The organism is Bradyrhizobium sp. Ghvi, from assembly GCF_900115265.1.
Taxonomy (GTDB): Bacteria; Pseudomonadota; Alphaproteobacteria; order Rhizobiales; family Xanthobacteraceae; genus Bradyrhizobium.
The window spans coordinates 56,035-112,569 of the sequence record NZ_FOVU01000012.1 but is presented as its reverse complement, the minus strand read 5'-3'; the positions used below and the strand labels follow the sequence as shown (position 1 = coordinate 112,569).

Sequence of the window (56,535 nt, the reverse complement as noted above, 5' to 3'; positions counted from 1 at the left end):
GGAGATCGCCCTCTTCCAGCGCGTTGATCTTGCTCTTCGCCTTGCGCAGGTTGAAGAACAGCTTCTTCTGGTTCGCGGTGGTACCCATCTTCACGAGCGACCAGGAACGCAGGATGTACTCTTGAATCGACGCCTTGATCCACCACATCGCATAGGTGGCAAGACGGAAGCCCTTTTCAGGCTCGAAGCGCTTCACCGCCTGCATCAGGCCGACGTTGCCTTCCGAGACGACCTCGGAGATCGGCAAGCCGTAGCCGCGATAGCCCATGGCGATCTTGGCCACGAGCCGGAGATGGCTGGTGACGAGTTGATGTGCCGCGTCGCGATCGTCATGCTCGCGCCAACGCTTGGCGAGCATGTATTCCTGCTGGGGCTCCAGCATCGGGAATTTGCGGATCTCGGCGAGGTAGCGAGAGAGGCCGGATTCTCCATTGAGGACCGGCAAAGCAGCGGTACGGGCCATATGTAAGCCCTCCAAGGTTCAGGCCCCCGATAGCGGCGGGCCAGGCAGACGACCGCTTGGTTAAAGCCGATCGTAGCTGCGATGTTCCACGTTGGTCATTTCCAACGCAGGCGCAATATACTCCATCGGGGGGCAAAAAGGGAAGGATTGCTGACGTCACGTCCCCGTGTGGCAGCCATAACTTTTTGTAAGGTAACGGTTTTCTCAAAGCCCCTGCGTCATAGCGCCGCTTTCAGGGGGCTTTCGAGGAGAAGCAAATCCGCCGGCAGACCCGTCTCCCAGTGCAGAAGTTCTCCGGTTCTGGGGTGCTCTAATACCAGCAAATAGGCATGCAGGGCCTGCCGGCCGAGCGCCGTTAGGGCAGCCTGCGACTCGGGGCCGAGCTGGTTGGCCTTGGTCTTGAAATGGGGACCATAGACGGCGTCGCCCATCAAGGGATGGCCGATATGGGCGAGGTGGACGCGGATCTGGTGGGTGCGGCCGGTCTCGAGTTCGCAGGCCAGCAAAGCCGCGACCGGTTTGCCGTCGCGGCCGGCAAAACTCTCGAGCAGCTCCCAATGGGTCACCGCCTCGCGACCACCCTGGCGCACCGCCATTTTTTCCCGCGCATGCGGGTGGCGGTCGATCGGCGCATCGACGGTGCCGCGGTGCCGCCCCGGCACTCCCCAGGCGAATGCCATATAGCCACGCCGCATCGGCCCGGTGCGGCCGTGATCGGCGAATTGGGCAGTGAGCGAGGCATGGGCGAGGTCGTTCTTGGCCACCACCATCAGGCCGGTCGTGTCCTTGTCCAGTCGGTGCACGATGCCGGGCCGGCGGACCCCGCCGATGCCCGACAGCGAGGTGCCGCAATGGGCGATCAGCGCATTCACCAGGGTGCCGGTCTCGTGGCCGGCTGCGGGGTGCACGACCAGTCCTTTGGGCTTGTTGATGACGATGATGTCGTCGTCCTCGAACACGATATCGAGCGCGATGTCCTCGCCCTTGGGCTCCGGCGGAGCCGCTTCCGGCACAGCGATTATGATCGTATCGCCTGAAGCGACGTGATAAGCGGGGTCGCGGACCTCGGCGGCCTTCAGGGTCACGGCGCCCGCCAGAATCAGGGCTTTCAGCCTTGATCGCGACAGCTCGGGAAGGCGCGCCGCCAGCACGCGGTCGAGCCTGGCCGAGCCCTCGTCGCCTTCGACCACGACTTCCAACCGCTGCGCTGAACCTGAGCTTTGCATGACGACGTCTGATACCGCTGTTCCCGAACCGACCCCCGAGCAGGCCGCGCTGTTCGCGCGGGTGCGGCGGATGATGCTGATCGCGGGGTTGACCACGGCGCTGGCCGTCTGCGCCGTCCTGATCGCGGTGGGCTACCGCCTTTTCAAGTCGGAGGGAAGGGCGGCCGGGTCCGTGGGCGACGTCATCGCTACCCTGCCGAAAGGCGCCAAAATCGTCTCCACCGGCCTCGCCGGCGACCGTCTCGTCGTCACGCTCGATATCGGTGGGGTCACCGAGATCCGCACCTTCGATGCCCAGACGCTCAAGCCGGCGGGAAAGCTGAAATTTGCCAATGAGCCGTAAAACGGCTCCTTGGGTCCTTGCGGCGGACAAATTTCGAGGCTATTCGGTACCCCTCACGCTCCCTTCGTCTAGCGGTTAGGACGCGGCCCTCTCAAGGCTGAAACAGGGGTTCGATTCCCCTAGGGAGCGCCAGCCTTTTTCTAGCCCCCTGTTTTCACGTCCCTTTTCGGCAGCTCCCCAAATTTGAAGCCGCGTGTTGGGGAAGGCTTGTGCCGGTTCTGTTCGAGCTTGGTGATCGCGTTCTCGGCAAGTTGCCGCTGCTTGGCTCCTTGCGTGTAGATGCGCAAGCTCGTGGCCGAGCGATGCCCGAGCACCGCCATCATTTCCTCGTCGGTGCATCCGGCTTCCGCCATGCGCACGCCTGCCAAGTGACGAAGTCCGTGCGGCTTGCAGTCAAGCGGCAGGCCCGCTGCGGTGATCGCGTCACGAAGCCAATCCGAGAACCCTGCCACTGTGAAGCCGATCCCGGCTTCGGTTTTGATGATTGGATCATTCAGCCCCACCACCGTGCCTCGCCGCGCGTGCGCGTCGTCGAGCACATACAGCAGGTCCTCGTGGATCGGAATTTCCAGCTTAGCCTCAGTCTTCTGCTGCACCACCTTGATGCGTCCGGTACGGGGGTTGATGTCGCTCCAAGCCATGCGATGGGTGTCGCTGCGCCGCTGCCCCAGATACTCGGTCAGGCAAAACGCAAGACGCTGGCGCGTGCCGAGCGGCCACCGCTCTTTGAACTGCTCAACTTCGTCCTCGGTCCATGACCGGATCGAGCCGCCTTTGGGCCGTTTCAGCCCGACCATCGGGTCGCCCGTCATCCACTTGATGTCGATGGCGTGCTTGATGAGAATTTTGAACTTCTTGTGGGTGTCGAGACCTGAACCAGGGCGGTCATCGAAGTCGTCAAGAAAATCGATGATGCGCTCACGCGTAAAGCCGATCAGCGGACAATCGCCGTAGTCGCGATCAATAGCGTTGAGCCGCGAAGTGTAGCCCTTCTTGGTTGTCCCATCTCGATTGGCTTTAAACTGCGCGTTGTTCGCCTTGTACTGCGCGATCAGCGTCGAGATGGTGCGCACTTCCGTGGAGCGACGCGCCAGCGAGGGCATGGCGATGCCCGTGCGACCTTCCGCCGCCGCCTTATACGATAACATGAATTCGTCAGTGTACGGCACGCCGCTCAGTGGCGTGCGGGGGCCTTTGCCGATCCGGTAGTAGTACCGGACGGTTTCCTGCCCATTGCGCCGGTCAACAACGGCGTCAATGTTGGGCAACAGGTTTTTGCGCCTTGGCGGATTTACGGGCTGCATCAAATCGCTCCAATGCCTGCCGGTCCTTGTCGCTCAATGCGATAGGCGCGACAGCTTCAATGTGATCCTTTCGCGGAAGTGCCGCAATGGCTATGTCAAGCTCGCGCTGTATCCAGCCGAAGCGCCGCTCCGACAAGATGACAGCCTTGGGCATGCGCCCCATGGCTACCATTTCATCGAACAGGCTTGGACTGACGCAGACATACTCGGCGGCTTGCTCGCGGCTGAGCACGCCGAGGATGTAGCCGATGGGCAAGGACGATCCTTTCATGTGCGTCCAGTTAATAGCCTTCGATATCTGCGGCCTTGCCGACCTTGACCCCCCAAAGGACACCCGGCACAGCGGGGAGGTTGGCTTTCCGTTGTTGGGCTGGCCGCGTCGCCCGCATTTCGTCCTGTGCCGAAGCTCAATAACCTTTCGTCGAGCGCACGACGGCGACTGTCGGCGTCGTGGTGCCCATGATCTGCGCGATCTCGCTCTGAAGTGACGCGATAGCCGCGCGCATCTCCTCGCCGCTGACGTAAGAAGTCGAGCGACCGTCATATTCGACAGTCCGGACACCAGAGCGGTACGCCCGCTTCAATGCGTCGAGCTGCGCCTGCAACGTCGCGAGATCAGCCATCGCTTACTGACCCGCGTTCGTCACGAGGCCGCGCCACTCCACGGCACCACAGCCGTAGTCCAGACGCACCTTGGTCTGAACGCCATCGACCTCGAAGCCCGCGCGGCTCTCGGTCTGCGGACCCGGCGCGCCCGCCAGATAGGCGAACTCAATGCAGGGCAGCAGTGCCGGATCGGCCGACAAGTACCAGCGATGGGTATCGGTCAAGCGCGGCTCGACGATCAGATCGAGGAACGCGAACGGATTGACGTTGGCGGTCTGCGTCGCCTGAACCGACGTGATCAGCTTCTCGGCGTTGGTCTCCAACGCGCTCGGCACAATCAGGTAGCGCGGCACGACGCTGATGCCGCCGCCGCCGGGGCCGGTCTGGTTGCGCATCAACAGGCGCGCTTCTGACAAGCTCGTCTCGCTCGGAACGCCGCCCGTGCCGACATTGCCGTGGCTCGCGTGGAAGAGCGTCAGGCTGTCGGACATGGTCGGGCCGAGACCCGCATTCTGCACGATCAGGTCAACGAGCTTCTGGCGTTCGAATTCAGCCGCAGCGAGGCCAAGCCGCTGCGTCACGTCGCCAAGACCGCCAAGGTCGTCGTTGACCAGCGCTTTGCGCGTGATGGCGAAAATCTTGCCGTAGGTCGCGACGCTATAGCTCTCAGCGCTGTCAATGAAGGCACCATAGGGATACTCGGCGCTCTCGTTGATCAGGTCGAGCGTGAAGCCGGAATGATCGATCTGAATGCGGCTCTTGGCGCGGAAGTCGTTGGCCTCAGTCTGGCGGGCGATGCGGCGGACACCGCTCGGCGCGATCTGGTAGGCTTCGCGCAGCGACTTGTTCATCAAGTTCGCGAGCAGCGCCGGATAGTCGCTGGTGGTCTGCAAAGCGCGGGTGATCAGGCTCGGCGCAGTCATGCCGAGCGTCGAGATGCCAGAACGATGCAAACATTCGCGGGCGATGTCGGCACAGCTCATGCCGATATACTGACGAGCCTGCGGCGACGGCGTGAAGCTCGGCACGATACGCATATACATGGCTTCAGCAGCGGCGCGCTGGAAAACGTCGGGATTGTCGAGAGTGGCAGCGTTGTGCATGTTCGTGGTTCCTGCGCTACGAACCGTCACGGAACGGTCGAGCATGTCATTGAGAAAAGCGCGGCGCGCATCATCGATGCTCGCGCCACATTCGACCAGGGTGTTGACGCGATCCGTCGCGACACCGGCACGACGGCCGAGTTCACGGATGGCACGGTCATCGTTGGCGGCGCGGGTGCGCGCCGTGGGATCGGCGGGCACGGCGACAAAGCTGGCCTCACGCACCGACCAGCGAACAGCAGTCATGGTACGCGCGCCGCTGGCATCTTTACCCGCCTTCCACTCGCCGACTTCATAGCCGACTGACACATTGCGGATGATGCCGTTGCGGATGTCAGTCACGACCGGCGCGATCTCGGGACGCGACGAGAAGCGGATACGAGCAATGACTTCGTTGCCTTCAACGCGCACGTCATCAATCACGCCAATCACATTGTCGATGCCGCCCTGCTGGTGGCTGTCGAGAACGGACGCGCCACGAGTGACGGCGAGGTCGAGCCCCGAAGGATCGAGGATTTCGAGAAAGTCGCCACGCGCATCACGACGCCGAACCGGCGTGGTCGATGCGATGACGGCTTCGACGGTCATCGCCTCGCCGTCGAACGTGCGCGGACGCGGGATCGCGTCGCGGCGGGTCAGGTCAACTGCGCTTTCGCGCAGCAAGAGGGCAGTTGAATTACGCATTCTCATTCTCCGTTTCGTTCTGGCTGGCAATCGAGCCAGCGCTTGCCGACAAATCATCGGCGGCAAAGGGGTCGTTCTCGATTTCGGCATCAACGTCGGCGGGATCGCGCCCGCCTTCGCTGATGATTTCTTGACGCGAGCGCAGCTTGGCGGCGACCGCGAGCGTGTCGGCTTTCGCTTTCTTCAATTCGTCGATGGCGGGCCAGCCCGGGAACAGGAAGGACGCGCCGTAGCGCTCAGGATTGCTCTCATAGTCGGGCGCGCGCATGCGTCCGCTCAGCACTTCGAGCAGCACCAGCCGATCCCAGATCGGGTTCAAGAGCTGCGCGACGATGTGGTTCTGCTGAAGCGCCTTGATGCGACGCTGAAAGGTCGCCAAGCCGAGCTTGCCAGCGGAAAAGTTAATCGCGCCGAAGTCGCCCGTTGCCATGAAGGCGGGCACGCCAGCGCCCGCGCAGACCAAGCGCTCGATATGCGACAAGACTTCCGCGACCGTATTCATCTCAGAGGTCGGCGGGAAGCTGACATCAGCGCCGGGAGGCAAGCGCAGGGTTGCGCCGGGTTCGAGGTACAGCGATGCCGGATCGGTCGTCGGGTCGAAAGGAAAATTGCCCTCAGGGTCGCGAACGACCATGCCGACAAGGCAAGTGGTGCGCAGCTTCACGACAGCCGCGTCGATGCAGTTATCGAGTTCAAGGGCAAGCGGCGCAATGGCGGTCAGCGGCGACATACCGCGCGGCGCGCCCGGAAAGCGCGGTTCGAACACATGGCAGATGTCGAGAGCAGAGATGCGGGCCGGAGGCTCGACGCTGGCCCACGGCGCGTCCGGCGGCGTCGGGAGAACCCAGAAGGCAACGCGGCGGCCGGTGCCGTCGAATTCAACACCGGCCACGATCATGGGCATATCGCCGGTCAGTCCGAGCGACGGAACAGTCTTGGAATGATCCACCTGATCGGCCGTCAACAGGCGCAACTTCAAGCGCATGGTGGCTGGATCGGTGACAAGCTGAGTGAAGCTCTCGCCATCGACATAGAAGCCGCGAGCGGCGCGAGACAGATAGCCGCCGAGCGACATGCCGCCTTCGACGCTGCAATCTTGGAAAAAGCTGTTCCAGGCGTGCAGCAGTTGCGCGGCGGTCTCGGGATTGGGATGCATCGCGCGAACGGTCGGGCCGTCGCCGACAATCGCGTTCACGCCGTGCAAGATGATGCTGCTGACGAGCGCATTGTTCTCGGCCTGATGCGCGATCTTGCGCGACGCGAGACGACCGGCGGCGAGCTGCTGGGTGACGGGCGAATGCAGCGCATAGGCTGCGGGCCAGCGAGCAGAGCCGCCTGCGATGTCATAGCCGGAGAATGCGCGGGTGAAGGCGCGGAAGGCGTTGCGGGTGCGGGTGATGATGCTGGTCATTTGCGATCAATGGGGATGTTGAGGGCGTTGCACACGTGAGCAACGACGGCCGCCAGATCGATCACGATCATGACGCCGCCCGCTTTGCTCAACACGTCGAGGAAGCCATTTTGATCGAGGAAGTAGAGGTCCGGCTTCTCATTGCCGTCCTTCGCATCCCAACGAAAACCAAGCACGCTGCTGACGGTTTCCCCGCTCAGGAGCGCGAAGATTTGCAAGCGCACGAAATCGTCATCGGCGGCCATGATTGCGCCTTTGGCGCTGATACCAGCATCGGTGAGCAGCTTGACCGCGCGCGCCACGCAAGCGTCGGTCAAGGAGAGGCGCTTCTCCACCTTGGTGCGCGTCACGGTGTCCGCGAACAGGTTGAGGCGATTGCGCCACGCGTCGAGCGTCGGGCGCGGGCAACCGACTGCGTCGGCGACCTCAGGAATGGGGAACTGCGGGGCTTCGAGGTGCATGCGACTTAATGTACTTGCATTAACTGATATAATGCAAGTACATTAAGAACGCTTTTACGCAGAAAAGCTCGCCGCCGGTTGTCGGACCGAAAGCGGCCTAGAGGAGCCAAATCACTTATGGAAACAACAACTTACAGCTATGCTCCGGATCTGTCCACCACCGGACCGGTGAAGATCGGTGACTATTGGGCCTGTTCGGCCGGGTTTTCGACTGAGGATTTCGGCGATCCGATCCCGGACGACGTCCAACGCAGCCAAGTCGAGCTCGTCAAATCCGTGTTTGCTCGGTGTCGCCCGACGCGCGCTGTGCAGCCCGATGAGTATCTGACTATCGGTTGGCTCAAGCATGATGTCGAGCGCTTGAGCCGCCGTGGCTACATCTCGCGCGGCGCGGTGCTGGTCGCGGCGTCGGAGATGGGCATCAACATCATTCCCGTGTTCGGCGAGGACGGTCCGGCTAACGAAGGCTTCGCGCCGGTCAGCGCTTACATCGGCGTGAACCGTCGCGATGTTGATCGCCTGCTGCGCGAGGTGCGCGCATGAACGAGATCGCAGACGCCGAAAAGACGTTCTTGGCGCAGCTCAAGCGCCGAACATCGTTAATCGTGCAATCCAACAACATGGCTCAGGTCATCGAGGAGCTGATCAAGGATAACGAAACCGACCATGACATCCAGGCATTTTGCGCATCGTTTCGCCGTCACACCCCGGCCGATATCCGCAAAATGATTTCCAATGCCCGCACGACGCTTCAGATTTCGGAGCATATGTTGCGCGGCCAGATGCGCGCAACTCCGTATCGCTGGACGCCGCCAGAGCAAATTCCGATGCGAGAGTTTCTTTACGGCAAGCATCTCATCCGTGAATATGTCAGCGCCACGATTGCGCCGGGCGGTCTCGGTAAATCGTCGCTCATCATTGCCGAAATGCTCTCGACGGTCTCAGGGCAGGCGTTGCTCGGCATCACTTCCGAACAGTTGCGCGTCTGGTATTTCAATCTTGAAGACCCAGCCGTGGAGACGACACGTCGCATTCAAGCCACCGCCAAATACTTCAAGCTCACGGAAAACGACATCGGCGACCGGCTGTTTATCGACCATGGCCGTGAACGTCCCCTTGTCATCGCCAAGACAGAAGGCCGCGACACTGTGATCTGCGCGCCTGTCGTTGACGCCCTGATCGCGGAGATTAAGGCGCGCGGCATCGACGTTGTGATCGTCGATCCGTTTATTTCGTCGCATAAGGTTCCTGAGAACGACAACAACGCCATCGATATGGTGGTGAAGGAGTGGGGCAAAGTCGCCGATCAGGGTAATTGCGCGGTCGAGCTCGTCCACCACGTTCGTAAGGGCGAACAGGAGGTCACGGTGCAAAGCGCGCGCGGCGGCGTCGCGATGACCGATGGCTGTCGCTCCGTTCGTGTGCTCAATCGCATGACCGAAGCTGAAGCCAAGAAAGCAGGCGTCGATCAGCATCGGTCCTATTTCTCAGCCTATGCCGATAAGGCCAACCTGACGAAGCCAGCCGACAAGCGGGACTGGTTCAAGCTGGTTTCGGTCGATCTCGACAATAACCTGCTGACCCGTCTCAGCGGCAACCCCTTCGGTGATCTGAAGGGCGACGAGATCGGCGTTGCGACCCGCTGGGAGTGGCCCGACTTGCTGGCCGGGGTCACCGGATCGGACTTCGAGCGGTGTGCTCAAGCGATCAAGGCGGGCCAATGGCGCGCCGACCAGCGGGCGAATAGCTGGGTCGGCATCGCCATTGCCAAAACATTGGGCCTCAGCCTTGCCGACAAGCAAGACCGCGCCAAGGTCCTTGCGTTGATCAAGACCTGGCGTGAAACGGGCGCTTTGATCGAGGTCGAGAAGCAGGCCGAGAACAGGCAGATGAAGAAGTTCGTTGAGGTGGCCGACGATTAAGGGATGCTGACCGCTCCAGTTGCTCCAGTTGGCCGGAGCAGAACTAGAGCAACTGGAACAACTGATCTGCTCCGCTCCAGTTAAATCCCTTTAGGGATTAACTGGAAGTGGAGAGCAGAGGGGCGGTCGGAATGACTGGAGCAGAGCGGGGGTGTCGGAATGAAAATCAATCTGGGGCGGCGCGTGCGTCGTCACGTCGTAGCAGAGGAGCCAATCGAATGTATGTGATGCCCACGAACCTTTTCGAACAATACTTCCTGCACTTCGCAGGCAAGCTCGCCGATGCGCCCGGCGCGCCGCACCTCGCCGAGCTGGCCCAAACCGCGAAGGCCATTCCTGTGCCGGTTCTGGCGAGCCTGACGGCCAAGATGGCGCGGCTCAATCCGCGCGCGGTCAACTGGACCCTAGCGACGCTGGCGGAGGAGATCGCCGATGGCTGCGCCCACTATGGCGATGCGACCGGCTTCGCGCGTGCTCTGGACCGTGATCTGGAGTGGCCGGAGCTGGTGGAGCTGGCGATGGGCGAGGTGGAGCGCAAAGGTCGCCGCAGCATGCATTAGCCGGGGCGGTAGTTAACCTGCGTGAAGGCAACCCTTCCCGGAATGCTGCATTCTCTGGGGTATGACCGACCTATTACTTGCCCGCGCTCAACTGGCGCTAGAGGAAAGCCGCAAGGTGCGCAAACAGCGGCTGACACTTCAGGCTGAGCACGACCACGCCGCAAATGAGTTGCACCGCAATCTTTTAGAGAATGCTTCTTTGCGGATCGAAATTGAGGCGCGACGTCAGGACGGGCAATCTCGGAACAAAAGAACTTAACATGAGTTAAGCCTCCGGTTTGGCCGGAGGCGCTGCCATGGTAACTGGCGACTTGGAATGGCTTGCCGAGCAAATCGAGATACGATTGGAGCGGATGCGCGCCAAGAACCTGCGCGAGCAGGAAATGATATTGCGGTCGGCCGAATTGATCGCTAAGGCCAAAGAGCTGCTTAGCCAACCTGCGCCGAAGGTTTGGCCCCGCCAGTAGGATCGCCCAAGGGCGGCAGCACGATCTTGTTGCTCCCACCTGTCGATGGTACAATGTTCCCTTCGGGAACGACTGCCATGGACTACCGCGCTTACATCTTGAACGATGAAGGGCGTATTACCGGCGTGCATGAGCTGGATTGCGCCAATGACGATGAGGCAAAAGAGAAGGCTGCCCAATTGCTCGATGGGCACGACCTTGATGTCTGGCGGCGGGAGCGGCACGTGGCGCGATTGAAGCATCACACGCAACAGTAAGGCCGCCTCAGTTGGCGGCCTCCTTTCATTTCAGCTTCCCTTGACTTCCGCCGTCGGCCCCAACTCGGACCTGGTGAGCTCTTGCCCTCGCCGCTTATCACGGTCAGAGCGGACCTCACTCGCGGGGACCACAACAACCGGCCACCGGGTCCTGTGCCCTCCGGACCAATGCGGTTGCCGCCCCAGCCCCCGGGGTGGCTAGGGTCAGAAATTTTCAAGAGGGTTGATATGACAAGCTCGGCGAACGGCGCGCCCGCCGAGCGTGCTCCGGCCGAACTTGGCAGGCCGCGTTAGCTCTCGCTTTTGCGCTGCCAACGATAGTGGGGGTTCACCTTAGCGTTCCGGCAACCGCCGAAATTGCAGTGGCATTCTACGAGTTCATCGCGATCATCGGTGACCCACGCTCGAAAGCCCGCCCGACCTAGCTGCCTAGTTGGCTTCACGTGGTTGTGAACCAAATAGTGTTCTGGGGGTAATTTGTTGGGGGGAAGAAACTCGCCGCAATAAACCGCGTGCTCCGTTGGGCCGGCATACGTTTCCAGCTCTTCAGGGCTAGGTGACACGCCCCATGCACTTTCGAATAATCGCTGAAGGCGCTCACGCTCAACTACCCATGTGACCTGATCATCCTCAACGTGAGGTAAGTCCCGTTTGAGGCGCTTGATCCGGTGTTCGAGTGTAAGCCCTCGCGTTTGGGCGAATGCGGCGAGCACTTTAGCTTTAGTTAGGCGCGGCATTGCATCTTCCTCACAGGTTCGTTGCGCGCACGATGGCGCTTCTTCTGAATTCCCGTGGGGAAACAGAAGCGTTGCGGGTCAAAACTGTGCATGCCGCAGCAAATGCTGCGTGCTGCTCAGCCAATCGAGGATTGTTGTCGGCTAAAACGCCGGGGACCGGGCCGGGGTGGCTCAGTCGTTGAAGCGCAACGCTTCGTGATACGCCCCTAAAGGCACAGCGTCGAAAAGTTGCCGGTGCCAGCTAAGCAGACTGATTGCAGACGTGACAAGCGACGGGAAAAAGGGGCCTGTGAGTTGCGGGGATAATGCCCAAGCCTGCTCTGGCTCGGGAGGACTGAGAATTTAGTCCCCATGAAATACCGTGGATGATTGAATCCTCACTTGCGGCCACACGCGTGGCGAGTAAAAAGATCAGTTGCCCTCGCTGCCTAAACTGAGGGCCGGGGGACTGGGAATGGCATTCAAAAAGGTGTTCTTCGCCTATCCGGCAGGCGGGAGGGAACTCGTCGGACCAATTGAGGCTGCAAGCAAGTTAGTCAATTCGGCCAGTTCCTCAATCGAGGTTCGTATATGGCCCCAACTTGACAATTTCGGCTTGAGCATCCCTGACGATGTCAGAAGCGCTATCGTTGATGCGGATGTCTTTGCCTGCGACATCACGCAGGCAAACCTCAACGTATACTACGAGGCCGGGTTTGCAATTGGGAAGGGTAAGCCAATTGCCCCTGTCCTGAATTCATCGTTTGCTGATGCGTCGGCGGCCATACAGCGTGACGGCTTCTTCGACAACATTCGCTACAAGTCTTATGAGAATTCGGAAGGTCTAAAAGCGTCGCTGCTTGATCTGCCCTCTGGGGACCTGATTTCGCTCTTTTCTAAGCCGGTAAATTTTCAGCAACCTCTATATTTTCTCAATGCGTTTAAAAAAACGGATTTCATCAATTCAATTGTTTCGGCCGTAAAGGATACCAAAACTCACTTCAGAAGTTTTGATCCGGTGGAAGCCCCACGCTTTTCTACGGTTTCAGTCATTGCGGACGTCTCAGCTTCTTCCGGCGTAATCATTCCATTTTTGTCCTCGCAGATCGAAGACGCGTCGCGTCACAATCTCAGAGCTGCGTTTCTAGCCGGACTTAGCCATGGACTAGAACGCCAAGCGTTGTTGATGCGTCTCTTCACGCAGGACCCCGCCGCCGCCGATTTTCGCGATCTGATCGAGAACGTGAGAAACGAAGATCAGATCGCTGAGAAGGTGACGGCTTTCGTCCAGGGTTCTCTGATCGCTGGACAGTCAATTTCCAAGCCGCAGCAACGTGGAGGTCGGACAATACTACAAAATCTTGTCCTCGGAGCATCTGCTGCGGAAAACGAGTTCCGAACGCTTGAGGACTATTTTGTAGAAACCTCCGAATATCTAAAGGCCCGGCGCGGTGAAGCTAAGGTGGTTGCAGGAAGAAAGGGGTCTGGCAAAACAGCAATCTTTTTCATCGTCCGTAACGATATTCGAATTCAAAAGAATACACATGTCACTGATCTGAAGCCGGAGTCCCACCAGCTCAGTCTGTTTCGCGAAAGCCTGCTCAAGATGACGGTGGGCGAGGGGGTTTTCGATCATACGCTGGCTTCCTTTTGGTACTTTGTAGTTCTGTCGGAAGTGCTACTCACCATAAAGGAAAATCTTGATGTCAGATCAAAATACGATGGGCGAGCTGTCGCAGCGTCCCGCGAGATTTCGGACGTCTTGGAGAAGCAAGGCGTAGTTGAGGCGGGAGATTTCACCGCGCGGATCAATCGTCTCGGATCGTTTGTTCTTCAAGAGATTGAGCGGGCTGCATCGCGCGGAGAAAAACTAACTCCGGAGCGGTTGACCAACATCGTGTTCCGCGACGCGGTGGGAGCGATCAAAGAACTAATTATTCGGAATACAAATAAGGACTCCGAGATTGTTCTGCTTTTCGATAATCTTGATAAGGGCTGGCCTGCCGCAGGCGTTGACAAATTTGATATTCGACTGTTGAGGCTGCTGCTTGAAGCGTTGGACAAATTGCGCCGGGATTTTGCGAGCAGCGACCGTCGCTTTATGCACGTTGTATTTCTTCGCAACGATATTTACGAGCTTTTAGTGGAGAGTACGCCAGATCGCGGCAAGACAGCGTATGTGAGACTTGACTGGACAGATCGCATCAAGCTGCGCCAAGTGATTTATCGGCGGTTGCAGGCGGCCTTAGACGACCGGCGGGCTCCATTCGAGGAACTTTGGAAGCGGATCGCCATTCTCCACGTTGGCGCTCAGGACTCCTTCGAATACTTGGTCGATCATTCACTGATGAGGCCGCGCTTTCTGATCAACATCGTAGAGAATGCAGTAGCGCATGCCATCAATCGCGGACACACACTGATCACCGAGGAAGACTGTCGGGATGCCGTGCGTCAGCACGCGAATATTTTGGTGGATGATTTCGGATACGAAATACGTGATGTTTCTGGGATTTCGGCGGACATTTTGTACTCCCTCATCGGAGCAACGAAGTCCCTAACCCGGAAGGATGTCTTGCAGCGTTTCGCTGTGGCTGGGATACCCTCAGACGATCTCGATAAGGCGTTTGATCTGATGATCTGGTATGGGGTTCTTGGCGTGTCCGTGAATGGCCGCGAGAAATACATTTACGATTTCGACTACAACGAGAAGCGAATGGCCGCTGAGGTCGCCATACAAGGCAGCGGTACCTACGTGATCAATGAAGCCTTCCACATCGTTTTGAGCTAAGAAAAAAGCGGGCGCAATAAAACTGCCCGCTCTACTCCTCGTTTGTCATTTCGGTAGCTCGGATGCGGTTACATCGTAAAACCCCTTGAAACCGGTTTCTAAGCCAGTGGGTTGACCATATTCGGTGCATCCCAACGCGGCAAGCAGAAAAAGGTTCGACAAATCGAAGGCGTATGCGGAAAAGTGCTGCGGTTCACGGATCGTTCCGTAGGACAGAGGGGGACCGCTGGCCCCGGCGCAAACCCCAGCCGCCGGTTGGGAAAGCCCAAGAAAAAGCATTACAAAAGAGTAGAAGAAATCCTCCCCAACAATGCTCTTAACTTATTGATTTTGCAGGAAACGACGGCTCCCCTAGGGAGCGCCATTTCTGCAAATCTTCTCCTATCGATCTTGATTGGTTGTTCCACCCCTGGGTGAGCCCGTGGCATTGGCGATCAACATTCGTGCCGACAATAATTCGGCAGACGAGATCGAGCAGTTGTGGGATCAGGTCGGCGCATTCGAGGCCGCACCATCGATGCGCGCGCTCGGTTACCGCCCGCATTTCACATTTGCGATCTACGATGGGTCCGCGATCGAGCAACAGGTCGCATGGGACGCCATTCTGGCAGCCGTCGTTGGTGAAACGCAGCTGCGCATCGAATTCAAGCGAATACGCTGGTTCGAAGGCTCTCCGCTTGTGCTCTGGGCGGAGCCGGTGGTCGACAGCGCCCTGGCCCGCATCCACCGCGCCGTCAGCGCGGCGATCGATCCGGCACATTGTCGTCCTCACTACCAGCCGCGCGCATGGATTCCGCATTGTACCCTCGGCACTGCCGTCGCCGACGAACGGCGCAATGATGCCATTGCCTTTGCGCGGGCGTTCGATCGCAGCATCGAGGTGACGTTCGACGTGGTGGACTGCGTTGTCTTTCCGCCAGTGCGGATAATCGCGGAGCGGCGGTTGCCGTCGTAATTTTCTGGTACGACTGTGCCCGCGATCGATCGTGCTTCGTCTGGCGAGCTGGGCCCGGAATTTAGGCTGGACGTCGTCCTTGCTAAGGGCGTAACGGCCTTTGCCGGCAAATGGACGCCCGCCGTTGCGCTGCAAACCCCGATGTAGCTCCTTGCGTTGATAGGCCTCATGTACAAGCATGCAGCATCGGCACCGGCGGCGGTGGTCACTCCCTCAAAATTCTGCCTTGATGCGCGCCGGGACGCGCGCGATGCGGCCAGTCTCCGTCTCCGAAGCTGCTGCCGGGCCTTTGGAGGCTTTGGAAATAGCTTGGCGGAGTTGACGATATGGGCGGTTTGGTGATCTCGGGCGGCCGGGTTGTGGATCCGGCTAGCGGCATGGATGCGCTTGGCGACGTGGCCGTGGCCGACGGCAAGATCGTCGCCGTCGGGGCCTCGCTCGGCGGCGCCGAGCGGGTGATCGATGCGACCGGGCTCGTGGTCGCGCCCGGCTTCATCGATCTGCACGCCCACGGCCAGTCGATCCCGGCTGATCGCATGCAGGCCTTCGACGGCGTGACGACGACGCTCGATCTCGAGGCCGGCGTGCTGCCGGTCGGGTCCTGGTACGAGCGGCAGGCGAGGCGAGGCCGCGTGCTGAATTACGGCGCCGCCACCAACTGGGCCTTCGCGCGCATCGGCGCGATGACGGGCTCCAATGCCGAGAGCTCGCTGGAGGCATTCGGTAACGCCATGCGCGACCGGCGCTGGATGGACAATGTCGCGACCGATGCGGAGGTCGCCGGGATCCTCGACCGCCTGGCGCGCGGGTTGAATGAAGGCGGTATCGGCATCGGCATCTTGAACGCCTACGCGCCTGGCGCCGGCGTGCAGGAGCTGACCGCGGTGTGCCAGCTCGCGGCCAAGCAGAACGTGCCGACCTTCACGCACGTCGCCTACATGTCCCGCATCGACCCCGAAAGCGCGGCGGAGGCCTATATCCGTCTGATCGGCTATGCCGGCGCCACCGGCGCGCACATGCACATCTGCCATTTCAATTCATCGAGCAAGACCGACGTCGAGCGCTGCCGCGTGCTGATCGAGAAAGCGCAGGCGCAAGGACTCCCCATCACGGTCGAGGCTTACCCTTACGGCACCGGCTCGACCGTGCTGGCGGCGGCGTTCTTCAGCGATCCCCGGTTTGTCGAACGCAACGGCACCGGTTATGATTCCGTGCAGCGCGTGACAGACGGCTATCGCTTCCACGATCGTGAGGAGCTCTTGAAGGCGCAGGCCGAGGAACCGTCCTCGCTGGTGCTCTGGCACATCCTCGACACCGAGAACAATTCGCATCACCGCGACCTGCTCGACATGTCTGTGCTCTATCCCGGCGGCGCGATCGCCTCCGACGCGATGCCATGGACGCTGTCGGATGGCACCACCTACAAGGGCGACGCCTGGCCGCTGCCTGATGACGCCACCTCGCATCCGCGCTCGGCCGGCTGCTTCACGAAGTTCATCCGCGAATGGGTGCGCGAGCGCAAAGCAGTGTCGCTGCTCGAAGGCGTCCGCAAATGCGCGCTGATCCCCGCAGAGATCCTGTCGCAGAGCACGCCCGCGATGCGCGCCAAGGGCCGGCTCGCCAAGGATGCGGATGCCGACATCGTCGTGTTCGACTATGAGAAGCTTTCGGACCGCGCGACCTTCACGGCGATGAATCGCCCGTCGGAGGGCGTGCGGCATCTCGTCGTCAGCGGTCAGGTGCTGATCAGCGACGGCGTGCTCGACGTCGCTGCGCGGCCAGGAAAGCCCGTGCGCCGTCCCGTCGTCGGGAGCTGATCCATGCCGGTCCCCATTCTGCTGGTGACTGGCTTTCTGGGGGCGGGCAAGACCACGGTCGTGAACCATCTGCTGGCGAACGCGGAGGGACGGCGGATCGCCGCCATCGTCAACGATTTTGGCGCGATCAACATCGATGCCGAGTTGATCGCGGGCGCGAGCGACGGCGTGGTGAGCCTCAGCAACGGCTGCATCTGCTGCTCGCTTGAAGGTGATCTCTTGCGCACGCTTTCGGCGCTGCTGCGGCGTGATCCGAAGCCCGACTATATCGTCATCGAGACCAGCGGTATCGCCGATCCCGCCGACATCGTCCGCAACCTGATGGACCCCATCATCCTGCGCGAGGCGCCGCTGGAAACCGTGCTCTGCGTGCTGGACGCCGCGACGCCGCCGGCGGCGCTGGACGATGCGCTCCAGCGTTCGCAGCTGCGCGTCGCCGATATCGTTGCGTTGACCAAGCTGGATCTGGCCGGCGAAGGCGCAGGTGTGCGGACGCGCGAGGCCATCCGCTCGCAGCGCGTCCCAGCCGTGGTGGTCGACGCGAAGCACGGCGAGATCCCGTCCGCCCTGCTGTTTCCCGCGAGCGATCGCGCGCCCGCGCAGCGCCAGCCGGGGCCGAAACGCCCGGCAGAAGAGCGCTTCGAGACATTGAGCTGGACCTCCGATTTGCCACTCTCGCTGCCGCGGTTGCAGCAGGCGATCGGCAAGCTGGCGCCGAAATTGGCCCGCGCGAAAGGTTTGTTCGAAGCGGTCGAGCAGCCCGGACGTTTGATCGAGTTCCAGTTCGCCGGCGGCCGCGCGACGCTTGCCCCTGGCGAGGCGCCGGCACCGGGTGTGCCACGTGCGCGGATCGTCTTTATCGCTGAGCTCGGCGTGCTCTCGAAGGCGGAGATCGATGAGCTCATGGCCCGGTGTGTTGCTTCAGGTTGAATTGAAGCGATAGAGTCAATCGCTCCCATTACCATCCGCCATCTGTCGTGCTGCGTTGATCCGAGGCCAGCTATGCCCCTGAAAACCTCATCCGCTCCCGCCGACGCGGCCTTACGTCGCGCTGCCAAGCCTGCCATCGTCTATCCGGCCGGGACGATGCCCGGGCCAGATATGGCCACGCTCGAATCCGCGCGACAGACGATGGTCAAGACGGACGAGATCGTAGTGCCGCCGCGCGATGCTCGAGCATTTCGCGTGGCGCGCGGCCAGTTTTTCCGCATCGTCAGCATCGAAGGACCTCAGGTCGGCGACCTCAATCTTTGGAATGCTGGCGATCTTTCCGAGCGCTTCTTCAGCGGCAAGACGCGGGCACTTCATGGTACGCATGTTGGTCACGGCGACCGACTTTGGAGCGCTATGCCTTATTTGCGCCCGATGGCGACCATCAGTCACGATACGCTCGGCTGGTACGGCTTCGATGCGGATGGTGCCGGCATTCACGATGTCATCGGCACGCGCTGCGATCCCTACACCAATCTTCTGCTGAACGGCACGACTTACGACTTTTGTTGCCATTCCAACTTGTCCCGCGCGCTCGCGGGCGAATTGAAGGTCGATCCCGCCACGGCTGAGCACCATGTTCACGACGTGCTCAACGTGTTCATGTGCACCGGTTTCACACAGGATACGCACCAATATTTCATGAAGGCAAGTCCGGTCCGCCCCGGCGACTTCATCGAGTTTTTCGCGGAGATCGACCTGCTCGGCGCTTTGTCGGCCTGTCCTGGCGGTGACTGTAGCGCGACGCATTCGAGCGACGTCGCGGCATGCCATCCGCTCAAGATCGAAATCTTCGAGCCCGATCGGGCGATTCTGAAGGATTGGGCCTGGCCGGCGCCGAGCGCGTATCACCGCTCTCACGGCGTGCAGGCGGGAAACTGAGCTTTAGTCTTCCACCGGTAGTCCATCGCCGTGTACATACCACTCCGCGCGTGAGGTCCACTGCACATGCCGGTCGGGTGTCGCGTCCAGCGGCTCGTCGAACGCGCCGGCATGGATGATCGCTTCGCGCCCGCTGCGCGTCAGATGCGGCATCGGGCTGCCGCAGGTCTTGCAGAACGCGGTCGCAAAGCTCTTTGCATTGGGCAGGTCGAAGCGCCTGACGGATGCTTCGCCGCGTAGCCAGCGCAGCGCGCCGGCCTTGACGATGACCTCGCATGAATGAGCGGCGCCGGTCGCCTTGCGGCAGCGAGAGCAATGGCAGTTGAGGAAGCGATCGAACGGACTCTCGACCTCGAACGCGACCTCACCGCACAGGCAGCTTCCCCGGAGCGCCGTCATCTCACTCCCCCTCCGGCTCGGCCGGCTTCTCAGCCGCTTCTTCCGCATGGACCGGGACCGTGCCGTGCGCACCGCGCAACCGGATCATCGTGTCGATCACGTCGACTTCGATCTTCAGCATGTCGAGATCGCGCGTCGTCTCGCGCACCTCCTGGCCCTTGCGCGCCAGTTCCTCGGAAACGTCCACCGCCATCTTGCGCTCGGTCACGTTGCCCTGGGTATTGACGAACAGTTTTGCGCGCATCCATTCGAGCCGCGCCCGCTGGGTGTCGCGCTCGAACTTCTTCTCGGCATAGCGACGCCGCGCCTCGGCATAGGCACCGACCAGCGCGATCTCCGGCAGGCTCCACAATTGCTCGACCGACATGGTCATGCGGTTCAGGTCCCGTCTTTAGGCGGCGGAGGCTCGCTCCTCGGCCTATCAGACCCTTCCGGCCGGCAATTCTCAAGAGGGTGTTGGCAGATCCGGTACGCTCACGCGAATTGCGCGACGCCGTGGCCGACAGACCAATTTTCCGCGGGCGCATCGAGCACGTTGACGAACACGTCCTCGGTGCGGATGCCCGGGTTGTCGCCGAGCAACTCGGCAATCCGCCGATACAGCGCCTTCTTCTGCTCGGCGGTGCGCGAAGCGAACACGGTGATCTGGATCAGTACGGCGTCGTCGCTGCGCTTGATGCCGTAGGCATTGCCGCAGCGGAAATTCGTGGGCGACAGCTCGCTGATGCTCATGAACTCGTCGCCCTCGGGCACGTTCAGTGCCTCGCGCATGGCGCGATAGAGACCGTCGAGGATCGCCTGCCGATAGGCATCCGGCTTTCCGGCGCGCATCGAGATATGAAGGAGCGGCATGGGCTAGTCCTTTGCATGCGGGTTCGTCCGGCCAGGCGCATGCAAGCGCCTGCCGCTTGGCCCGTTGACGAAACGGGCTATCAATTCCAGCTGGTATTTGACACGATGTCCAGAAACCATGTTTTTGACATCGTGTCAAATATACCTTGATATAGGAAGCATGCTGTGAGACCGCGCGAATTCGATCACGATGAGGTCTTGCGCATCGCGTTCGACCAGTTCTGGCGCAAGGGCGTGCGCGGCACCTCGCTCTCCGACATTGCGCGCGATGCCGGTGTCCAGCGCGGCAGCCTCTACAATGCCTTCGGCAGCAAGGAGGCGTTATTTCTCCAGGCCTATGAGCGTTATGCCGGCGACTACCTCGTTGGGCTGGAAAAGACACTCGCCACAGGCTCAATGCGGAAACGGCTCTCGGCATTCTTCGACCTGACCATCACGAACTTTCGTTCCGGTTCGCCGCCGCGCGGATGCCCGACGACACGGGGGCTGATGGAGATCGGCGCCGCCGAAGGCGAAGGGCTTGATGAGGACGCGCGGAAAGCTTTTGCGAATCTCGTATCGCGCATCACGGGGCTGGTTCAGGATGCATTATCGGCGGGCGCCGCGCGCGGCGAATTCAGCGGTGACCCGGCGGCCGCGGCGTTGCACGTCATCACGGTGACGCGCGGCCTCGCCGTGCTCGAACGCGCCTTCGATGACGAGCCCCAATTGCGCAAGATCGCAGCCCACACGATCGACCTCGTGCTCGGCAAGCGGGGCCGTTGAGGATCAGTAGGCCGCCCGGAATTGGGCGCCCGCGATGTCCCGGTGATTTGCCCGTCGCGCGGGAACCCGAATGCTTAAAGCTTTGCTAAGGAGGTCGGGATAAAATGGCATATCAGCCCCGCCCAATTTTGCGAGCCGCGATGATTTTCTCCCGCATCAGTTTCAAGCTGATCCTCATTGTCGGCATCAGCCTCCTCGGCATGATCGCGCTCGTGCCGATCGCGCTGTCGACCCTGCGCAGCCAGATGGTCGCAGATCGCCAGGCCAAAACGCAGCACATGGTCGATGTCGGCTACGGGATCCTAGCGCATTATCAGAAGCTCGAGAGCGAGGGAAAACTCCCGCGCGAGCAGGCGCAGGCGGCCGCAATGGCCGAGATCAAGAGCCTGCGCTACGACAAGGTCGAATATTTCTGGATCAACGACATGACTCCGAAGATGGTCATGCACCCGATCAAGCCCGAGCTCGATGGCAAGGATCTCGCCGGGATGAAGGATCCCTCAGGCAATGCGCTGTTCCTCGGCTTCGTCGACGTGGTCAAGAAACAGGGCGCGGGCTTCTACGGCTATCTCTGGCCCAAGCCCGGCTTCGAGCAACCGGTCGGGAAAATCTCCTATGTGAAGGGCTTTGCACCCTGGGGCTGGATCATCGGCACCGGCATCTATCTCGACGACGTCGACGCAGTTTTCCGCCAGGATGCGATGACGTTTGGGCTCGTGTGCCTCGCGGTGTTCGTGCTCGTGCTTGGCGCATCCTTCGTGATCGGCCGCAGCGTGACCCGGCCGCTTGCGACGATCACCGGACTGACCGAGCGCCTCGCGGCCGGCGACAGCGCGTTCGAGGTGCCCTACACCAACCGTCGCGACGAGGTCGGCGGGCTTGCCAAGGCGCTGGCGGTGTTCAAGGACAACGCCGCGGCCGTGGGTCGGATGCACGCCGAGCAACAGGAGACTAAGCAACGGGCCGATGACGAGAAGCGCAAGACCATGGCCGAGCTCGCCGGCAGGTTCGAGGCGAGCGTCCAGGCCGTGGTCCGCGACGTCTTCAGCGAGGCGCGCGCGATGCAGCAGGCAGCTCAAGGCATGTCGGAGACCGCGAACAAGGCGACCGACCGCGCCAGCTTCGTCGCCACCGCCTGCCAGCAGGCGTCAAACAACGTACAGACGGTGGCTGCCGCCGCCGGCCAGTTGTCGGCCTCGATCACCGAGATCAGCCAGCGCGTTGCGCAGGCGGCAACCGTGGCCGACAAAGCCGCCGCCGACGGCCAGCGCACCAACGACACCGTGCAGGGGTTGGCCGCGGCCGCCCACAAGATCGGGGAGGTCATCGATCTCATCAACCAGATCGCCTCGCAGACCAATCTGCTCGCGCTCAACGCCACCATCGAAGCAGCACGCGCCGGCGAGGCCGGCAAGGGGTTTGCCGTGGTCGCGAGCGAGGTGAAGTCGCTGGCGAGCCAGACCGCCAAGGCGACCGACGAGATCGGCGCCCAGATCACCGCGATCCAGGCCGAGACCAATCAGGTCGTCGGCAATATCGAGAGCATCCGCGCCACCATCATGGAGGTCAACGAGATCTCCTCGTCGATCGCAGCCGCGGTCGAAGAGCAGGGCGCCGCGACGCAGGCCATCGCCCACAGCGTGCAGGAGGCGGCCTCCGGCACCGACCAGGTTTCGCAAAACATCTCCGGCGTGACCGACGCGACCGCGGAGACCGGCGAGGTAGCCGGCCTCGTGCTGCAGTCGAGCGGTCGCCTGACCGAGAAGCTGCAATCGCTGGAGAACGAGGTCAGCGCCTTCGTTGCGGGTGTGCGGGCCGCATAACGAAGAAGCGCTGCAACACGCCTGTTATTTCCGCCTCGCGGCATCAACCGCGATGCCGATGCTGTTTTTCTTGACATGACCTCGGCCGTGCTCGACGTGTAACGATGTCGAATGAAGGCACGTGCGTGCCTTACGAAAAGAAAAGCAACACGGGAAGAACGTCATGAACGCGGGCCTCGACGAGAACGACTACCTCGCCACCTTGCGCGGCTTGTGGGGCAAGGCCTGGCCGAAGGGCATACCGCGTTCGCCCACCTACCTGCACGGCGAAGTTCCCTTGACGGAGTATCTTCGCGCCTGGACGAAGCGAAGTCCCGAGCGCCCGGCGGTGATCTTCTACGGGCACGTCACCACCTACGCCGATCTCGACCAGCAGAGCGACCGCTTTGCCGCGCTGTTGCAAGCCAAGGGCGTGCGCAAGGGCGATCGCGTCGCGGTCTTTCTGCCGAATTGCCCGCAATTCCACATCGTGTTCTTCGGCATCCTGAAGCTCGGTGCGGTCCACGTCCCCGTGAGCCCGCTCTCGCCCGCGTTCGAACTGTCGTACGAGCTCAACGACACCCAGGCGGAGGTGATCGTCGCGCTCGACCAACTCATTCCCGTCGTCGAGCAGGTCCGCGGCGAGGTGCGCCTGCGCGAAATCATCGTCACCAGCTTCGCCGAGGTCATACCGGCAATGCCGGCGTTTCCGGTGCCTGACTCGATCCGCACCCCGCGCATCGCGGTCTCGGGCGCAACCGATCTGCTGCCCGCGCTTGCTGCGATGTCGGCACCCACGCCGCTGCCACCGACGGGCCTCGATGAGGTCGCCGCGCTGAACTACACCGGTGGCACCACGGGCATGCCCAAGGGCTGCGTCCACACCCATCGCGACATGGTCTATACGGCTGCGGCCAATTATGGCGTCTCGATGCAATCAGATGAGAGCAGCGTTTCCCTGTCGTTCTTTCCGGAATTCTGGATCGCCGGCGAGAACGCCGGCCTGATCTTCCCGCTGTTTTCAGGAGGGACGTTGGTGCTGCTGGCCCGCTGGGACGCCGTTGGCACGATGGCAGCGATCGACAAGTACAAAGTCACGAACACGGTGATGCCGGTCGATTGCGCTGTCGAGCTGATGGACCATCCGCGCTGGAGCGAGTTCGACCTGTCCTCGCTGCAACATGTCCGTGTCGTCTCCTTCGTCAAGAAGCTCAACGCCGATTATCGCAAGCGCTGGAAGGACCTCACCGGCACCATCCTGATGGAGGCGGCCTGGGGCATGACGGAGACCCACACCTCCAACACCTTCACTGCCGGCTTCCAGGACGACGACTTCGATCTGAACAACCAGCCGGTTTTTGTTGGCCTGCCCGTCCCCGGCGCTGAGTTCAAGATCACTGATTTCGAGACCGGCGAGCTGCTGCCGCTTGGCGCCGAAGGCGAGATCCGCGTGCGCACACCGTCGCTGCTCAAGAGCTACTGGAACAAGCCGGAGGCGACCGCGGAGTCGCTCGTCGACGGTTGGCTGCGTACCGGCGATATCGGCGTGATCGACAAGGATGGTTTCCTGCACTTCCTTGGCCGCCGCAAGGAGATGCTGAAGGTCAAGGGCATGAGCGTGTTCCCGCCGGAGATCGAGGCGCTGCTGGGGCAGCATCCGAAAGTGCTGGGCTCGGGCGTGGTCGGCCGCGACGATCCTGACAAGGGGCAGGTGCCGGTGGCCTATATCCAGCTCAAGCCGGAGGCGGTCGGCAGCATCTCCGCCGAGGACATTCGCGCCTGGTGCGCCGAGCGCATGGCCGTCTACAAGGTCCCCGAGGTGCGCATTATCGAGGCGCTGCCCTTGACGGCCACGGGCAAAGTGAAGAAGCAGGATCTCGACCCGAACCAGACTGCCCCGGTCTGAGTGAGAGATGTGATGTCGTCTAGGAAGCTCCTGATCGCAAATCGCGGCGAGATCGCCATCCGCATCGCACGCGCCGCAGCCGACGCCGGCATCACGACCATTGCGGTCCATCCCGCTGACGACGCGCGCTCGCTGCATGTGCGTGTGGCCGACGAGACGATCGAAATCCCCGGCCGCGGCGCGCGGGCCTATCTCGACATCGACGCCGTGGTGAGGGCGGCGACGAGTGCCGGCTGCGATGCGGTGCATCCCGGTTACGGCTTTCTCAGCGAGAACGCGGCGTTTGCCAAGGCCTGTGCGGATGCGGGCCTTGTCTTCGTCGGACCGAAGCCGGCCGCGCTCGAGCTGTTCGGCGACAAGGTCGCGGCCCGGCAACTGGCAAGGCGTTGCGGCGTGCCTGTGATCGCCGGCACCAGCGGGCCTTCGTCGCTCGATGAGATCACGGCCTTCTACACCTCGCTTGGCAGCAATGCTGCGATCGTGATCAAGGCGATGGCAGGCGGCGGCGGCCGCGGCATGCGTGTGGTTGAAAACGCGGTCGACCTCGCGGAAGCCTATGCGCGTTGCCAATCCGAGGCCAAAGCGGCCTTCGGCTTCGACGGCGTCTATGCCGAGCGGCTGATCCGCCAGGCGCGCCATATCGAGGTGCAGATCATCGGCGACCGTCACGGTGCGATCTCGCATCTCTGGGAGCGCGAATGCACCATCCAGCGCCGGCACCAGAAGCTGATCGAGGTGGCGCCGAGCCCCTCGCTGAGCGATGGCTTGCGTAGTCGCATCATCGAGGCGGCGAAGCAGCTCGCCACGGCGGTGGCTTACGACAATCTGGGTACCTTCGAATTCCTGGTCGACGGCTCCGCCGACGACAGCTTTGCCTTCATCGAAGCCAATCCGCGGCTTCAGGTCGAGCATACCGTGACGGAGGAAGTGCTCGGACTCGATCTCGTCCGCGCCCAGCTTGCGGTCGCATCAGGCGCGACGCTTGCTTCGCTCGGTCTGGTGCAGGCATCCATTCCGAAGCCGCGGGGCTATGCTATGCAGCTGCGCGTCAACATGGAGACGCTGGACGAGACGGGCGCGACGCATCCGACTGGCGGCGTGCTCGCTGTGTTCGAGCCGCCGTCCGGCCCCGGCGTCCGCGTCGATAGCTTTGGCTATGCCGGCTACAAGACCAGCGCCGCCTTCGACTCGCTGCTGGCCAAGGTCGTCGTGCATACGCCGGGCGAAGCCTGGCATGACGTCGTGGCGAAGGCCTCGCGTGCGTTACGCGAATTCCGCATCGACGGTGTCGTCACCAACATCGCCTTCCTCCAGGCCGTGCTGGCGCATCCCGATTTCAGGACCAACCGCATCGCAACCGACTTCATCGATCGCAACATCGCCAAGCTGGTCGAGTCGGCGGACGGTGCAGCCAAGCCGCTCTACTTTGCCGCGACCGAGCGCGGCGGTGCGCACGTTGCTGAAGCGGATATCACGCCAGTCGTGCCCGAGGGCGCGGTGATGGTCGCGGCGCCCTTGCAAGGAACCATCGTCACCGTCCAGGTCAAGGAAGGCGAGATCGTACGCCCCGGCCAGCAGCTCGCCGTGATCGAATCCATGAAGATGGAGCACCTCGTCATGGCGGAGCAGGGCGGCCGGGTGACGAAACTCGTCGCCGGCGACGGCGTCACGTTAATGCATGGCGAGCCGATCCTCTATCTGGAGCCGCTCGATGTGGCGGCCGATCACACGGCGGCGGAAGCTGACGTCGATCTCGATCACATCCGCCCCGATCTTGCCGAGCTGATCGCACGTCAGGCCAACACGCTCGACGCAAACCGTCCGGCCGCGGTCGAGCGCCGCCGCAACACCAACCAGCGCACCGCGCGCGAGAACGTCGCGCAGCTCGTCGATGACGGCTCGTTCATGGAATATGGCAGTCTCGCCATCGCGGCGCAGCGGCGCCGTCGCAAGCTCGACGATCTCATCAAGAACACGCCGGCCGACGGCCTCGTCATGGGCGTTGCCACCGTCAACGCCGAAAAGTTCGGCGCAGACGCCGCGCGCTGCATCGTCGTGGCCTATGACTACACTGTGCTCGCCGGCACGCAGGGCCATATGAACCACAAGAAGATCGACCGCATGCTCACGCTGGCGGAAGACTGGCGCGTGCCGTTGGTGTTCTATGCCGAAGGCGGCGGCGGCCGGCCCGGCGACACCGACCGGCTCGGCATGACCGGCCTCGACGGGCCGTCCTTCGTGCAATTCGCAAGGCTCTCCGGCCTCGTGCCTGTCATCGGCGTCGTCTCCGGCTATTGCTTCGCCGGCAACGCCGCGATGCTTGGCTGCTGCGACGTCATCATCGCCACCAAGAATGCCTCGATCGGCATGGGCGGTCCCGCGATGATCGAGGGCGGCGGGCTCGGCGTTTATCATCCGGCCGAGGTCGGCCCCGTCTCGTTCCAGTCGCCGAACGGCGTCATCGACATCCTGGTCGAGGACGAGGAGGAGGCGACATCAGTCGCGCAAAAATACCTGTCCTATTTCCAGGGTGCGGTGAAGGACTGGGAGGCCGCCGACCAGCGCCTGCTCCGCCGCGCCATCCCCGAGAACCGCCTGCGCGTCTATGACATCCGCGCCGTGATTGATCTCGTCGCCGACAAGGACAGCGTGCTGGAACTGCGCCGCGACTACGGCGTCGGCATGATCACCGCGCTGATCCGCATCGAAGGCAAGCCGTTCGGCCTGATCGCCAACAATCCGCGCCATCTCGGCGGTGCGATTGATGCCGATGCCGGTGACAAGGCGGCGCGGTTCCTCCAGCTCTGTGATGCCTTCGATCTGCCTGTTGTTTCGCTCTGCGACACGCCCGGCTTCATGGTCGGTCCGGAGGCCGAGAAGACCGCAATCGTGCGCCATGTCTCGCGCATGTTCGTGACGGGCGCGAGCCTCACCGTGCCGCTGTTCGGCATCGTGCTGCGCAAGGGCTATGGCTTGGGGGCGCAGTCGATGATCGGCGGCGGCTTCCACGCATCGTTCTTCACTGCGGCCTGGCCGACCGGCGAGTTCGGCGGCATGGGCCTGGAAGGCTATGTCCGGCTCGGTTTCCGGAGAGAGATGGAGGCGATCACTGATCCCGAGGAGCGCGAGACCTACTATCGCAACAAGGTCGCGGAGCTCTACGCCAACGGCAAGGCGGTCTCGATCGCCTCGGTGTTCGAGATCGACAACGTCATCGACCCGGCCGAAACGCGGCGCTGGATCATGGCAGGGCTCCGCTCGGTGCCGAAGCCGCCGCCGCGGACGGAGAAGAAGCGGCCGTGCATCGACACGTGGTGAGGGCGGTGCAGCAAATCAGAGCCGATTGAGGCAATCTGCATCCACATCGTCATGCCCGGGCTTGTCCCGGGCATCCCCGTTCTTGTGCCTTGCTGGCAGGGCGTGGATGGCCGGGACAAGCCCGGCCATGACGAGCGTTGAGACGGTATGCCATACGCAGGTTCCCGGTTCCCGATTGACATCCGCGTCCGTGGTGCCAGACTTTGCACAATAATACAGGGTGGAGACGTCCGCGATGGCCAGCCTTTCGGCCTCGAACCATGTCGCCCGTGTCTTGTCCGTGGCCAATCATGTGGCCGACGTCGATGCCTCCTCGCGCATCGAAAACTCCTGGCGGCGCTGCCTGATCAGCCACAAGCTCGACCCCGCTCGACAAGGCCCGCCGCAGACGCTCACCGAGGCCGAGATCCGCCACGTCGCCGAGCCCTTGGAAGAGACCATCCGGCTGCTCACGCCCGAGCTCGACGATCTCGCACGCGTGCTGCGCGATGCGGGCTATTGCGTCAATCTGGCTGACGCGAACGCGACCATGTTGTTCAGCCGCCTGCCGGGCGAAGCCGACGCGCGGATGTTTCTGGACTGGAAGATCTATACCGGCTCGAACTTCGCCGAGACGTTCGAGGGCACCAACGGGCTCGGTACCGCGCTCGCCGAGCAGAAGCCGATTCTGGTGCATCGCGACGAGCATTTTCGAGCGCAGTGGCACATGTTCTCCTGCGCCGTGGCACCGCTGTTCGACCATGCCGGCCGTCTCGCCGGCGCGATCAACATCACCTCGTGCCGCGAGGACCTTGAGCGCGCCGCGCATCAGCTTGCGCTGGCGGTGACGATGGAGGCGACGCGGCGGATGGAGGCAGCGATCTTCCGCGACCATTTCCGCAACGCCTGGATTGCGAGCGTGCCTGATAATGGCGGCAGCGGCCTGCTCGCCTATGATGACGACCGCCGCATCGTTGGCGCCTGCCGCTCGGCGCGCGCGCTGCTCGGCCTCACTGACGGCCTGATCGCATCAGGCATCGATCTGTCGCGCTACATCAAGCCCGACCATGCGCACCATGCCGACGACGTCCTGGAGATGCGCCGCGCCGATGGCCGCCCGTTGGGCCAGAGCCATGTCGCTCCGCCGCTGCGCGCAAAGTCAGCGACGTTACGCCGGGACGCGCCCACCGATCGTTTCGATGCGCTGCACCGGCTTGCCGGCCGCGATCCCGCCCTGGTCAGGAGCGTGAAGCGCCTCAGGAGCATCGGCGATCACAATCTTCCGGTGCTGCTGCATGGCGAGACCGGCGTCGGCAAGGACGTATTCGCGCGCGCCATTCATGCCGCCAGCAACCGCGCGCGCAATAATTACGTCGCGCTGAACTGTGCGGCGATGCCGGAGAGCCTGATCGACGCCGAGCTGTTCGGCTACGAGGCCGGCGCCTTCACCGGCGCGCGGCGCGACGGCTCGAAGGGCCTGATCGTGCAGGCGGACGGCGGCACGTTGTTCCTCGACGAGATCGGCGACATGCCGATTGGCTTGCAGACACGGCTGTTGCGCGTGCTGGAGAATCGCGAGGTCTGGCCGCTCGGTGCGCTCAAGCCGGTGCCGGTGGATATCCGACTGATCAGCGCCACCCATCGCGACCTTGGCCGCATGGCGGAGGAGGGGGCTTTCCGCGCCGACCTCTATTTCCGCCTGCGCGGCATGGAGGTGCGGCTGCCGGCGTTGCGCGACCGCGCGGACCGGGATGACATCATCGCCCACGTCGCGCGCGAGGAGGCGCCGAACTGCCGCCTGTCGGACGAAGCCTGGGCGCTGCTTTCGGCCTATCCCTACCCCGGCAACATGCGCCAGCTCCGCCACGTGTTGCGGCTGGCCGGCTGCACGGCCGAGGATGGCGTAATCACGGACGCCGATCTCGATCTGCCGCCGTTCGGCGCCAGGATGGAGGCCGACCTCGAAGCGGCCGAACGCGCCACGATCATTGAGGCGCTGCGCAAGCATGGCGGCCGCGTCACCGAAGCCGCCCGCGCGCTGAAACTCAGCCGTGCCACACTGTATCGGAAGATCAAGGCGATGAAGATCGAGACCGCGCGGTAGCACCCTTACGAAAAATCCGTCCAACTCAGATGACGGGAATCGAGATCGCCGACTGAAACAGTCTCGCGGATTTCCTGTGGCGTGTGGAAACTGCCGCGCAAGTACACCAGCGGCGCCGCCGCGGCCGAATGCGTCGCACTACGCACTTCGCCGACGAAGATCGAATGCGTCTTGGTCTCGAACTCCTCCGCCAGCATGCAATCGAATGCGGCGACCGCGTCCGTCAGAACAGGCGCGCCGGTGACCCCGCGTGTCCATTGGCCGAAGGCAAACCGGTCGTCGCCGTTGACGCCCTTCTGGCCGCTGAAGGTCAGGGCCAGCAGCGCGTGATCCTCGTGCAGGAAGTTGATCGCGAATGCACCTTCCTCGCGGATGCGTGCATGCGCGCTGGCGTTGCGGTTGACGCAGACGATCAGCGAAGGAGGTGAATCCGACAGCGAGCAGGCCGACGTTACCGTGAGCCCGGTGCGCCTGCCATGCTCGGCGCCGACTGTAACCAGCGCGACCGCGCCGGCACACTGGCGCATCGCCTGCTTGAAATCCTTTGCATCGACGCTCACGCGGACATCTCCGAAAATTGAAGCGGGTGCGACACGGTCGCGCCGCACCCGGTAAGCGTCAAGCTGCCTTCTTCGGGGAGCCGAGATGCTTCAGGCGCGGCATCACCTCGTTCTTGAGCAGCGCGAGTGAGTGGTGCCAGGCTTCAGGCTTGTGCTTGTAGTCGAAGCCGAACACGCAGAGCACGCCGAAGCCGCCGACCTCGTCGTAGATCGTCTCGATCTTCTCGGCGACGGTCGCGGGCGAGCCGACGATCCAGTTCCGCTTGGCGCAATATTCAACGGTGACGTCGCTATCGGGCACGTCGGGGGCGTGCTTCAGATAGTCCTTGAAGCCGAAATGGCCGAGCAGGGGCAGGAAGTACTCGCTCATCATCCGGCCCATCATGTCGCCGGTCGAGAGCTTCCAGGCGTCTTCATCGGTGTCGGCGACGAACACCTCGCGCACCAGCCGCCAGTCCTGCCGGTTCGGCTTGCGGCCGGTTTTCGCCGCGCCGATCTCGACCGAGTCCCAATGGCTGGAGACATAGGCCGGGTTGAGGTTGAGGCTCATCGGAATGAAGCCGCGCTCGCCCGCAAGCTTCAGCGTGTCGGAGTTCTTCGATAGCCCGGCAACGCCAATCGGCGGATGCGGCGCCTGCAACGGCTTGATGTGGGGCTTGAGGAAGTCGAACATGGTGTCCGGCTTGGTCACCGTCCAGAACTTGCCCTTGTGGGTGAACGGCGCCGGCTCGGTCCACAGTTTCAGGATGATCTCCAGCGCCTCGCGGGTCATGTCGCGGTTCTGGCCGCTCATGCCGTCGACGTTGAACATCGCCCAGTCGCTCGGCAGGCCCGAAGCTGCAACGCCGAAATTGAGCCGGCCCTCGGAGAGATGGTCCAGCATCGCAACGCGATTGGCGAGCTCGGCGGGGTGATGATAGGGCAGCAGGAAGCCGCCCGGCCCGATGCGTAGGCGCTTGGTCTGCATCAGGGCCTGCGCGATCAACAGATCCGGCGTGGGATTGGGTTCCCAGGGCGCGGTGTGGTGCTCGCCGATCCAGGCTTCCTGATAGCCGAGCTCGTCGAGCCAGCGCAGGACCTGCAGGTCCCAATCGTGTCCTTCCTTCAGGCCGCACTCCGGCGGATGCGAAGGCATCGTGAAATAGCCGATCTCCATTGGGGGTCCTCATCTCATGTTGACGCGTCTTGCTGCGCGTTCTCTGGTGTGAACAGGAACAGCTTCAGCAAGGGGTGTGCCAGCGTGAGGGGCACCTCAGAGCCGCGAAAAAAGTCTGGTTCGGTGGCGCAATTGCCGATATCCCGGGACGGATTTGCGAGGACCCGTCTCATTGTCGCGAGACGGTGTCTCAGCCGTGAGACCTGAGGATACGATTCGAAATGACCGAACCCGCTTATGTCGCGGTGGACTGGGGCACCAGCAGCTTTCGGCTCTGGCTGGTCGATCGCGCCGGTCGTGTGCTGGCCGAGCGCCGTAGCGATGAAGGCATGCTGGTCGCGGCCAAGGCCGGCTTCCCCGGCGTGCTGCAGTCGCATCTTGCCGCCGTCGATGCGCCCGCTCATCTGCCGGTTCTGGTCTGCGGCATGGCCGGCGCCAAGACCGGCTGGGTCGAGGCCGGCTATGTTGATACGCCGGCGCCTTTGTCCGCGGTTCTAAGGCGGGCCGCCCGCGTGCCCGACGAGGCGCGCGACATCCGCATCCTGCCGGGCATCGCGCAGCGCGACCTGAAAGCGCCGGACGTGATGCGCGGCGAGGAGACGCAATTGCTCGGCGCACTCGGCCTGGACGCTGCAGGCGAGGCGCTGGTCTGCATGCCCGGAACGCATTCGAAATGGGTGCGCGTGAAGAACGGCGTTGTCGAGCATTTCGCGACGTTCATGACCGGTGAGCTGTTCAGCGTCGTCTCGCGCGAGACGATCTTGGCGCTCGCGGTCGCCGGCGCCGGCGAGGCCGAGGATGTCGCGAGTTTCAAGGCGGCGGTAACGGCGGCGTTCGAGGCGCCGGCTTTCGCGGCCAATCTCCTGTTCACCGCGCGGTCGCGCCAGCTGCTGTTCGGCAGCACGCCGGCTGCCGCGCGTGAGACGCTGTCGGGCACGCTGATCGGCGCTGAGCTCGCGGCAGGCCTTTCCGGCACTGTGCTGAAGGTTGGCATCACGCTGATCGCCTCGGGACGGCTGGCCGCTCTGTATCGTCAGGCTTTCGATGCGTTGTCGGTCCATGTGAATTCGATCGATGCCGATGAAGCGGTGCGCCGCGGCCTGTCGATGGCGGCTGCGGCGATCTGGACGAAATAGAAGGATACTTGAGATGAGCGTTCCGTTTCCGCCGATGAAGCGACCTCTGGTCGCGATCCTGCGCGGTGTCAAGCCGGAGGAGACCGAGGCCATCGTCGGCGTGCTGATCGACGCCGGCATGACCGCGATCGAGATTCCCCTGAACTCGCCGGATCCGTTCCGCTCGATCGGCATCGCCGCGAAGCTCGCGCCCACGGGCGTGCTGATCGGCGCCGGCACGGTGCTGACGGCGCAGGATGTCGATCGCCTCAACGATGTTGGCGGGAAGCTGATGGTCTCGCCGAATGTCGATACCGATGTGCTGGCGCGTGCGCATCAGCACGGCATGGTGACGCTGCCGGGTGTGTTCTCGCCGACCGAAGCGCTGCTCGCCGCGCGCTCCGGCGCATCAGGCCTCAAATTCTTTCCGGCGAGCGTGCTCGGCGCATCAGGTATCGCCGCGATCCGCGCTGTGCTGCCCGCGGGCGTGACGATCGCCGCCGTCGGTGGCGTCTCCGACCAGAATTTTGCCGAGTACATCAAGGGCGGCGTCACGGCGTTCGGGCTCGGCTCGAGCCTCTACAAGCCCGGCATGTCGGCCACCGATGTCGCCACGCGCGCAAAAGTGACGATCGTTGCCTACGATCTCGCCGTTCAGAGCGGCTGATTTCTTGCGCTAGCCGCGCTTCACCGACGGCACGGGCAATCGCTCATGGCGGCGCTGGAAGCGCTGCCAGTGCAGCACGATGCCGATCAATGCCGCCGGCAGGAAGCCCAGCGCGATCAGGAAATGCGGCAGCTCCTTCGGCGAGATGAAGGCGATGGCGATGTCCGAGATCAGCCAGAGCGCTGCGAAGATCACCGCGAAATCGGTGCGCGGGCAGCGCAGATAATAGAACACGGCCGTGATGATCACGGCGGGGCCGATCGCGAGGGCGATCATGACCGCCGTCAGCTCCTTCGGCGTCACCGCGTCGAGCACCATCGAGGCCAGCAGCCAGATGGCGGCAAACATGGCGATGATGTCGATCGGATGCCGCAACCCAATACCTCTTGCTGGAACATGCTATCGCAGGGCCAACCCTTCGACGTCAGGCTTTGGACGTCAAGCCCTGGGTCAGTAAAATACGCCTATTCCTCGTCGTTTCCCGGCGTTGGCCGTAACATGAAATGCCCGAAGGCGGAGGCGATCGGCTTGCCCGGATCGTCCTGCCAGGCCCGCGCTTCGAAGGCCACGATTCGCCGGCCCTGCTTCACGATCGAGACATTGGCGATTGTGTCCAGCGCCCGGCCGGAGCGCAGATAATTTATGGTGAGCCCAATGGGCTTTGGCAACGTCACGATGCCGAGCTCGCGCCGCACGCCGAGGATCGCCGTGGTCTCGAGGAAAGCGCCGGTCATGCCGCCATGGATGGCGGGCAGGATCGGGTTGCCGATGATCTTCGGCGAGAACGGCATTGTCAGCGTGCCCTCGTCGTTGATGCGAATGCCGAGGGCGCGCGCGAACGGGCTGGTGGCGAACGGGCCGTACGGATCGTCAGGCGCCTCCAGCGTCGGAATGCTGCGCGCATGCATCTTGCGGTCCGCCAACATGTTGGTGCGGTTGGCGCCGATCATGAAGCAGGCAGTCGCCGTCGCCACCGGATCGTCCTCGGACTCCTGATATGCGGTGGAGCGTACGAAGGCGATCGAGCGGGTGGTGCGGTAGCACACCGAATGCGCTTTGATGGCGAGGCCGGGCGTGGCCGGCTTCTGGTAATCGATGCGCAGGTCGAGCGTTGCGATCGCGCTGGTGCCGTCGAGCGCGAGCTGCACCGCCATGCCGCAGCTCTCGTCCAGCATCGCTGTGACGACGCCGCCATGGAGAACGCCGGTCTCGGTGTCGCCGACGAAGACGGGGCGGTAGGGCAGGCTCGACCAGGCCTCGCCGGGCGCGAACCGGTCGAGCTGAAGCCCGCTGATATGGCCGTAATCGGAACGGCGGCCCTTGATGGCCTCGGCGAGTTCCTCAAAGGAAAGCGTGGTGGATGTGCTGGGCATGACGACGTTTCTAGACCAGTGTCGCGGGCGGCGCAAAACCCCGCACGGCGGCCCTGCAATGCCGGTTTTGCCTCGACACAGCCCGCCGAAGCAACGATGGTGAGCCTCCCACTGCCTGCGAGGAGTATCCCCATGGCCGACCCCGAAGCACCCGTCACCAATCCGGGGCCCGTCACCATTTCCAGCTCGAGCTCGGAGCGGGCGCCGATCATCTATTTCGACGGCGCATCCTGTTTCGGCCATCACAACGGCGCGATCCAGATCGAACTCGCCGCGAACCTTCTGATGCCGGTCGGCGCTGCCGTCAGGGTCGACGTGGTCCAGACCGCACACTTGCGTTGCAGCGTGGCCGCTGCACTGGCGCTGCGTGAAGCGCTCGACAAGGCGTTGGCGATGTACAAGCTGGGCCAACAGCAGCCGCCACCGGAAGACATTCCGGCCGTGAAGAACTGAGGCTCCTGCAGAGCGATCGCATTCTAATACGATCGAAGCTCATCAGCCGACATGCACCGTCGGCTTCTTCCCGCCGTTCCACTTGCCGTCGAGTGCGCGCTCGATCTGGGCGGCGAGTTGCAGCAAGAGGCCGTCATTGGCCTGCTTCGCGATCGCCTGGATGCCGAGCGGCAGGCCGTGATCTTGCGCGGCCATCGGCATCGAGATCGCCGGCATGCCGCAGAGGTTGGCGAGCGGCGTGAAGGCGAAGAAGCGCCAGAGATTGTCGAACCAATCGCGCACATCAGGATTGTCGGAGATCGTGAGGTATTGCTTCGTGCCGACCTTCGGCGTCGGCAGCGCCGTGATCGGCGTCAGGATCACGTCCCACTGCTCGAAGAAGCTGCCGAAGCCGCGCGAGGTCGTGTTGAACACGCCCTGCATCTTCGCGCGCTCGGCGAAGCTGGTGTGGCGGCCGTCCTCCCAGATCCGGATGTTCATGGGCTCGATCAGATCTTCCGGCGGCTTTTCCAGCCCGCGCGCGGCCAGCATGTTGGAGATCACCACCGCGAAATTCGAGATGTAGCAGGTGGTCTGCGCCTCGAAGGCTGCGGGCAGGTCGAGCTCCGGCAAGGCGTAGTCGACGTGGTGGCCGAGGCCTTCGAGGAAGCGTCCGGTCTTCTCCAGCTCGGCGGCGATCTCCGCCGTCGCGGTGTACTCGCCCCAGGTGTGGGACAGCGCGATGCGGAGCTTTCCCGGATCGCGCTTGATCATCTCACTGTAGGGCTGCGCCGTGGTCCAGAACGGCATGAACTCGCCGGGCGCAGGGCCGCGGGCATGATCGACGAACGCCGCGGTGTCGCGCACCGTGCGCGACTGGCAGCCCTGGATCGAGACGAGGCCGGTCAGGTCGGACATGTGCGGCGCCAGCGAGAACACGCCGCGCGACACCTTCAGGCCGATATTGCCGTTGACGCCGGCGGGAATGCGGATCGAGCCGCCGCCGTCGGTCGCATGCGCGATCGGCACCACGCCGGCCGCCACCATCGCGGCGCTGCCGGCCGACGAGCCACAGGTGGTGTAGTCGGTATTCCAGGGATTGCGGGTCACATAGACCGCGGGGTTGTCGGCCGAAGAGCACACGCCGAACTCCGGCGTCGTCGTGCGTCCGATCAAATTGAGTCCTGCCTGGCGGAATTTACCTGTCAGGAATGTATCGGCCGCCGCGCGGTTGCCGCGCATCAGCAGCGAGCCCATCTCCTGGAGCCGGCCCTTCATGGTCGGACCCAGATCCTTCATCAGGAAAGGCAGGCCGGCGAAGGGACCTGAGAGATTGGCGCCATCCTTGGCGGGATCGGCGATCACGTCCTCGAACAGCTCGACCACGCCCGAGAGCGTCGGATTGACCTTGGCAACGGCCGCTGCCGCCTGACGTGCCAATTCCTTCGCCGTCAGCTCGCCCTTGCGGACGCGCGCCGCAAGGCCAACGCCATCGTGCTGCGTCCATTCATTCCAGCTCATCGGCAAAGTCATGCAGTCAGATCCCTCGAGGTGTCGCATCACCTTTTTCGCAAGGGCCGGCATGAATCAACCGAGCCGCCGCGAGGGGCAGGGTTGCACGGAGAGGAGAGGTGGCCGCGCACAGAGCATGATCCGGAAAAGTGTGCAGCGGTTTTCCGGCCAAGATCATGCTCAAACAATAGATTAGAGCGCGATGACGCGCTTTAGGAGAGCCGGGCGATCACCGCAACCGGTCCGCCGCCCGCCGGCCCCTGATGTTCGGCGCCGCCGGAGACGTAGACCGCGCCGGTGCCGGCAAGGCCGGCGATCAGGCCGCCGACGGCCGCGCGGGCATGGCGTGTCGAGCTGATATCGGTGTCTTCGAGCATGGTGTGGCGGAAGCCGCGTACCGTGCCGTCGGGCGAGGCCTCGGCCTTGGCGAAGATGTTGACGAGTTCACGGTTCGCGGCAACTTGCGGTGCGACGCCAAGCCCGACACTCGTCAATGCCGATACCACGGCCGGAGCATCGATCGCATCGCTCATGACGGCATGTCCGATTTCGAAATCGCTCGCGGAGCCTTCCGAATTGCCGAGTACGATGACGACGTTGTGCATCAGCTCGATTCCCGACGAGGTCGACGCCACCTTCGAGAACAGATCATAGCGCCGCAGCACGTCTTCATCGCCGACGTCGGCGGCGATCTCGCCGAGCGCGACGGCCACCCCGAGCGCAGAAGCGCCGCGCGAATACGCCATCGAGCTGTAGGCGCTGCTCGTCGCCGTCTTGTTGCCGCGCGAGGCGGCCGCCTCGACACGCTCGCTGGTCAACAGCGGACATTTGATCTGGACGAAATGGACATCGGCGGTGTCGGTGATGCCCGCATCCGCCATCGCGGCCTTCACCGCCTTGGCGGTCTCGGTGATCTGCGCGGAGCCGCCGAGCTCCTCGGGCAGGAAATCGCGGGTCTGCGCCATGCCTATGCTCAGGCGCTTGCCGGAGAGGCCTGCCGGCCGCTGTTGAACCTCCTGGCGCGTGAACACCGTGATGTGCGGGCTGAGCACGCCCTCGGTACCGCCGGACATCACGAAGGCGATGCGATGCTCGACCTCTTCAGGCGTGAGCTCGAGCTTCGGCGCCAGCGCCGCGCACAGCGCCGCGACGGCATATTCCCGCGTGAAATCGTTGACGCCGCCATTGCCCTCGGTCTTGCCAAGGATCGCCAGGATGGAGGCGGGATCGATCGCGCGGGAGCCTATCATGTTCATCAGGCCGGAGACGTCGCCGGGGCCCTTGGTGGCGATCTTGAAGACGCCGACCGATGTGGTGCGCATGGATGGTCCTCGTGGGCAATTCGATGGTCCGGCGCGCTTAACAGCAGTGGAAGTGGGTTGGAAGTCAAGTGCGGGGGGGCTGCGCGGCATACTCAGTTCGCGTGCCCCGGACGTAGCGCAGCACGAAGTGATGCGCTGCAGATCCGTCAGTACCGCAGTCGTCTGGATCCCGGCTCTGCGCAGCAGCGTTTCACGCTGCAGCGCGTCCGGGACACGAGAGTGCGACATCCCCACGATTGTGGCGAGATGGTATCGATTCAACAAAAAAACCTCTGTCGACGGTGTCCCACCGCACCTTGATGAATCAACCTCGGTTGGTCCATAAGCGGCGTCCCGCGGCCGGATTCCGGTCTGCGTCGCGTGCTTGGGAATACAGAGGAAATCTCGCGTGGCAAATATCAACCAGAAAATTGCGCAGGAGCTTGGGGTACGGGCGGAGCAGGTCGAGGCGGCGGTGACGCTGCTCGACGGCGGCGCCACGGTTCCCTTCATCGCCCGCTACCGCAAGGAAGCGACCGGTGCACTCGACGACGCGCAATTGCGGACCCTGGAGGAACGCCTGGTGTACCTGCGTGAGCTCGAAGACCGCCGCAAGGCGATCCTCGAATCAGTCCGCGAGCAGGGCAAGCTCGATGCCACGCTGGAGGCCTCCATTCTCGCCGCGGACAGCAAGGCGCGCCTGGAAGACATCTACTTGCCGTTCAAGCCGAAGCGCCGCACCAAGGCGGAAGTCGCCAAGGAGGCCGGCCTCGAGCCGCTCGCCGTCAAGCTCATGGCCGAGCCCGGCAACGATCCAAAGGTCGTCGCAGAAGGCTTCATCAACGCCGAGAAGGGCATTGCGGATGCAGCGGCCGCGCTCGACGGCGCCCGCGCCATCCTGGTGGAGCGCTTCGACGAGGACGCCGACCTGATCGGCGCCTTGCGCGAGGACATGTGGACCAATGCGCGCATGGCCTCAAAGGTGCGCGACGGCAAGAAGACCGAGGGCGAGAAATTCGCCGACTATTTCGATTTCTCGGAGCCTCTGACCAAGCTGCCATCGCACCGCATCCTCGCGATGTTCCGCGGCGAAAAGGAAGAGATCCTCGATCTCCAAATCCAGGCCGAGGAAGCGCCGCCCGCCGGCGTGCCGGGCGCCTATGAATTGAAGATCATGAAGCGATTCGGCATCGCCGATCTCAAGCGCCCCGGCGACCGCTGGCTGATCGACACCGTGCGCTGGGCCTGGCGCACCAAGATCCAGGTGCATCTCAACATCGACCTGCGCATGCGGCTGTGGAATGCGGCCGAGACCGAGGCGGTGCGCGTGTTCGCCTCCAACCTGCGCGATCTCCTGCTGGCCGCGCCTGCCGGCACCCGCGTCACCATGGGGCTCGATCCAGGTTACCGCACCGGCGTCAAGGTCGCCGTCGTCGATGCGACCGGCAAGGTGGTCGACACCACTGCGATCTATCCGCACGAGCCGCAACGGCAGTGGAACGAATCGCTGGCGACGCTGGGCCGGCTCGCGATCAAGCATCGCGTCGAGCTGATCGCGATCGGCAACGGCACCGCCTCGCGCGAGACCGACAAGCTTGCGACCGAGCTGGTCAAGGGCCTTCCCGAGCTCAAGATGTCCAAGATCGTGGTGTCGGAAGCGGGCGCCTCGGTCTATTCCGCCTCGGCTTTCGCCTCGGAGGAATTGCCCGGCCTCGACGTCACTCTGCGCGGTGCAGTCTCGATCGCCCGCCGCCTGCAGGATCCGCTTGCCGAGCTCGTCAAGATCGAGCCCAAGGCGATCGGCGTCGGCCAGTATCAGCACGATCTCGGGCAGGCCAAGCTCGCCAAATCGCTCGATGCCGTGGTCGAAGACTGCGTGAACGCGGTCGGCGTCGACGTCAACACGGCGTCCGCGCCCCTGCTGGCGCGCGTGTCGGGCGTCGGCTCGGGCCTTGCGCAGAGCATCGTGGCGCACCGCGACGCCAACGGTCCGTTCAAGTCGCGCAAGGCGCTGAAAGAGGTGCCGAGGTTGGGTCCGAAGGCGTTCGAGCAATGCGCCGGCTTCCTGCGCATCATCGGCGGCGAGGATCCGCTCGATGCCTCCGGCGTGCATCCGGAAGCCTATCCCGTGGTGCGCCGGATTCTCGCGGCGACCAAGAGCGACATCAAGGGGCTGATCGGCTCGAGCGAGATCGTGCGTACGCTGAAGCCGAAGGACTTCGTCGACGAGACCTTCGGTCTGCCGACCGTCACCGACATTTTGAAGGAACTGGAAAAGCCCGGCCGCGATCCGCGTCCGGCGTTCAAGGCCGCGGTGTTCAAGGAGGGCGTCGAGGAGATCAAGGATCTTCAGAAAGGCATGATCCTCGAGGGCACCGTCACCAACGTCGCCGCCTTCGGCGCTTTCGTCGATATCGGCGTGCACCAGGACGGTCTGGTGCACATCTCGGCGATGTCCAAGACCTTCATCAAGGATCCGCGCGAGGTGGTGAAGCCCGGCGACATCGTCAAGGTCAAGGTGCTGGACTTCGAGGTCGCCCGCAAGCGCATCTCATTGACGCTCCGTCTCGACGACGAGGTCGGGCCTAAGAAGGACGCGCCCGGCATGCAACGCGACAACGGCGCGCGCAATCCGGCCCGCATGACCTCGGCGGCCCCGCGCAAGCAGGAATCCTCCGGCGGTGGCGGCGCGCTCGCGGAAGCGATGCGCCGCGCCGCGGAGAAGAACAACGGCAAGCGGGCTTGAAACTGGGGCGGTTCGAGGTAGGGCAGGCTCTACCCACGCCGTCATTGCCAGCGCAGCGACTTGTCCGCCGAAGCCTTGGCGAAGGTGGAAGCAATCCAGAATCTCTCCGCGGGAGCAGTCCGGATTGCTTCGTCGCAAGAGCTCCTCGCAATGACGGGGAGAGAGCTTGATCCTAACTTCCGCGTCAGAATCTGGCGCGCTTGTAAGTTGAAGCGGCCTGTCCCTTCCTCTCTCATCCTCCTGGCGCGGCAGGTCTCGCGCAGCACGGAGGATGCTTCGATGGACAACAGGCTTCTCAAAGGCCTCACTGCGGTGGCAATCGCCGCAGCGATGGCGCTGGCTTCACCAGTGTTCGCCCGCGGAGGTGGCGGCTTTGGTGGCGGCGGTCACGGCGGTGGCGGCTTCGGCGGTGGCGGCTTCGGTGGTGGCGGGCATTTCGGTGGTGGCGGGATGCATGCCGGCGGCATGGGCGGTGGCATGCACTTCGGCGGGATGGGCGGGGCTCATTTCGGTGGCGCGCGCTTCGCCGGTTCGCCGATGGCGGCCCATGCGGCCATCGGGCCGCGCTTTGCAGGTGCACCGCTTGCGACCCGCGCGGCCTTCGGGCCGCGGTTTGCCGGTACGGGCTGGCACGGCAGGCCCTTCATCGGTCGCCATGCCTTCTTCTTCCGACATCATCGCTTCCACCGCTTCGCCTTCTTTGGCGCGCCCTTCTACTACGCCAATTACTACGACGACGGCTGCTGGCGCAGGAGCTGGACACCCTACGGCTGGCAATGGGTCAATGTGTGCGGGGACACCTGGTACTAGCATCGCCGGTCCGCACCATTGTCGCGATCGCCACCGGGTGGTTCCGCTCAGCCCCGGAACGGGATAATCTGGTGGCGATCGTCGCGCGGAGTTTGTCATGACCGGAGGCCACCGCCGCATCCTCGTCGTCGAGGACGATCCGGAAACCGCAGGCCAGCTCGCCGAAGAGCTGACCACATCGGGCTACGACGTCGATCTCGCCGCCACGGGACGCGAAGCGCTCAGCCATGGCGTGGCGCGCGACTATGCCGTGATCACCATCGACCGCATGCTGCCTGATATCGACGGCATCACCGTGATGCGCCAATTACGCGACGACGGCATTGCTTCGCCGTTCCTGATCATCTCCGCGCTCGGCGAAGTCGACGACCGCGTGCGCGGCTTGCGTTCCGGCGGCGACGATTATCTCGTCAAGCCGTTTTCCTTCGTCGAGCTGCTCGCACGGCTCGAAGCGCTCGGCCGCCGCAGCGAGACCATCGCCAAGGAAACCATCCTGCGTGTCGGCGATCTCGCCATCGACCTGATCGCGCGCAATGCCAGCCGCCGCGGCCGCAAGATTCCGCTGCTGCCGCGCGAGTTCCAGCTGCTCGAATACCTCGTCCGCAACGAGGGCCGCGTCGTCTCCCGCGCGATGCTGCTCCAGCACGTCTGGGATCTGCATTTCGATCCCTCCACCAACATCATCGACGTCTATGTCGGACGCGTCCGCCGCAAGGTCGACGATGCCCAAGCCTATCCGCTGATTCATACCATCCGCGGCATCGGATATTGCCTCCGTGCTCCTGGCTGACACGCTTCGCTCCTCGACCTTCCGACTGGCGCTGATCGCAATCGCGATCTTCGGCCTGATCGTCGCGGCGATCCTGGCCTACGTCTATTTCGGCACACTCGCTTATGTGCGGAGCCGGGTCGGCGACGCTGGCGACCACAGCGGCTTCACGGCGATGCTCGAGCTGGCGATGATCGCAGTTGCCGTGCTGCTGGTGGTGGTATCGGGCGTCGCCGCCGTGCTGGTGACGCGGCGCACGGTCGGGCGGATCGAGGAGATCAATGCCACCAGCCGCGCCATCATGCTCTCGGGCCTCGACCGCCGCATTCCCCTGCGCGGCAGCCATGACGAATGGGACCGCGTCGCCGAAAACCTCAACCAGATGCTCGACCGCATCGAGACGCTGATGGGCGAGGTCAAGCAAGTCAGCGACAATGTCGCCCACGATCTGCGCACGCCACTGACTCGCATGCGGGGCCGGCTGGAAAAAGCCTATCACGTCCCGCGCGACGGCGAGTCCGACGCCGCGCTGATCGGCGATACCATCGCCGATCTCGACGCCGTGCTCGGCATGTTTGCTTCCATCACGCGGATTTCGGAGATCGAGACCCGTGCCCGCCGCAGCGCTTTTCGCGCGCTCAACCTCGCCGAGATCGCCGGCGAAGTCGTCGAGCTCTACGATGCTGCCGCAGAGCAGGTCGCAACGCGCCTGAGCCTCACCGGCGACCGCGAGGTCGCGGTGACAGGCGATCGCGACCTGTTGTTCGATGCCATCGCCAACCTCGTCGACAACGCGATCAAGCACGGCCGTCCCGGCGGAAAGGTCACCGTGAGCTGTCGCAATGCCGGCAATCACGCAACGATTGCCATCGCCGACGATGGTCCGGGCATCGCCGCCGACCAGCACGATCACGTGTTCAAGCGCTTCTACCGGCTCGAGCAGAGCCGCTATACGCCCGGCAACGGCCTCGGCCTGAGCCTGGTGGCGGCGGTATCGCGCCTGCACGGCGCCGAGATCGCGCTGCGTGACAATGCGCCGGGCCTGACGATCCAGCTCAGCTTCCCAAATGCGCTATAGCTCGATCACGCCGCGGCGCGCCGCATGCGCGACCGCATCGGTGCGGCCGGTCGCATCCAGCTTGTCGAGCAGCGAGCCGACGTGGAACTTCACCGTGTGCACGGAAATGTTGAGCTGGCGCGCGATCATCTTGTTGGAGGCGCCTTCCGCCATCAGCGCCAGCACGTCGAGCTCGCGCTGCGTCAGGGGAATGTCCTCCGGCATGACGCGCGGATCGCGCGCGACGATGGTTGCATTGGCTGTCTCCCCGGGCGCCGCAAGGCGGAGCCCCGCGACATTGCCGAGCAACGTCGCGAGGCGGTCGGCGAGGGCGGGATCGTCGATCTCCAGCGACAGCACGATGTCAGGCGTGGTGTCCTCGCTCACGCCTCCGGCCTCTCGCCGATCGTGACCTTGAAGCTGACAGGCTCGCCGCCACGGCGGACCGCGACATCGACCACCGTGCCGACGCTTGCAGGCCCCAGCGTTCGCGACAGCGCGCGGACACCAGAGAGCTTCTGGTCGTTGACCGCGACGATCACGTCGCCCTGGCGGATGCCGGCCGTGGCCGCCGGACCTGCCTTGTCGACTTTCATCACCATTGCGCCGAGGCCGTCGTCGAGCCGCAGCGGCTGCAGCCCGAGCCCGAGATATCCGCGGGCAATGCGGCCGCGGTTCTCGAGTTGGGCTGCCACGCGCTCGATCGTCGCGGTCGGGATCACCAGCACCCGCCGCGGCCCGAGCACCGCCATGCCGAAGGGCTCGCCCGAGGCATCGAGCGCAAGGCCGCCCTCCTGGCTCGGACGCAGGCGAACATCGAGCTCGATCCGCGCATCGATCTCGCCGCCGCGCAGGGAGCGCCAGCCCGTGCCGGAGACCGACACCATCCCGAGCGCCGCGCTCGGGGCGTCGCGATTGGTGGCCACCACGACCGACAGCGTGCCGAGGGCAGGGACGCCCGCGGCCATCTTAAGCGGGGCAAGGGCGGTATCCGCGCGCAGCAGCGCGATGTCAGTGGTATGGTCGCGGCCGGCGACCGTTGCGGCAACCGTGCTGCCGTCGGCAAGCACGATCTGGACGTCGCCCTCGTCGGCCAGGGCCTCGTCGGCGGTGACGATCAGGCCTGCCTTCCAGACGAAGCCGGTCGAGCGGGCGCGATGCGAGTGCACGGACACAACGGAGGGCGCGATCCGCGCCACGACATCCGCAAGCGCGGACGATAGAGAGGCAAGAGGAGTGAGGTCGGTCATGGAAAGCTCCTGTAAGCTGTCCACAATCTGGGATATTACGGCCGATTGCGAAACTGGCCGGGTGGCCAGTCTTCCCGGGCCACAGCCGACGAACACGTGTTGGGGAGCGGTTCACGGGAACGTGTAGCCGCACGCCGGTGCAGCTGCTCAAGCTGTGAGCGGCAGCTCAGAGCTCGCGATAGGCTCGCTCGCCGGTTTCGGGCCGCATGAACACCGCGACTCGCTTGTTGGTCTCGGGATCGATGAAGCGCTCGCCGGTATCGACCCAACCGGGTCCGAGCGACTGCTTCGAAGCCGGCTTGTAGCGGGTGTCGTAGATGTAGCTCGCGATCAGACCGATTCCAACGAATGTCACCGGCACGCCGAACGGAAAGAAGTGGCCGACCGCGAGCAGCAGGATCGCGATCACAAGCGCGGCGATACCGATCGGCAGCGACATGCTAATGCGCGGGTTCGATGACGACGGCCGTTCCGTAGGCGACGATCTCGCTCATGGTCTGGCCGATCTCGGCGGAATCGAACCGCATCATCACGATCGCATTGGCGCCCATCGCGGTGGCGTTCTCGACCAGACGATCGATGGCGTGGCGGCGCGCGTCCTCCAGCAGCCTCGTATATTCCGGAATCTCGCCGCCGACGATCGAGCGCAGGCCGGCGACGATGTTGCCGCCCAGTCCGCGGCTGCGGACGACAATCCCAAAACACTGGCCCAGCGTCCGGACCACGCGGTGGTTCGCGACATTCTCGGTGGTGACGATCAACATGGGGTTTCCTGCCTGGTTGCACGCCACCATTAGTCCTGTCCGGGAAGGAACGGTTCATTGGCGCCTATCCTCAGGATATCATCAATGCCGTCTCGCCGTACCCAGGACGTTGTCCCAGCGGTACGAATAGCCAACGCCGACGATGTAATCCGGCGAATTCCTGTTGAGGCCGAACGCCACGTGGAAATCGATCTGCTCGGTCCGGTTCAAGAGATAGCCGCCGCCTACATTGAACAGTGCCGTGATCGCCCCGCGCGATGGATAGTCGCCGACATATTCGGCAAACAGCTCCAGCTCGTCGTTGACCTTCCGCTCGATCGCGAAGGTCGCCTCGCTGGTCTGGCGGTTAGCGAGATCCGACGGCTTGAAGAAGCTGGTAAACATGCCGCTGATGCCCCAGCCGCCGCCGAGCTCATAGGACCAGGGGAATTGCAGATAGGGCTGAAGGCCTGTGCCTGATATCGCGGGCGTGCCGGTCGGTAGGCCAAGGCCTGCTACCAACGAGAGGTTTGCCGGTTCAGGCAGTCCGCTGATCTGCCATTTCACGCCGGGGGTCACGTTGGTGAAACCGGTGTCGATCGGGCCGGCCAGCCGCCCCACATAGCTCGGCACATCAATCAGCACTTCGAGGCACGGCGCGAGGCCGAAACGGAGGCGACTGTTGCTGCCGTCGAATCCCTTCGCCGCGCTCTGGCCGGACGTGTTGACGCCGTTCTCGATCTGGATGCTGCCGTCAGGCACGACCAGGCTTGAATTGGTCACGTCAGGCCGATCGGTCGCGATCTCCGATTGCGGCGAGGGGCATTCACCGGCCGCAGCCATGCCGGGGCACATCGCAACGGCGAGGAGGCCAACGCAACGCAAAAAAGCCCGCCAACGATGCAGGACAAGTCCCAAAACCACAAATACGCTCTTCGATGGCCGATCGCTTGCTGGCAATTAGACCCCATGGTAGCACGCACCGGATCGCACGCCTGCCAGACAAGACTAATCTCCTCCGGACTTTATTCCCGACATGACCGATTTTCGCGGCGTCTTTCCTTATCTCGTCTCCCCTGTCGACACCGACGGTACAGTGCGGACGAACGTGCTTGCCAAGCTCTGTGACGATCTGATCGGCGCTGGCGTGCACGGCCTGACGCCGCTCGGCTCGACCGGCGAGTTCGCCTATCTCAATGCCGCGCAGCGCATGGCGATCGTGCAGACCACGATCGAGGCCGCGAAAGGCCGTGTGCCCGTGGTGGCGGGCGTCGCGTCCACCTCGACCGCCGACGCGGTGGCGCAGGCGCGAGCCTATCAGAAGCTCGGCGCCAACGGCATTCTGGCGATCCTCGAGGCCTACTTCCCACTCACGGATGCCCAGGTCGAATCCTACTTCCGCAGCATCGCCGACGCCGTCGACATTCCGGTCGTGATCTACACCAATCCGCAATTCCAGCGATCGGACCTGACCCTCGACGTCATTGCGCGCCTCGCCGAGCATCCGCGCATCGGCTATATCAAGGATGCCTCGACCAATACGGGCCGGCTGCTCTCGATCATGAACCGCTGCGGCGATTCCTTGCGCGTGTTCTCCGCCTCCGCCCATATCCCTGTTGCGGTGATGCTGATCGGCGGGCTCGGCTGGATGGCGGGACCGGCCTGCATCATCCCTCGCCAGAGCGTCAAGCTCTACGACCTCTGCCGGGCCGGCCGCTGGGACGAGGCCATGGCGCTTCAGCGCAAGCTGTGGCGCATCAACGAGGCCTTCGCCCGCTTCAACCTCGCGGCCTGCATCAAGGCCGGCCTTGCCATCCAGGGCTATGACGTCGGCGATCCCGTCCCGCCGCAGGCGCCGCTGACGGCGGATGCGCGCAAGGTGGTGGAAGCAGCGCTCAAAGAGCTGGCCTGAGCTGTCATTCCGGGGCGTCCGAGGGACGAACCCGGAATCTCGAGATTCCGGGTCCGGTCCTTTGGAGCGCCCCGGAATGACGATCCTGAAATCGGCATGACGAAATCGTAGGTATCCCGCCCGAAACCGCGGCTGGTCTGACCCCAATTGGTCCGCTAAAAGGCTGCCCGCATTTAAGACCTCGAGGACCCAGCGGAATGAACATTCTTCCCGGCAATTTGCGTTTCGGAGCGGGCCAGCCCGTCAAGCGTTTGGAAGACCAGCGGCTGCTCACCGGGAAGGGGCAATTCATCGACGACAAGCCGCAAGACGGCGCGCTGTGGTTGCACGTGCTGCGCTCGCCGCATGCGCATGCGAAGATCGTATCGATCGACACCAGCGTGGCCGCGTCGATGCCTGCTGTCACCGCGATCTACACTGGCGCTGATCTCGTCAAGGACGACATCGGCGCGATTCCGACGTTGAGCATCTTCAAGCGTCCGGACGGCAAGCCGATGACGGTGCCGCCGCGCCGGTTGCTCGCGCATGAGGTGGTGCGCTATGCCGGCGAAGCCGTTGCGGCTGTGGTCGCCTCGTCGCGTGCCGACGCGCAGAGCGCCGCCGAGGCGATCGTCGTCGAGTATGACGTGCAGCCCGCTGTGGTCGATCCGGTCGAGGCCGTCAAACCCGGCGCGCCATTGGTGTGGCCGGAGGCGCCCGACAACATTGTCGGAGCGATGAGCTATGGCGATGCCGCCAGGGTGGATGAGGCCTTCGCCAAGGCCGCACACACGGTCGAGCTTGATCTCGTCAGCCAGCGCCTCGTTCCTTCCGCGATGGAGCCGCGCTCGACCATTGCCGAGATCGACAACAAGACGGGCCGTCTCTTGCTGCATGTGCAGTCGCAGACGCCAGCCTCGACCCGCGATGTGCTCGCGGAGGCCGTGCTGAAGCGTCCCAAGGACAGCGTGCGCGTCCTGGTCGGCGATATCGGCGGTGGCTTCGGCCAGAAGACCAATCTTTATCCCGAGGACGGCATCGTCGCCTACGCCGCGACCAAGCTGAACAAGAAGATCCGTTGGCGCGGCGACCGCACCGACGAATTCGTCGGCGGCACCCACGGCCGCGACCTGACCTCGACCGCGTCCTTCGCGCTGGACGAGAAGGGCAAGGTGCTCGCTTATCGTGTCAGCTCGATCGGCTGCACCGGTGCGTACTCCTCGGGCGCGGGCAACATCATTCCGCTGGTGCTTGGACCGTTCGTGCAGACCGGCGTCTATGACCTGCCGCTGGTGCATTTCGAGGTGAAGTCGGTGATGACCCACACCGCCCCGGTCGGCGCCTATCGCGGCGCGGGCCGGCCCGAAGCCGTCTTCATCGTCGAGCGCCTGTTCGACGCGGCCGCGCGAAAGATCGGCATGGATCCGCGAGCGATCCGCAAAGCGAACTACATCAAGCCGGCGCAGCTGCCCTACACCAACGCGGCCGGGCAGGTGTACGATTCCGGCGCCTTCGCCCATATGCTCGATCGCGCTGTGAAGCTCGCCGATTGGGACGGTTTTGCCGCGCGCAAGAAGGCGGCGAAGAAGAAGGGCCTGCTCTACGGCCGCGGCCTCACCTCCTACATCGAATGGACCGGCGGCCGTGCCCATACCGAGAAGGTCACTCTGCAAGCGACGGCACAGGGCCGCGTCGTGCTGCATTCCGGCACCATGGCGATGGGGCAGGGGCTGCAGACCACCTACACGCAGATGATCTCTGACACCCTCGGCATTCCCATGGACAAGATCGACGTCGTGCAGGGCGACACGGATCTCGCCATGGGTTTCGGCAGCGTCGGCTCGCGCTCGCTGTTTGTCGGCGGCACGGCGGTCGCAGTCTCCTCCAATGACCTGATCCAGAAGGCGCGCGAGAAGGCGGCTGATGTGCTGGAGACCGCGGTCGAGGACATCGAGTATCAGGGCGGTATGCTCACCGTGGTCGGCACCGACCGCCGCATCAGCCTGTTCGATCTGGCCGAGAAGGAGAGCGGCGCCAAGCTCAGCGTCGATTCCGAAGGCGAGGTGGATGGCCCGAGCTGGCCGAACGGCACGCATATCTGCGAGGTCGAAATCGATCCGGAGACCGGCGTGTCCAAGGTCGTGCGCTACACCACCGTCGACGACGTCGGCGTTGCCGTGAACCCGATGCTGGTCACGGGCCAGATTCATGGTGGCGTTGCGCAGGGCATCGGCCAGGCGCTGTACGAAGGCGTCTCCTACGACGCCGACGGTCAGCTCCTCACCGCGAGCTATCAGGATTACTGCATCCCGCGCGCCGACGATGTGCCTCCGATCGTGGTGACGCTGGACGACTCCGCGCCCTGCCGCACCAATCCGCTCGGCGCCAAGGGCTGCGGCGAATCCGGCGCCATCGGCGGCCCTCCTTGCGTCACCAACGGCGTGATGGACGCGCTCGCCGAACTCGGCATCACCCAGCTGAACACGCCGCTGACGCCGCAGAAGGTCTGGCAGGCGATCAGGGACGCGAAGGCTGTCTAAGTACAGTCTCCGCTCTCACAAAAAGACCAACTGTCGTCCCGGCGCGCAACGCGCGAACCCGGGATCCATAACAACAGGGAGTGGTTTGGTGCGAAGCTGCTAACTCCGAGTCCCCGCAACCACCACTCCCTGTGGTTATCGGTCCCCGCCTTCGCGGGGACGACAGCGGAGGGTGTCGCGCCAGTGGGACTACACGCCTTCAAATCCCCAGCATTATCTTCGCAATAATATCCCGCTGAATCTCCGACGTGCCGCCGAAGATCGTGTAGGCCCGCCCGTTGAGATATTCCGGCACGACCGTCAGCATGTCCTCAGGCAGCGCCGGCTCATGGTTGAGCTTGTAAAGCGGGCGCATCGGCTCGACGGCGAGCGCGTCGTGGCCGATCACATCGACTCCTAACCGTGTCACGGCCTGGCGGATCTCGCTGTTACGCAGCTTCAGGATGGATGACACCGCGCCGGGGTTTTGCCCGGTCTGCAGCGCCGAGAGCACCCGCAGCTCGGTCATCTCCAGCGCGTCGATGTCGATCTCGACCTCGGAGATGCGCGTAGCGATATCGGGGCTGTCGATCGCGCGTCCCGTGAGATCGGACTCGGCGAGCTCCGTGATGGCGCGCAGTCCTTCGCGCAGCTTGGCGGATGCGATGCCGGAGCCGCGCTCGAATTCGAGCAGATATTTGCCGTAGGTCCAGCCCTTGCCTTCCTCGCCGACGCGGTTGGCGACGGGCACGCGCACGTCGTCGAAGAACACCTGGTTGACCTCGTGGTCGCCGCCGATGGTGAGGATCGGCCGCGTCGTGATTCCAGGCGTCTTCATGTCGATCAGGATGAAGCTGATGCCGTCCTGCTGCCGTGGCCCGTCGCTGGTGCGGACCAGCGCGAACATGCGGTTGGCGTGATGGGCATGCGTGGTCCAGATCTTGGTGCCGTTGATGATGTAGTCGTCGCCGTCGCGCACCGCCCGGGTCTTCAGCGAGGACAGATCGGAGCCGGAGCCTGGTTCGGAATAGCCCTGGCACCAATAGTCCTCACCCGAGAGAATCCGCGGCAGATAGAAATTCTTCTGCTCGGGCGAGCCGAAGCCGATGATGACGGGCCCGACCATCTTCACGCCCATCACGTTGACGTTCGGCACGCCGGCCCGCGCGCATTCGGTCTCGAAAATCCAGCGCTGCGCCGGCGTCCAGTTGGGTCCGCCATATTCGACCGGCCAGCCCGGTGCACCCCAGCCGCGGCCGTGCAGCGCGCGCTGCCAGGCCATGCCGATGTCAGGATCGGAGAATACCGATGGCGTCAGCGCGGTGGCGCGCTTCATCTCGTCGGTGAGATTTTTCGCGATGAAACTTTGCACTTCGCTCTGGAAGGCGCGCTCTTCGGCATTGAACGACAGGTTCATGATGCGCTCCTCTTTAGGCCGTGCGGCCAAGCTGGGCGTGACGGGCGTAATGATGCGCGCTGCCGCCGAACAGCGTGTCGAAGGCGACGAGCCGCTTGAAATAGGCGCCGACCTCGAGCTCTTCGGTGACGCCCATGCCGCCGTGAAGCTGGATCGATTGTTCGCCGACGAAGCGCGCGCATTTGCCGATCTTGGCCTTCGCGCCAGATGCGGCCCGGGCGCGTTCGACCGGCGCGCTATCGGCCTTCAGCGCGGCTCGCAGCGCCATCGAGCGGGCTTCGTCGACCTGGATCGCCATGTCGGCGAGGCGATGCCGGATCACCTGGTTGGCCGAGAGGGGGCGGCCGAACTGTTTTCGGATCTTGGTGTAGTCGAGCGTCGTCTCCAGCAGCATCTGCATGATGCCGACGGCTTCGGCGCCGAGCGCGGCCATGGCGCGATCGAGCGCCCACTCGATCGCCGGCAGCGCGTCATTGCCGTCGCCGAGCAATGCGTCCTGCGGCAGCTGCACGCCGGAGAGTTCGACGTTGCAGGCCCGTCCGCCGCCCAGGCGCGGATAGTCGGAGATCGAAAGTCCCGGCGCGGTTGCCGGCACCAGAAAAAGGCCGAGCCGCCCCGACGGTCCATGATGATCATGCAGATGCGCGGAGACGATGATCTCGTCGGCGGCGTGGCCATCAAGCACGGCGATCTTGCTGCCTTCGAGCCGCCAGCCTTGCGCCGTCCTGGTTGCTGACGTCGCGACCCTGGCAAGATCGAACCGCGCCGCGCGCTCGGAATGCGCAAACGCCAGCTTGAATGATCCGTCGGCGATCTTGGGCAGGCTCGCCTGCTTCTGCGCCGTGCTGCCGCATCGCTCGATCAGCGCAGCGCCCAGCACGATCGTCGCGACATAGGGCTCCGACACCAGCCCGCGTCCGAAGGCTTCCATCAAGATGCCGATCTCGATAGGCCCGCCGCCGAGCCCGCCAAACTCTTCCGCGATCGGCAGGGCCAGCCAGCCGAGCTCGGCGAACTGCTTCCATACATCAGGGCTGAAGCCGAGCGGATCATTCGCCATCCTGCGGCGGTGCTCGGCATCATAGCTTTCCGCCACGAAGCGTTCCGCGCTCTCGCGCAGCAGCCGTTGCTCGTCGCTGAGATCGAGGTCCATGTTTCTACTCCGCGGCTGCCGGCTTGCGCACGGAGGGATGCAGTCCGGATGGATCGACCACCATGCCGAACTCCTGAAGATTGTGGGCATGACAAAGCTGATGCAGCGCAAAGGCCTGGTCGATCGCGGCCGGCTGCCCCATCACGTCGATGGAACGGTTCACCGCTTCCTTGGTCAGCTTCAGCGCGAAGGACGGCTTCGAGGAAATCCGGCGCGCCAGCTCCAGCACGCGCGCCGACAATTCCGCGCGCGGCACGACCTGGTTCACCATGCCGAGTTGATGCGCCTCCTGTGCGCTCCAGCTGTCAGCGGTGAACAAGAATTCCTTGGCCTTGCGCGGCCCCAGCTCCCAGGGATGCACGAACCATTCGACGCCGCAGACGCCCATGGTGACGACGGGATCACAGAACTGCGCGTCGTCGCTGGCAATGATGAGGTCGCAGGCCCAGGCCAGCATCAGCCCGCCGGCGATGCATTTGCCGTGCACTTCGGCAATGGTCGGCTTGGCGAGGTTGCGCCAGCGCCGCGTGATCTGGAGATATATTTCCTGCTCGCGGGCGAAGCGGCCGTGGGCATTTGGTTCAGCAAAGCCGCCCCAATTTCCCACTGGCGGAAAATCGACGCCCGCGGCGTTTTTGCCGCCGGGACGCAGATCGTGGCCGGAGGAGAAATGCGGCCCGTTGCCGGCGAGGATGATCACCTTGACCGTATCGTCCTGCACCGCTGCGTCGAAGGCGGCATTGAGGTCGTAGGTCATTTGAAGGTTCTGCGCGTTGCGCGCGTCCGGCCGGTTCATCACGACCCGGGCAATCGCCGGCTCCGGTCGCTCCACCAGAATGGTCTCGAACGAGGACATGGCGCGCTCCCCTGTCTTGTTGTTTGCTTCGAGTTGACTATGCCGCGTGGTGATAAGCAAGAGGCTTGCGTCAGCCGGCTGGCTTGCGCTCGTCCACCGCCGTCATTCCGGGATGGTCCGAAGGACCAGACCCGGACTCTTGAGATTCTCAGGTGCGCAAATGCGCACCATAGTTCGCTTCGCGCCCCGGAATGACACCGGAAAGCTAGCATGGTCTGATCGCTATCTGATATTGAGTCACGGGATTCACCGGGAGAAATTTGATGCGCAAGATCCTGACCGTGCTCGCAGCGCTGGCCTCGCTCAGCCTCACCAATTGCGGCTACAACGCCATCCAAGGCGAGGACGAGCAGATCAAGGCCAATTGGTCCGAGGTGGTGAACCAGTATCAACGCCGCGCCGATCTCGTGCCCAACCTCGTCAATTCGGTGAAGGGCTTCGCGCAGCAGGAGAAGGACGTGCTGCTCGGCGTCACCAATGCCCGCGCCAAGGTCGGCAGCATCCAGGCAACGCCCGAGGTGCTGAACGATCCCGCCGCCTTCCAGAAATTCCAGGCCGCCCAGGGCGAGCTCTCCAGCGCGCTGTCGCGGCTTCTTGTCGTCACGGAGAATTACCCGCAGCTCAAATCGGATGCCCTGTTCAAGGACCTGATGTCGCAGCTCGAGGGCACCGAGAACCGCATCACGGTCGCGCGCAACCGCTACATCAAGTCGGTGCAGAAATACAACGTCACCATCCGCTCGTTCCCGAGCAACCTTACCGCGATGATGTTCGGCTACAAGGAGAAGCCGAACTTCTCGGTCGAGAACGAGAAGGAGATCTCGACCGCGCCGAAGGTTGATTTCAACCCGGCGCCGGCGCCATCGAAGTAATAGCGTTTGGCTTTGCGAATGGCGCCCACTCCACCCACCAGTGTCATTCCCCGCGAATGCGGGGAATCCAGTACGCCGCGGCCTCTCCGTATCTCGCTGGCGTCTCTGGAATACTGGATCGCCCGGTCAAGCCGGGCGATGACAGCGAGGTTGTGGCGGGCGATAGCCCTAGTCGCTCTTGTGTTCGCCTTCGCCTTCCCCGCCCTCGCCGACGTTGCCGTCCCCCAGCTCACCGGCCGCGTGGTTGACCTCACCGGGACGCTGTCGAGCAGCGATATCGCCGCGCTGTCGCAGAAGCTCGGCGATTTCGAGACGCGCAAGGGCAGTCAGATCGCGGTGCTGATCGTGCCGACGACGGACCCGGAGACGATCGAGCAATTCTCGATCCGTGTCGCGGAGGCCTGGAAGATCGGTCGCAAGAAGGTCGACGACGGCGCCATCCTGGTGGTGGCCAAGAACGACCGGCATCTGCGCATCGAGGTCGGCTACGGCCTCGAAGGTGCGCTCACCGACGTCACCTCGCGGCGGATTATCGACGAGGTCATCACGCCGAAATTCAGGGAGGGCGACTTCGCCGGCGGCATCTCGGCCGGCGTCGACCGGATGATGCGCGTCGTCGATGGCGAACCGCTGCCGGTGCCCTCGCGCAGCGTGAACTTCGGCAGTTGGGACGATCTCCAAACGTTGTTCTATTTCGTGCTGTTCGGGCCGCTCGTCGTGGGCGGCTTCCTGCGCGCGATGCTCGGGCGGCTGCTCGGCTCGGCCGCAACGGGCGCGGCGGTCGGCGGCCTCGCCTGGTTCGTGTTGGGCTCAGCCGCTATTGGACTGGGTATAGGTGTGCTTGGCGCCATCCTGACCTTCATTGGCGATTTGTTTCCAGGGATCGGGCTCGGCGCGGGCTCCTCAGGCGGTGGCTCGTGGTCGAGCGGCTCGTCATCAGGCGGCTGGAGCAGCGGGTCGTCGAGCGGCGGTTTCAGCGGCGGTGGCGGCAGTTTCGGTGGCGGCGGCGCCTCGGGGAGCTGGTAGTCATGGGCATCGGGCGTATTGTCAGCCATCTGCTCCCGCACCATTGGCGTGCGCGGCAAGTGTTTCCGCCAGTCGTGCTCGACCGCATCGAGCAAGCGATCAAGCAAAGCGAAACCACGCATTCCGGCCAGGTCCGCTTCGTCGTGGAAGGCGCGCTCGATGGTCGTGCGCTGTTCCGAAACCAGCACGCCCGCGCGCGTGCGCTCGACGTGTTCTCGCATTTGCGCATCTGGGACACCGCACACAACAATGGCGTGCTGATCTACCTGTTGCTGGCCGACCGCGACGTCGAGATCATCGCCGATCGCGGCATCGATGCGAAGGTTGGTGCCGCGGGTTGGGAAGCGATCTGCCGCGCGATGGAGGCCGCATTCAGCGCGGGCCAGTTCGAGCGCGGCGTAATCGAAGGTATCGCGGCGGTGTCGCGGGAGCTCGCCAAGCATTTCCCGCCGGGCGGAGCGCATCCGAACGAGCTGCCGGACAAGCCGGTGGTGATGTGAGGGAGCCTCAACCCTCTCTCACCGTCACCCTGAGGTGGCCGCTTCTTCAGCGGCCCTCGAAGGGCAACGGCCCGGCTGCAGCAGCGGGGCCGTGCATCCTTCGAGGCTCCCGGCGCGATGCTTGGCATCGCGCCACTCGCACCTCAGGATGACGGGTCTGATACAAGCGGTGACGCTCAATCATCCAGCTTGTTCAGATCGCGCACCGACTGCATGATGGGCTCGAAGTTCGCGCGCGCGTCCCAGCGCATCGAACAATTGCGCGGTATCCTCCAAGAGGCCGTGCGACCGCTCGATCGCGATGCGGACGTCCTCTTGCGGCGTATCCGACAGCCGTCCGTGGCCCGACAGCAGGATCTTCGCGTCCAGCCCCTTGATGCGCTCCAGCGACTGGATGTAGTCGGAGATGCTGCCGGAGCCGAACACGCCGCCCATTACGCCGCCGGGCATCAGCGTGTCGGCGGCGAACAACAGGCCCTTGTCCTGGTCGAACAGCGTGATGCAGGCCGAGGTATGGCCCGGCGTGTACATCACGTTGAGGCGGAAATTGCCGAGATCGATCAGATTGCCTTCCTCGAGCCAGATGTCGATATTGATCGGCACGTTCGGCTCGTTGAACATCTTGCGCAGCATCGAGAAGTCGTCGCGCAGCATGATCTTGTTGGCGGCAAGCCGATGCGCGGCGACATAAGTCCGGCGCTCGTTGAAGTGCCAGGCGGCGCCGATATGA

Annotated in this window: 54 protein-coding genes and 1 tRNA gene (2 of these 55 cut by a window edge); 29 read left to right on the top strand and 26 right to left on the bottom strand. The window is 63.6% G+C overall.

Annotated elements, in window-relative coordinates; genetic code table 11:
- Positions 1-463 carry the 5' portion of an RNA polymerase sigma factor RpoH gene (gene rpoH / locus BM374_RS31740; protein ID WP_092302011.1) on the bottom strand. The gene continues 437 nt to the left of window position 1, outside the view, so only the first 463 of its 900 coding nucleotides appear in the window; it begins with the start codon at positions 461-463; its stop codon lies beyond the left edge, outside the window.
- Between the two features lie 218 nt (positions 464-681).
- Complete coding sequence (locus tag BM374_RS31735; protein WP_092302008.1) at positions 682-1,689, bottom strand: RluA family pseudouridine synthase; 1,008 nt, start codon at positions 1,687-1,689, stop codon at positions 682-684.
- Here BM374_RS31735 and BM374_RS31730 point away from each other — a divergent pair.
- A complete protein-coding gene (locus tag BM374_RS31730) occupies positions 1,688-2,032 on the top strand; it encodes a hypothetical protein (protein WP_092302005.1) in 345 nt (114 codons plus the stop codon). The genes BM374_RS31735 and BM374_RS31730 overlap by 2 nt on opposite strands.
- Before the next feature lie 57 nt (positions 2,033-2,089).
- Positions 2,090-2,164, top strand: a tRNA-Glu gene (locus BM374_RS31725).
- A gap of 8 nt (positions 2,165-2,172) precedes the next feature.
- Here BM374_RS31725 and BM374_RS31720 read toward each other — a convergent pair.
- From BM374_RS31720 to BM374_RS31695, 6 genes are all read right to left on the bottom strand, one after another.
- Entirely contained in the window at positions 2,173-3,336 is a 1,164-nt protein-coding gene (locus BM374_RS31720) for a tyrosine-type recombinase/integrase (protein WP_092302002.1), read from the bottom strand.
- Positions 3,287-3,592, bottom strand: a complete 306-nt coding sequence (locus tag BM374_RS38895; protein WP_177248675.1) for a helix-turn-helix transcriptional regulator — start codon at positions 3,590-3,592, stop codon at positions 3,287-3,289. The genes BM374_RS31720 and BM374_RS38895 overlap by 50 nt, the downstream gene beginning before the upstream one ends.
- A gap of 151 nt (positions 3,593-3,743) precedes the next feature.
- Positions 3,744-3,959: a phage head-tail joining protein gene (locus BM374_RS31710; RefSeq protein WP_092301999.1), complete on the bottom strand. Its 216-nt coding sequence runs from the start codon at positions 3,957-3,959 to the stop codon at positions 3,744-3,746.
- Between the two features lie 3 nt (positions 3,960-3,962).
- A complete protein-coding gene (locus tag BM374_RS31705; RefSeq protein ID WP_177248674.1) occupies positions 3,963-5,729 on the bottom strand; it encodes a phage major capsid protein in 1,767 nt (588 codons plus the stop codon).
- Positions 5,722-7,140, bottom strand: coding sequence for a phage portal protein (locus tag BM374_RS31700; protein ID WP_092301993.1), 1,419 nt, complete (start codon positions 7,138-7,140; stop codon positions 5,722-5,724). Before BM374_RS31700 ends, BM374_RS31705 begins: the two co-directional genes overlap by 8 nt.
- Positions 7,137-7,601, bottom strand: coding sequence for a hypothetical protein (locus tag BM374_RS31695; protein ID WP_092301990.1), 465 nt, complete (start codon positions 7,599-7,601; stop codon positions 7,137-7,139). The genes BM374_RS31700 and BM374_RS31695 overlap by 4 nt, the downstream gene beginning before the upstream one ends.
- 117 nt (positions 7,602-7,718) lie before the next feature.
- Here BM374_RS31695 and BM374_RS31690 point away from each other — a divergent pair, with 117 nt between their 5' ends.
- From BM374_RS31690 to BM374_RS31640, 10 genes are all read left to right on the top strand, one after another.
- A complete protein-coding gene (locus BM374_RS31690; protein ID WP_092301987.1) occupies positions 7,719-8,144 on the top strand; it encodes a hypothetical protein in 426 nt (141 codons plus the stop codon).
- Positions 8,141-9,523, top strand: coding sequence for an AAA family ATPase (locus BM374_RS31685; protein ID WP_092301984.1), 1,383 nt, complete (start codon positions 8,141-8,143; stop codon positions 9,521-9,523). Before BM374_RS31690 ends, BM374_RS31685 begins: the two co-directional genes overlap by 4 nt.
- 218 nt (positions 9,524-9,741) lie before the next feature.
- Positions 9,742-10,083, top strand: a complete 342-nt coding sequence (locus BM374_RS31680; RefSeq protein ID WP_092301981.1) for a hypothetical protein — start codon at positions 9,742-9,744, stop codon at positions 10,081-10,083.
- A 296-nt stretch (positions 10,084-10,379) separates the two neighbouring features.
- On the top strand, positions 10,380-10,550 hold the full coding sequence (locus tag BM374_RS38890) for a hypothetical protein (protein WP_177248673.1): 171 nt from the start codon (positions 10,380-10,382) through the stop codon (positions 10,548-10,550).
- Positions 10,551-10,627: 77 nt separating this feature from the next.
- Positions 10,628-10,807 (top strand): hypothetical protein, encoded by a 180-nt coding sequence (locus BM374_RS31670; protein WP_143270291.1) that lies wholly within the window; start codon positions 10,628-10,630, stop codon positions 10,805-10,807.
- Positions 10,808-11,998: 1,191 nt separating this feature from the next.
- Positions 11,999-14,311 carry a P-loop ATPase, Sll1717 family gene (locus tag BM374_RS31665; protein ID WP_092301972.1) on the top strand — a complete coding sequence of 771 codons (2,313 nt, stop codon included), beginning with the start codon at positions 11,999-12,001 and terminating at the stop codon, positions 14,309-14,311.
- Between the two features lie 421 nt (positions 14,312-14,732).
- Positions 14,733-15,266 (top strand): 2'-5' RNA ligase family protein, encoded by a 534-nt coding sequence (locus tag BM374_RS31655; RefSeq protein ID WP_092301967.1) that lies wholly within the window; start codon positions 14,733-14,735, stop codon positions 15,264-15,266.
- Between the two features lie 326 nt (positions 15,267-15,592).
- On the top strand, positions 15,593-17,083 hold the full coding sequence (locus BM374_RS31650) for an amidohydrolase family protein (protein ID WP_092301964.1): 1,491 nt from the start codon (positions 15,593-15,595) through the stop codon (positions 17,081-17,083).
- Between the two features lie 3 nt (positions 17,084-17,086).
- The gene (locus BM374_RS31645) at positions 17,087-18,013 is read left to right on the top strand and encodes a CobW family GTP-binding protein (protein WP_092301961.1); all 927 of its coding nucleotides are present in this window, start codon (positions 17,087-17,089) and stop codon (positions 18,011-18,013) included.
- 72 nt (positions 18,014-18,085) lie between these two features.
- Entirely contained in the window at positions 18,086-18,955 is an 870-nt protein-coding gene (locus tag BM374_RS31640) for an urea carboxylase-associated family protein (protein WP_092301958.1), read from the top strand.
- Positions 18,956-18,958: 3 nt separating this feature from the next.
- Here BM374_RS31640 and BM374_RS31635 read toward each other — a convergent pair whose 3' ends face one another.
- The 3 genes from BM374_RS31635 to BM374_RS31625 form a co-directional block, all read right to left on the bottom strand.
- On the bottom strand, positions 18,959-19,354 hold the full coding sequence (locus tag BM374_RS31635) for a GFA family protein (protein ID WP_092301955.1): 396 nt from the start codon (positions 19,352-19,354) through the stop codon (positions 18,959-18,961).
- Between the two features lies 1 nt (position 19,355).
- Complete coding sequence (locus BM374_RS31630; RefSeq protein WP_092301952.1) at positions 19,356-19,727, bottom strand: hypothetical protein; 372 nt, start codon at positions 19,725-19,727, stop codon at positions 19,356-19,358.
- A 101-nt stretch (positions 19,728-19,828) separates the two neighbouring features.
- Complete coding sequence (locus tag BM374_RS31625; RefSeq protein ID WP_092301949.1) at positions 19,829-20,206, bottom strand: tautomerase family protein; 378 nt, start codon at positions 20,204-20,206, stop codon at positions 19,829-19,831.
- Between the two features lie 165 nt (positions 20,207-20,371).
- Here BM374_RS31625 and BM374_RS31620 point away from each other — a divergent pair, with 165 nt between their 5' ends.
- The 5 genes from BM374_RS31620 to BM374_RS31600 all read left to right on the top strand — a co-directional run bounded on the left by BM374_RS31620 (position 20,372) and on the right by BM374_RS31600 (position 30,080).
- Complete coding sequence (locus BM374_RS31620) at positions 20,372-20,971, top strand: TetR/AcrR family transcriptional regulator (RefSeq protein ID WP_092301946.1); 600 nt, start codon at positions 20,372-20,374, stop codon at positions 20,969-20,971.
- A gap of 140 nt (positions 20,972-21,111) precedes the next feature.
- Positions 21,112-22,794, top strand: a complete 1,683-nt coding sequence (locus BM374_RS31615) for a methyl-accepting chemotaxis protein (protein WP_092301943.1) — start codon at positions 21,112-21,114, stop codon at positions 22,792-22,794.
- A gap of 163 nt (positions 22,795-22,957) precedes the next feature.
- On the top strand, positions 22,958-24,679 hold the full coding sequence (locus tag BM374_RS31610; RefSeq protein ID WP_092301940.1) for an AMP-binding protein: 1,722 nt from the start codon (positions 22,958-22,960) through the stop codon (positions 24,677-24,679).
- 12 nt (positions 24,680-24,691) lie between these two features.
- On the top strand, positions 24,692-27,997 hold the full coding sequence (locus BM374_RS31605; RefSeq protein ID WP_177248672.1) for an acetyl-CoA carboxylase family protein: 3,306 nt from the start codon (positions 24,692-24,694) through the stop codon (positions 27,995-27,997).
- Positions 27,998-28,232: 235 nt separating this feature from the next.
- A complete protein-coding gene (locus tag BM374_RS31600) occupies positions 28,233-30,080 on the top strand; it encodes a sigma-54-dependent Fis family transcriptional regulator (RefSeq protein WP_177248671.1) in 1,848 nt (615 codons plus the stop codon).
- Between the two features lie 5 nt (positions 30,081-30,085).
- Here BM374_RS31600 and BM374_RS31595 read toward each other — a convergent pair whose 3' ends face one another.
- Together BM374_RS31595 and BM374_RS31590 are read right to left on the bottom strand one after the other, a co-directional pair.
- A complete protein-coding gene (locus BM374_RS31595) occupies positions 30,086-30,640 on the bottom strand; it encodes a flavin reductase family protein (protein WP_092301931.1) in 555 nt (184 codons plus the stop codon).
- Positions 30,641-30,698: 58 nt separating this feature from the next.
- Positions 30,699-31,796, bottom strand: a complete 1,098-nt coding sequence (locus BM374_RS31590; RefSeq protein WP_092301928.1) for an LLM class flavin-dependent oxidoreductase — start codon at positions 31,794-31,796, stop codon at positions 30,699-30,701.
- Positions 31,797-32,017: 221 nt separating this feature from the next.
- On the opposite strand from BM374_RS31590, the gene BM374_RS31585 reads away from it, so the two are divergent.
- Both BM374_RS31585 and BM374_RS31580 read left to right on the top strand, forming a co-directional pair.
- Positions 32,018-32,932 (top strand): 2-dehydro-3-deoxygalactonokinase, encoded by a 915-nt coding sequence (locus BM374_RS31585; protein ID WP_092301925.1) that lies wholly within the window; start codon positions 32,018-32,020, stop codon positions 32,930-32,932.
- A gap of 13 nt (positions 32,933-32,945) precedes the next feature.
- Positions 32,946-33,578 (top strand): 2-dehydro-3-deoxy-6-phosphogalactonate aldolase, encoded by a 633-nt coding sequence (locus BM374_RS31580; protein ID WP_092301922.1) that lies wholly within the window; start codon positions 32,946-32,948, stop codon positions 33,576-33,578.
- A gap of 9 nt (positions 33,579-33,587) precedes the next feature.
- On the opposite strand, the gene BM374_RS31575 is transcribed toward BM374_RS31580, so the two are convergent.
- Both BM374_RS31575 and BM374_RS31570 read right to left on the bottom strand, forming a co-directional pair.
- On the bottom strand, positions 33,588-33,953 hold the full coding sequence (locus tag BM374_RS31575; RefSeq protein WP_177248670.1) for a hypothetical protein: 366 nt from the start codon (positions 33,951-33,953) through the stop codon (positions 33,588-33,590).
- An 89-nt stretch (positions 33,954-34,042) separates the two neighbouring features.
- On the bottom strand, positions 34,043-34,951 hold the full coding sequence (locus BM374_RS31570) for a PaaI family thioesterase (RefSeq protein ID WP_092301919.1): 909 nt from the start codon (positions 34,949-34,951) through the stop codon (positions 34,043-34,045).
- A gap of 132 nt (positions 34,952-35,083) precedes the next feature.
- Here BM374_RS31570 and BM374_RS31565 point away from each other — a divergent pair, with 132 nt between their 5' ends.
- Entirely contained in the window at positions 35,084-35,404 is a 321-nt protein-coding gene (locus tag BM374_RS31565) for a hypothetical protein (protein WP_092301916.1), read from the top strand.
- Positions 35,405-35,446: 42 nt separating this feature from the next.
- Here BM374_RS31565 and BM374_RS31560 read toward each other — a convergent pair whose 3' ends face one another.
- Both BM374_RS31560 and atzD read right to left on the bottom strand, forming a co-directional pair.
- Complete coding sequence (locus BM374_RS31560) at positions 35,447-36,916, bottom strand: amidase (protein WP_177248669.1); 1,470 nt, start codon at positions 36,914-36,916, stop codon at positions 35,447-35,449.
- Positions 36,917-37,107: 191 nt separating this feature from the next.
- On the bottom strand, positions 37,108-38,217 hold the full coding sequence (gene atzD / locus BM374_RS31555) for a cyanuric acid amidohydrolase (RefSeq protein WP_092301910.1): 1,110 nt from the start codon (positions 38,215-38,217) through the stop codon (positions 37,108-37,110).
- A gap of 388 nt (positions 38,218-38,605) precedes the next feature.
- Between atzD and BM374_RS31550 the strand changes: the two genes are divergently transcribed.
- From BM374_RS31550 to BM374_RS31535, 4 genes are all read left to right on the top strand, one after another.
- Positions 38,606-40,942 carry a Tex family protein gene (locus tag BM374_RS31550; RefSeq protein WP_177248668.1) on the top strand — a complete coding sequence of 779 codons (2,337 nt, stop codon included), beginning with the start codon at positions 38,606-38,608 and terminating at the stop codon, positions 40,940-40,942.
- Positions 40,943-41,221: 279 nt separating this feature from the next.
- Positions 41,222-41,752, top strand: a complete 531-nt coding sequence (locus BM374_RS31545; protein WP_092302128.1) for a hypothetical protein — start codon at positions 41,222-41,224, stop codon at positions 41,750-41,752.
- A 97-nt stretch (positions 41,753-41,849) separates the two neighbouring features.
- Positions 41,850-42,542, top strand: a complete 693-nt coding sequence (locus BM374_RS31540; RefSeq protein WP_092301904.1) for a response regulator transcription factor — start codon at positions 41,850-41,852, stop codon at positions 42,540-42,542.
- Complete coding sequence (locus BM374_RS31535) at positions 42,529-43,599, top strand: sensor histidine kinase (protein WP_092301900.1); 1,071 nt, start codon at positions 42,529-42,531, stop codon at positions 43,597-43,599. Before BM374_RS31540 ends, BM374_RS31535 begins: the two co-directional genes overlap by 14 nt.
- On the opposite strand, the gene BM374_RS31530 is transcribed toward BM374_RS31535, so the two are convergent.
- The 5 genes from BM374_RS31530 to BM374_RS31510 all read right to left on the bottom strand — a co-directional run bounded on the left by BM374_RS31530 (position 43,594) and on the right by BM374_RS31510 (position 46,414).
- On the bottom strand, positions 43,594-43,965 hold the full coding sequence (locus BM374_RS31530) for a response regulator transcription factor (RefSeq protein ID WP_092301897.1): 372 nt from the start codon (positions 43,963-43,965) through the stop codon (positions 43,594-43,596). The two genes, BM374_RS31535 and BM374_RS31530, sit on opposite strands and share 6 nt — an antisense overlap.
- A complete protein-coding gene (locus tag BM374_RS31525) occupies positions 43,962-44,828 on the bottom strand; it encodes a S1C family serine protease (RefSeq protein ID WP_092301894.1) in 867 nt (288 codons plus the stop codon). Before BM374_RS31525 ends, BM374_RS31530 begins: the two co-directional genes overlap by 4 nt.
- 166 nt (positions 44,829-44,994) lie before the next feature.
- Positions 44,995-45,267, bottom strand: a complete 273-nt coding sequence (locus BM374_RS31520) for a hypothetical protein (protein ID WP_092301891.1) — start codon at positions 45,265-45,267, stop codon at positions 44,995-44,997.
- 1 nt (position 45,268) lies between these two features.
- Positions 45,269-45,592 (bottom strand): YbjQ family protein, encoded by a 324-nt coding sequence (locus tag BM374_RS31515; protein ID WP_092301888.1) that lies wholly within the window; start codon positions 45,590-45,592, stop codon positions 45,269-45,271.
- A gap of 81 nt (positions 45,593-45,673) precedes the next feature.
- Entirely contained in the window at positions 45,674-46,414 is a 741-nt protein-coding gene (locus BM374_RS31510; protein ID WP_177248667.1) for a transporter, read from the bottom strand.
- 193 nt (positions 46,415-46,607) lie between these two features.
- Here BM374_RS31510 and BM374_RS31505 point away from each other — a divergent pair, with 193 nt between their 5' ends.
- A complete protein-coding gene (locus BM374_RS31505; protein ID WP_092301882.1) occupies positions 46,608-47,483 on the top strand; it encodes a dihydrodipicolinate synthase family protein in 876 nt (291 codons plus the stop codon).
- Positions 47,484-47,680: 197 nt separating this feature from the next.
- Positions 47,681-50,002, top strand: a complete 2,322-nt coding sequence (locus BM374_RS31500; RefSeq protein ID WP_092301879.1) for a xanthine dehydrogenase family protein molybdopterin-binding subunit — start codon at positions 47,681-47,683, stop codon at positions 50,000-50,002.
- Positions 50,003-50,201: 199 nt separating this feature from the next.
- Here BM374_RS31500 and BM374_RS31495 read toward each other — a convergent pair whose 3' ends face one another.
- From BM374_RS31495 to BM374_RS31485, 3 genes are read right to left on the bottom strand one after another with little or no spacing between them, the layout of a single operon-like run.
- Positions 50,202-51,398 (bottom strand): acyl-CoA dehydrogenase family protein, encoded by a 1,197-nt coding sequence (locus BM374_RS31495; RefSeq protein WP_092301876.1) that lies wholly within the window; start codon positions 51,396-51,398, stop codon positions 50,202-50,204.
- 13 nt (positions 51,399-51,411) lie between these two features.
- Positions 51,412-52,551 carry an acyl-CoA dehydrogenase family protein gene (locus BM374_RS31490; protein WP_092301873.1) on the bottom strand — a complete coding sequence of 380 codons (1,140 nt, stop codon included), beginning with the start codon at positions 52,549-52,551 and terminating at the stop codon, positions 51,412-51,414.
- A gap of 4 nt (positions 52,552-52,555) precedes the next feature.
- Positions 52,556-53,407: an enoyl-CoA hydratase gene (locus tag BM374_RS31485; protein ID WP_092301870.1), complete on the bottom strand. Its 852-nt coding sequence runs from the start codon at positions 53,405-53,407 to the stop codon at positions 52,556-52,558.
- A gap of 263 nt (positions 53,408-53,670) precedes the next feature.
- On the opposite strand from BM374_RS31485, the gene BM374_RS31480 reads away from it, so the two are divergent.
- The 3 genes from BM374_RS31480 to BM374_RS31465 all read left to right on the top strand — a co-directional run bounded on the left by BM374_RS31480 (position 53,671) and on the right by BM374_RS31465 (position 55,805).
- A complete protein-coding gene (locus BM374_RS31480) occupies positions 53,671-54,279 on the top strand; it encodes a LemA family protein (protein WP_092301867.1) in 609 nt (202 codons plus the stop codon).
- A 138-nt stretch (positions 54,280-54,417) separates the two neighbouring features.
- Positions 54,418-55,305, top strand: coding sequence for a TPM domain-containing protein (locus BM374_RS31470; RefSeq protein ID WP_177248666.1), 888 nt, complete (start codon positions 54,418-54,420; stop codon positions 55,303-55,305).
- Between the two features lie 2 nt (positions 55,306-55,307).
- The gene (locus BM374_RS31465) at positions 55,308-55,805 is read left to right on the top strand and encodes a TPM domain-containing protein (RefSeq protein ID WP_092301861.1); all 498 of its coding nucleotides are present in this window, start codon (positions 55,308-55,310) and stop codon (positions 55,803-55,805) included.
- A 180-nt stretch (positions 55,806-55,985) separates the two neighbouring features.
- Here BM374_RS31465 and BM374_RS31460 read toward each other — a convergent pair whose 3' ends face one another.
- Positions 55,986-56,535, bottom strand: partial view of an MBL fold metallo-hydrolase gene (locus BM374_RS31460; protein ID WP_244552762.1) — the 3' portion only. The gene runs 260 nt beyond the window's last position; only the last 550 of its 810 coding nucleotides appear in the window; its start codon lies beyond the right edge, outside the window; its stop codon occupies positions 55,986-55,988.

Bases quoted from the DNA above. Each gene is read 5' to 3' on its own strand.
- BM374_RS31730 (WP_092302005.1), top strand. From the start codon at position 1,688: ATGACGACGTCTGATACCGCTGTTCCCGAACCGACCCCCGAGCAGGCC.
- BM374_RS31735 (WP_092302008.1), bottom strand. From the start codon at position 1,689: ATGCAAAGCTCAGGTTCAGCGCAGCGGTTGGAAGTCGTGGTCGAAGGC.
- BM374_RS31720 (WP_092302002.1), bottom strand. From the start codon at position 3,336: ATGCAGCCCGTAAATCCGCCAAGGCGCAAAAACCTGTTGCCCAACATT.
- BM374_RS31710 (WP_092301999.1), bottom strand. From the start codon at position 3,959: ATGGCTGATCTCGCGACGTTGCAGGCGCAGCTCGACGCATTGAAGCGG.
- BM374_RS31705 (WP_177248674.1), bottom strand. From the start codon at position 5,729: ATGCGTAATTCAACTGCCCTCTTGCTGCGCGAAAGCGCAGTTGACCTG.
- BM374_RS31700 (WP_092301993.1), bottom strand. From the start codon at position 7,140: ATGACCAGCATCATCACCCGCACCCGCAACGCCTTCCGCGCCTTCACC.
- BM374_RS31695 (WP_092301990.1), bottom strand. From the start codon at position 7,601: ATGCACCTCGAAGCCCCGCAGTTCCCCATTCCTGAGGTCGCCGACGCA.
- BM374_RS31690 (WP_092301987.1), top strand. From the start codon at position 7,719: ATGGAAACAACAACTTACAGCTATGCTCCGGATCTGTCCACCACCGGA.
- BM374_RS31685 (WP_092301984.1), top strand. From the start codon at position 8,141: ATGAACGAGATCGCAGACGCCGAAAAGACGTTCTTGGCGCAGCTCAAG.
- BM374_RS31680 (WP_092301981.1), top strand. From the start codon at position 9,742: ATGTATGTGATGCCCACGAACCTTTTCGAACAATACTTCCTGCACTTC.
- BM374_RS38890 (WP_177248673.1), top strand. From the start codon at position 10,380: ATGGTAACTGGCGACTTGGAATGGCTTGCCGAGCAAATCGAGATACGA.
- BM374_RS31670 (WP_143270291.1), top strand. From the start codon at position 10,628: ATGGACTACCGCGCTTACATCTTGAACGATGAAGGGCGTATTACCGGC.
- BM374_RS31665 (WP_092301972.1), top strand. From the start codon at position 11,999: ATGGCATTCAAAAAGGTGTTCTTCGCCTATCCGGCAGGCGGGAGGGAA.
- BM374_RS31650 (WP_092301964.1), top strand. From the start codon at position 15,593: ATGGGCGGTTTGGTGATCTCGGGCGGCCGGGTTGTGGATCCGGCTAGC.
- BM374_RS31645 (WP_092301961.1), top strand. From the start codon at position 17,087: ATGCCGGTCCCCATTCTGCTGGTGACTGGCTTTCTGGGGGCGGGCAAG.
- BM374_RS31640 (WP_092301958.1), top strand. From the start codon at position 18,086: ATGCCCCTGAAAACCTCATCCGCTCCCGCCGACGCGGCCTTACGTCGC.
- BM374_RS31635 (WP_092301955.1), bottom strand. From the start codon at position 19,354: ATGACGGCGCTCCGGGGAAGCTGCCTGTGCGGTGAGGTCGCGTTCGAG.
- BM374_RS31630 (WP_092301952.1), bottom strand. From the start codon at position 19,727: ATGACCATGTCGGTCGAGCAATTGTGGAGCCTGCCGGAGATCGCGCTG.
- BM374_RS31625 (WP_092301949.1), bottom strand. From the start codon at position 20,206: ATGCCGCTCCTTCATATCTCGATGCGCGCCGGAAAGCCGGATGCCTAT.
- BM374_RS31615 (WP_092301943.1), top strand. From the start codon at position 21,112: ATGATTTTCTCCCGCATCAGTTTCAAGCTGATCCTCATTGTCGGCATC.
- BM374_RS31610 (WP_092301940.1), top strand. From the start codon at position 22,958: ATGAACGCGGGCCTCGACGAGAACGACTACCTCGCCACCTTGCGCGGC.
- BM374_RS31605 (WP_177248672.1), top strand. From the start codon at position 24,692: ATGTCGTCTAGGAAGCTCCTGATCGCAAATCGCGGCGAGATCGCCATC.
- BM374_RS31600 (WP_177248671.1), top strand. From the start codon at position 28,233: ATGGCCAGCCTTTCGGCCTCGAACCATGTCGCCCGTGTCTTGTCCGTG.
- BM374_RS31590 (WP_092301928.1), bottom strand. From the start codon at position 31,796: ATGGAGATCGGCTATTTCACGATGCCTTCGCATCCGCCGGAGTGCGGC.
- BM374_RS31585 (WP_092301925.1), top strand. From the start codon at position 32,018: ATGACCGAACCCGCTTATGTCGCGGTGGACTGGGGCACCAGCAGCTTT.
- BM374_RS31580 (WP_092301922.1), top strand. From the start codon at position 32,946: ATGAGCGTTCCGTTTCCGCCGATGAAGCGACCTCTGGTCGCGATCCTG.
- BM374_RS31570 (WP_092301919.1), bottom strand. From the start codon at position 34,951: ATGCCCAGCACATCCACCACGCTTTCCTTTGAGGAACTCGCCGAGGCC.
- BM374_RS31565 (WP_092301916.1), top strand. From the start codon at position 35,084: ATGGCCGACCCCGAAGCACCCGTCACCAATCCGGGGCCCGTCACCATT.
- BM374_RS31560 (WP_177248669.1), bottom strand. From the start codon at position 36,916: ATGACTTTGCCGATGAGCTGGAATGAATGGACGCAGCACGATGGCGTT.
- atzD (WP_092301910.1), bottom strand. From the start codon at position 38,217: ATGCGCACCACATCGGTCGGCGTCTTCAAGATCGCCACCAAGGGCCCC.
- BM374_RS31545 (WP_092302128.1), top strand. From the start codon at position 41,222: ATGGACAACAGGCTTCTCAAAGGCCTCACTGCGGTGGCAATCGCCGCA.
- BM374_RS31540 (WP_092301904.1), top strand. From the start codon at position 41,850: ATGACCGGAGGCCACCGCCGCATCCTCGTCGTCGAGGACGATCCGGAA.
- BM374_RS31525 (WP_092301894.1), bottom strand. From the start codon at position 44,828: ATGACCGACCTCACTCCTCTTGCCTCTCTATCGTCCGCGCTTGCGGAT.
- BM374_RS31520 (WP_092301891.1), bottom strand. From the start codon at position 45,267: ATGTCGCTGCCGATCGGTATCGCCGCGCTTGTGATCGCGATCCTGCTG.
- BM374_RS31515 (WP_092301888.1), bottom strand. From the start codon at position 45,592: ATGTTGATCGTCACCACCGAGAATGTCGCGAACCACCGCGTGGTCCGG.
- BM374_RS31510 (WP_177248667.1), bottom strand. From the start codon at position 46,414: ATGGCTGCGGCCGGTGAATGCCCCTCGCCGCAATCGGAGATCGCGACC.
- BM374_RS31505 (WP_092301882.1), top strand. From the start codon at position 46,608: ATGACCGATTTTCGCGGCGTCTTTCCTTATCTCGTCTCCCCTGTCGAC.
- BM374_RS31500 (WP_092301879.1), top strand. From the start codon at position 47,681: ATGAACATTCTTCCCGGCAATTTGCGTTTCGGAGCGGGCCAGCCCGTC.
- BM374_RS31495 (WP_092301876.1), bottom strand. From the start codon at position 51,398: ATGAACCTGTCGTTCAATGCCGAAGAGCGCGCCTTCCAGAGCGAAGTG.
- BM374_RS31490 (WP_092301873.1), bottom strand. From the start codon at position 52,551: ATGGACCTCGATCTCAGCGACGAGCAACGGCTGCTGCGCGAGAGCGCG.
- BM374_RS31485 (WP_092301870.1), bottom strand. From the start codon at position 53,407: ATGTCCTCGTTCGAGACCATTCTGGTGGAGCGACCGGAGCCGGCGATT.
- BM374_RS31480 (WP_092301867.1), top strand. From the start codon at position 53,671: ATGCGCAAGATCCTGACCGTGCTCGCAGCGCTGGCCTCGCTCAGCCTC.
- BM374_RS31470 (WP_177248666.1), top strand. From the start codon at position 54,418: ATGACAGCGAGGTTGTGGCGGGCGATAGCCCTAGTCGCTCTTGTGTTC.
- BM374_RS31465 (WP_092301861.1), top strand. From the start codon at position 55,308: ATGGGCATCGGGCGTATTGTCAGCCATCTGCTCCCGCACCATTGGCGT.